The organism is Streptomyces sp. 8N706 (genome assembly GCF_052245415.1).
In the GTDB taxonomy this organism is placed as follows: domain Bacteria; phylum Actinomycetota; class Actinomycetes; order Streptomycetales; family Streptomycetaceae; genus Streptomyces.
In genome coordinates this window covers 1-56,850 of sequence record NZ_JBQQBW010000028.1, presented here as the reverse complement: position 1 = coordinate 56,850, position 56,850 = coordinate 1, and the positions used below count along the sequence as shown (strand labels likewise).

At 71.3% G+C, this 56,850-nt stretch carries 45 protein-coding genes, 1 tRNA gene and 1 pseudogene; 17 read left to right on the top strand and 30 right to left on the bottom strand.

Annotated features, from left to right (window positions below):
* Positions 1-239: 239 nt before the first annotated feature.
* The 5 genes and pseudogenes from ACTWQE_RS13420 to ACTWQE_RS13400 form a co-directional block, all read right to left on the bottom strand.
* The gene (locus tag ACTWQE_RS13420) at positions 240-608 is read right to left on the bottom strand and encodes a hypothetical protein (protein ID WP_443329132.1); all 369 of its coding nucleotides are present in this window, start codon (positions 606-608) and stop codon (positions 240-242) included.
* Between the two features lie 263 nt (positions 609-871).
* Positions 872-2,224, bottom strand: a complete 1,353-nt coding sequence (locus tag ACTWQE_RS13415) for an AAA domain-containing protein (RefSeq protein WP_443329151.1) — start codon at positions 2,222-2,224, stop codon at positions 872-874.
* Between the two features lie 41 nt (positions 2,225-2,265).
* Positions 2,266-3,960 (bottom strand): hypothetical protein, encoded by a 1,695-nt coding sequence (locus tag ACTWQE_RS13410; protein ID WP_443329131.1) that lies wholly within the window; start codon positions 3,958-3,960, stop codon positions 2,266-2,268.
* Between the two features lie 547 nt (positions 3,961-4,507).
* Positions 4,508-5,623 (bottom strand): annotated as a pseudogene (locus ACTWQE_RS13405) (hypothetical protein); the annotation flags it as partial.
* Positions 5,547-6,596, bottom strand: a complete 1,050-nt coding sequence (locus ACTWQE_RS13400) for a phosphatase PAP2 family protein (protein ID WP_443329130.1) — start codon at positions 6,594-6,596, stop codon at positions 5,547-5,549. The gene ACTWQE_RS13400 and the pseudogene ACTWQE_RS13405, both read right to left, overlap by 77 nt.
* Before the next feature lie 332 nt (positions 6,597-6,928).
* Between ACTWQE_RS13400 and ACTWQE_RS13395 the strand changes: the two genes are divergently transcribed.
* The gene (locus tag ACTWQE_RS13395) at positions 6,929-7,540 is read left to right on the top strand and encodes a histidine phosphatase family protein (RefSeq protein ID WP_443329129.1); all 612 of its coding nucleotides are present in this window, start codon (positions 6,929-6,931) and stop codon (positions 7,538-7,540) included.
* Between the two features lie 169 nt (positions 7,541-7,709).
* Here ACTWQE_RS13395 and ACTWQE_RS13390 read toward each other — a convergent pair whose 3' ends face one another.
* Complete coding sequence (locus ACTWQE_RS13390) at positions 7,710-9,029, bottom strand: hypothetical protein (RefSeq protein ID WP_443329128.1); 1,320 nt, start codon at positions 9,027-9,029, stop codon at positions 7,710-7,712.
* Between the two features lie 242 nt (positions 9,030-9,271).
* Between ACTWQE_RS13390 and ACTWQE_RS13385 the strand changes: the two genes are divergently transcribed.
* Both ACTWQE_RS13385 and ACTWQE_RS13380 read left to right on the top strand, forming a co-directional pair.
* On the top strand, positions 9,272-9,655 hold the full coding sequence (locus ACTWQE_RS13385; protein ID WP_443329127.1) for a hypothetical protein: 384 nt from the start codon (positions 9,272-9,274) through the stop codon (positions 9,653-9,655).
* A 10-nt stretch (positions 9,656-9,665) separates the two neighbouring features.
* Positions 9,666-10,517 (top strand): spermidine synthase, encoded by an 852-nt coding sequence (locus ACTWQE_RS13380; RefSeq protein ID WP_443329126.1) that lies wholly within the window; start codon positions 9,666-9,668, stop codon positions 10,515-10,517.
* 437 nt (positions 10,518-10,954) lie between these two features.
* Here ACTWQE_RS13380 and ACTWQE_RS13375 read toward each other — a convergent pair whose 3' ends face one another.
* Complete coding sequence (locus ACTWQE_RS13375) at positions 10,955-11,473, bottom strand: hypothetical protein (RefSeq protein ID WP_443329125.1); 519 nt, start codon at positions 11,471-11,473, stop codon at positions 10,955-10,957.
* 74 nt (positions 11,474-11,547) lie between these two features.
* Here ACTWQE_RS13375 and ACTWQE_RS13370 point away from each other — a divergent pair, with 74 nt between their 5' ends.
* The 3 genes from ACTWQE_RS13370 to ACTWQE_RS13360 all read left to right on the top strand — a co-directional run bounded on the left by ACTWQE_RS13370 (position 11,548) and on the right by ACTWQE_RS13360 (position 15,260).
* Complete coding sequence (locus ACTWQE_RS13370) at positions 11,548-12,231, top strand: response regulator transcription factor (protein WP_443329124.1); 684 nt, start codon at positions 11,548-11,550, stop codon at positions 12,229-12,231.
* Entirely contained in the window at positions 12,228-13,661 is a 1,434-nt protein-coding gene (locus ACTWQE_RS13365; RefSeq protein ID WP_443329123.1) for an ATP-binding protein, read from the top strand. The genes ACTWQE_RS13370 and ACTWQE_RS13365 overlap by 4 nt, the downstream gene beginning before the upstream one ends.
* 108 nt (positions 13,662-13,769) lie before the next feature.
* Positions 13,770-15,260: a cellulose binding domain-containing protein gene (locus ACTWQE_RS13360; RefSeq protein ID WP_443329122.1), complete on the top strand. Its 1,491-nt coding sequence runs from the start codon at positions 13,770-13,772 to the stop codon at positions 15,258-15,260.
* Between the two features lie 143 nt (positions 15,261-15,403).
* Here ACTWQE_RS13360 and ACTWQE_RS13355 read toward each other — a convergent pair whose 3' ends face one another.
* From ACTWQE_RS13355 to ACTWQE_RS13340, 4 genes are all read right to left on the bottom strand, one after another.
* Positions 15,404-16,804 (bottom strand): GH1 family beta-glucosidase, encoded by a 1,401-nt coding sequence (locus ACTWQE_RS13355; protein WP_443329121.1) that lies wholly within the window; start codon positions 16,802-16,804, stop codon positions 15,404-15,406.
* Positions 16,805-16,947: 143 nt separating this feature from the next.
* Complete coding sequence (locus ACTWQE_RS13350) at positions 16,948-17,832, bottom strand: carbohydrate ABC transporter permease (protein WP_443329120.1); 885 nt, start codon at positions 17,830-17,832, stop codon at positions 16,948-16,950.
* Positions 17,833-17,841: 9 nt separating this feature from the next.
* Positions 17,842-18,825, bottom strand: coding sequence for a carbohydrate ABC transporter permease (locus ACTWQE_RS13345; RefSeq protein ID WP_443329119.1), 984 nt, complete (start codon positions 18,823-18,825; stop codon positions 17,842-17,844).
* Positions 18,826-18,830: 5 nt separating this feature from the next.
* Positions 18,831-20,162, bottom strand: coding sequence for an ABC transporter substrate-binding protein (locus ACTWQE_RS13340; RefSeq protein WP_443329118.1), 1,332 nt, complete (start codon positions 20,160-20,162; stop codon positions 18,831-18,833).
* A 271-nt stretch (positions 20,163-20,433) separates the two neighbouring features.
* On the opposite strand from ACTWQE_RS13340, the gene ACTWQE_RS13335 reads away from it, so the two are divergent.
* Positions 20,434-21,462 (top strand): LacI family DNA-binding transcriptional regulator, encoded by a 1,029-nt coding sequence (locus tag ACTWQE_RS13335; RefSeq protein WP_443329117.1) that lies wholly within the window; start codon positions 20,434-20,436, stop codon positions 21,460-21,462.
* 190 nt (positions 21,463-21,652) lie between these two features.
* Here ACTWQE_RS13335 and ACTWQE_RS13330 read toward each other — a convergent pair.
* The 3 genes from ACTWQE_RS13330 to ACTWQE_RS13320 all read right to left on the bottom strand — a co-directional run bounded on the left by ACTWQE_RS13330 (position 21,653) and on the right by ACTWQE_RS13320 (position 23,694).
* Positions 21,653-21,725 (bottom strand) — tRNA-His (locus tag ACTWQE_RS13330).
* Between the two features lie 95 nt (positions 21,726-21,820).
* Complete coding sequence (orn, locus tag ACTWQE_RS13325) at positions 21,821-22,435, bottom strand: oligoribonuclease (protein ID WP_443329116.1); 615 nt, start codon at positions 22,433-22,435, stop codon at positions 21,821-21,823.
* A 5-nt stretch (positions 22,436-22,440) separates the two neighbouring features.
* The gene (locus ACTWQE_RS13320) at positions 22,441-23,694 is read right to left on the bottom strand and encodes a helix-turn-helix domain-containing protein (RefSeq protein ID WP_443329115.1); all 1,254 of its coding nucleotides are present in this window, start codon (positions 23,692-23,694) and stop codon (positions 22,441-22,443) included.
* Between the two features lie 784 nt (positions 23,695-24,478).
* Here ACTWQE_RS13320 and ACTWQE_RS13315 point away from each other — a divergent pair.
* A complete protein-coding gene (locus ACTWQE_RS13315) occupies positions 24,479-25,000 on the top strand; it encodes a universal stress protein (RefSeq protein ID WP_443329114.1) in 522 nt (173 codons plus the stop codon).
* Between the two features lie 268 nt (positions 25,001-25,268).
* On the opposite strand, the gene glmS is transcribed toward ACTWQE_RS13315, so the two are convergent.
* Together glmS and ACTWQE_RS13305 are read right to left on the bottom strand one after the other, a co-directional pair.
* A complete protein-coding gene (gene glmS, locus ACTWQE_RS13310) occupies positions 25,269-27,083 on the bottom strand; it encodes a glutamine--fructose-6-phosphate transaminase (isomerizing) (RefSeq protein WP_443329113.1) in 1,815 nt (604 codons plus the stop codon).
* A 140-nt stretch (positions 27,084-27,223) separates the two neighbouring features.
* A complete protein-coding gene (locus tag ACTWQE_RS13305; protein ID WP_443329112.1) occupies positions 27,224-27,499 on the bottom strand; it encodes a hypothetical protein in 276 nt (91 codons plus the stop codon).
* Positions 27,500-27,810: 311 nt separating this feature from the next.
* Here ACTWQE_RS13305 and ACTWQE_RS13300 point away from each other — a divergent pair, with 311 nt between their 5' ends.
* Positions 27,811-29,421, top strand: coding sequence for a beta-N-acetylhexosaminidase (locus ACTWQE_RS13300; protein WP_443329111.1), 1,611 nt, complete (start codon positions 27,811-27,813; stop codon positions 29,419-29,421).
* A gap of 288 nt (positions 29,422-29,709) precedes the next feature.
* On the opposite strand, the gene ACTWQE_RS13295 is transcribed toward ACTWQE_RS13300, so the two are convergent.
* Genes ACTWQE_RS13295 through ACTWQE_RS13280 form a run of 4 tightly spaced genes read right to left on the bottom strand, consistent with a single transcriptional unit; the run spans position 29,710 to position 35,918 of the window.
* Complete coding sequence (locus ACTWQE_RS13295; protein WP_443329150.1) at positions 29,710-30,870, bottom strand: acyl-CoA dehydrogenase family protein; 1,161 nt, start codon at positions 30,868-30,870, stop codon at positions 29,710-29,712.
* A 10-nt stretch (positions 30,871-30,880) separates the two neighbouring features.
* Positions 30,881-31,831 carry a hydroxymethylglutaryl-CoA lyase gene (locus ACTWQE_RS13290; RefSeq protein ID WP_443329110.1) on the bottom strand — a complete coding sequence of 317 codons (951 nt, stop codon included), beginning with the start codon at positions 31,829-31,831 and terminating at the stop codon, positions 30,881-30,883.
* The gene (locus ACTWQE_RS13285) at positions 31,831-34,272 is read right to left on the bottom strand and encodes an acetyl/propionyl/methylcrotonyl-CoA carboxylase subunit alpha (protein WP_443329149.1); all 2,442 of its coding nucleotides are present in this window, start codon (positions 34,270-34,272) and stop codon (positions 31,831-31,833) included. The genes ACTWQE_RS13290 and ACTWQE_RS13285 overlap by 1 nt, the downstream gene beginning before the upstream one ends.
* Positions 34,273-34,286: 14 nt before the next feature.
* On the bottom strand, positions 34,287-35,918 hold the full coding sequence (locus ACTWQE_RS13280; protein ID WP_443329109.1) for a carboxyl transferase domain-containing protein: 1,632 nt from the start codon (positions 35,916-35,918) through the stop codon (positions 34,287-34,289).
* Between the two features lie 89 nt (positions 35,919-36,007).
* Here ACTWQE_RS13280 and ACTWQE_RS13275 point away from each other — a divergent pair, with 89 nt between their 5' ends.
* The 3 genes from ACTWQE_RS13275 (at position 36,008) to tesB (ending at position 38,862) form a co-directional block, all read left to right on the top strand.
* Entirely contained in the window at positions 36,008-36,622 is a 615-nt protein-coding gene (locus tag ACTWQE_RS13275; protein WP_443329108.1) for an SACE_7040 family transcriptional regulator, read from the top strand.
* A gap of 125 nt (positions 36,623-36,747) precedes the next feature.
* The gene (locus ACTWQE_RS13270) at positions 36,748-37,905 is read left to right on the top strand and encodes an acyl-CoA dehydrogenase family protein (protein ID WP_443329107.1); all 1,158 of its coding nucleotides are present in this window, start codon (positions 36,748-36,750) and stop codon (positions 37,903-37,905) included.
* Between the two features lie 48 nt (positions 37,906-37,953).
* A complete protein-coding gene (tesB, locus tag ACTWQE_RS13265) occupies positions 37,954-38,862 on the top strand; it encodes an acyl-CoA thioesterase II (RefSeq protein ID WP_443329106.1) in 909 nt (302 codons plus the stop codon).
* A gap of 330 nt (positions 38,863-39,192) precedes the next feature.
* Here the strand turns inward: tesB and ACTWQE_RS13260 are convergent, their stop codons facing one another.
* A complete protein-coding gene (locus ACTWQE_RS13260) occupies positions 39,193-39,981 on the bottom strand; it encodes a phosphatase (protein WP_443329105.1) in 789 nt (262 codons plus the stop codon).
* A gap of 152 nt (positions 39,982-40,133) precedes the next feature.
* Here ACTWQE_RS13260 and speB point away from each other — a divergent pair, with 152 nt between their 5' ends.
* Together speB and ACTWQE_RS13250 are read left to right on the top strand one after the other, a co-directional pair.
* Positions 40,134-41,099 (top strand): agmatinase, encoded by a 966-nt coding sequence (gene speB, locus ACTWQE_RS13255; RefSeq protein WP_443329104.1) that lies wholly within the window; start codon positions 40,134-40,136, stop codon positions 41,097-41,099.
* Between the two features lie 192 nt (positions 41,100-41,291).
* Positions 41,292-45,332 carry an ABC transporter ATP-binding protein gene (locus tag ACTWQE_RS13250; RefSeq protein ID WP_443329103.1) on the top strand — a complete coding sequence of 1,347 codons (4,041 nt, stop codon included), beginning with the start codon at positions 41,292-41,294 and terminating at the stop codon, positions 45,330-45,332.
* Positions 45,333-45,504: 172 nt separating this feature from the next.
* On the opposite strand, the gene ACTWQE_RS13245 is transcribed toward ACTWQE_RS13250, so the two are convergent.
* A complete protein-coding gene (locus ACTWQE_RS13245) occupies positions 45,505-45,975 on the bottom strand; it encodes a hypothetical protein (RefSeq protein WP_443329102.1) in 471 nt (156 codons plus the stop codon).
* A gap of 228 nt (positions 45,976-46,203) precedes the next feature.
* Between ACTWQE_RS13245 and ACTWQE_RS13240 the strand changes: the two genes are divergently transcribed.
* Both ACTWQE_RS13240 and ACTWQE_RS13235 read left to right on the top strand, forming a co-directional pair.
* Positions 46,204-46,542: a hypothetical protein gene (locus tag ACTWQE_RS13240; protein ID WP_443329148.1), complete on the top strand. Its 339-nt coding sequence runs from the start codon at positions 46,204-46,206 to the stop codon at positions 46,540-46,542.
* A gap of 171 nt (positions 46,543-46,713) precedes the next feature.
* Entirely contained in the window at positions 46,714-48,138 is a 1,425-nt protein-coding gene (locus tag ACTWQE_RS13235; protein WP_443329101.1) for a S28 family serine protease, read from the top strand.
* A gap of 100 nt (positions 48,139-48,238) precedes the next feature.
* Here ACTWQE_RS13235 and ACTWQE_RS13230 read toward each other — a convergent pair whose 3' ends face one another.
* Positions 48,239-48,694, bottom strand: a complete 456-nt coding sequence (locus ACTWQE_RS13230; protein ID WP_443329100.1) for an ABA4-like family protein — start codon at positions 48,692-48,694, stop codon at positions 48,239-48,241.
* Positions 48,691-49,608, bottom strand: coding sequence for a hypothetical protein (locus tag ACTWQE_RS13225; protein ID WP_443329147.1), 918 nt, complete (start codon positions 49,606-49,608; stop codon positions 48,691-48,693). The genes ACTWQE_RS13230 and ACTWQE_RS13225 overlap by 4 nt, the downstream gene beginning before the upstream one ends.
* Before the next feature lie 177 nt (positions 49,609-49,785).
* On the opposite strand from ACTWQE_RS13225, the gene ACTWQE_RS13220 reads away from it, so the two are divergent.
* Positions 49,786-50,460, top strand: coding sequence for a MerR family transcriptional regulator (locus ACTWQE_RS13220; protein WP_443329146.1), 675 nt, complete (start codon positions 49,786-49,788; stop codon positions 50,458-50,460).
* 9 nt (positions 50,461-50,469) lie between these two features.
* Here ACTWQE_RS13220 and ACTWQE_RS13215 read toward each other — a convergent pair whose 3' ends face one another.
* The 6 genes from ACTWQE_RS13215 to ACTWQE_RS13190 form a co-directional block, all read right to left on the bottom strand.
* The gene (locus ACTWQE_RS13215; RefSeq protein WP_443329099.1) at positions 50,470-51,096 is read right to left on the bottom strand and encodes a hypothetical protein; all 627 of its coding nucleotides are present in this window, start codon (positions 51,094-51,096) and stop codon (positions 50,470-50,472) included.
* Between the two features lie 116 nt (positions 51,097-51,212).
* The gene (locus ACTWQE_RS13210) at positions 51,213-53,087 is read right to left on the bottom strand and encodes a glycoside hydrolase family 3 protein (protein ID WP_443329098.1); all 1,875 of its coding nucleotides are present in this window, start codon (positions 53,085-53,087) and stop codon (positions 51,213-51,215) included.
* Positions 53,088-53,543: 456 nt separating this feature from the next.
* Positions 53,544-54,164, bottom strand: a complete 621-nt coding sequence (locus ACTWQE_RS13205) for a TetR/AcrR family transcriptional regulator (RefSeq protein WP_443329097.1) — start codon at positions 54,162-54,164, stop codon at positions 53,544-53,546.
* 210 nt (positions 54,165-54,374) lie between these two features.
* Positions 54,375-55,172 carry a sugar phosphate isomerase/epimerase family protein gene (locus ACTWQE_RS13200; RefSeq protein ID WP_443329096.1) on the bottom strand — a complete coding sequence of 266 codons (798 nt, stop codon included), beginning with the start codon at positions 55,170-55,172 and terminating at the stop codon, positions 54,375-54,377.
* Between the two features lie 432 nt (positions 55,173-55,604).
* Positions 55,605-55,916: a DUF937 domain-containing protein gene (locus ACTWQE_RS13195; protein ID WP_443329095.1), complete on the bottom strand. Its 312-nt coding sequence runs from the start codon at positions 55,914-55,916 to the stop codon at positions 55,605-55,607.
* 314 nt (positions 55,917-56,230) lie between these two features.
* Positions 56,231-56,850, bottom strand: a 620-nt coding sequence (locus tag ACTWQE_RS13190; RefSeq protein ID WP_443329094.1) for a PfkB family carbohydrate kinase, incomplete at its 5' end; no start/stop codon positions are given.

Sequence of the window (56,850 nt, the reverse complement as noted above, 5' to 3'; positions counted from 1 at the left end):
GGGAAACAACTACCGCGTGAAGCCATGCCGCGACCGGTGAATGGTGGAAACCGGGACAGGGCGGGGCGTGGTGGGGTACCTTCCGCACGCGCCGTACGCCGTGGCCCCGCTCTTTGGTGAGCGGCCGCAGCGTGCTTCCTGCGCATAGGCGCTCGGCTGGGTTGCAGGACAAAACGGACCCACCGGGATGAACCGCGGACCGACTGCCCCGCACCGCCCGAGGCGGCGGTCCGCCTGCGTCAGGGCGCTGCCGAACCGCCGTTCCGCAGCAGATCCCGACCGAACTCGATCATCCTCATCGTGTAGTCCTCGCTCCAGTCCGCCCGCTCCGCGATCAGGGCCACGGGCAGCCGGTCGAAGCGCTGGGGGTCCGCGAGCTGCGCCGCCGCGATCGCCTGGTACTCGGTCGCCCGGTCGGCGGCCTCGCGGAACGCCAGCGTCAGCTCGGTGGAACGGCTCAGCAGCTCCTGTGGATCGTCGATCGACTCCAGGTCGAAGAAGTGCTCGTCGTCCTCGACCACGTCCGCGGGTTCGAAGATCAGTGCCGCGGGACGCAGCCGGCGCTTCGCGTCGTCCGCCTGATGGTGAGCCGACCCCGGCTCCGACATGGAACTACCTCCACCGTTCTCGGATAACACTGTCCGTCGTCCTCCATTGTCCCGCGCCTGGCAAGTCACCCGCGGCCGCGCCGCCGCCTCGTACCAGGGGCCGCCGTGCCGTACGCCGGAGTCGTACCCGGGCCCCTCCCAGCGCGCAGCGCCGGGGTGTCCTGGGCCGAAGGCCGGGGGAATGCCCCGGCTTTGGCCCTCCGCGCCACCGTCCCATGGAGCCCGGAGCGCCGCGTGGTTTGGCGTGGCCCGGCACGAGTGCCCTAGCCACGCCAGGTCACCCGGTGCTCCGCGAGGTGCGAGAGCACCGCGTGATTCGCCTCCCAGCCGTCCGGGAATTTCACCGTCACCCCGAGCTGGACCGGTTCCGTGGACGGGTGATCGTCCAGCAGCCGGGTCACCCCTGCACGGCACACCACGACGCACGCGTGCCGATGGCGCGACGCCAGCACGCACAGCCGCCCCGTCTCCAGATGGAACGCCGTGGCGTCCGGCCGCCCCGACAGCGGATGCAGGACCACCGTCACATCGAACTCCCGGCCCTGCAGCCGGTTCGCCGTATCCACCGCCACACCCGGCACACCGAGCCCGGCCAGCGCAGCGCGTACGGCGGCCGCCTGGTCGCGGTGCGCGGTGCCGACCGCGACCCGGTCCGCCGTGAGCGGTACGGCGTCCGGAGACCGCTCGCCGTATGCCGCCCCGCCCCGGTCCAGGAGCCGCCGCACCACCTGCGCCACGGCTTGTACGGCCTCGGGGTCCGTCCGGGGGGTGTTCCGGGCGGGCAGCTCCAGCAGGCCCCAGCCGGACTCGGCGGCCTCGTCCAGGACCCGGTCCGCCGCCGAGCCGTCCGACGGCACACCGAAGGACAGCCGACGGTCGCCGTGGCCGGTGCCGCTGCGGAAGGGCGTATACGGATAGAAGGCGTCCGATACGAGCGGCGCGGCGGACGCGGGGAGCCGCCAGGACACCGGCAGGCGGTGCTGGGGGAGGTCGGGGTTGTGGGCCAGCAGGGTGCTCACCGCGCTCGCCGACGGGTCGTACGAAAGCCCCGCCCACTGCTCGGCGCCCACCACGCTGAACGGGTCGAGCTGTCCCGGGTCGCCGACGAACAGCGCCCGCTCGAAGAGCCCCGCCACGGCCAGCAGCGCGTCCGAGCGCATCTGGTACGCCTCGTCGACGATCGCGTGCCGCCACGGCTCGACGTTCCTGGTGTGCGCCCACTTCGCCGCGGTCGAGATGACGACGTCGAGACCGGCCAGGTCGGCGGCCTTGGCGGAGGTGCGGACGGACGGGTGCTGGTCGAGGACCGGGTCGTACGGGCTGGGGTCACTGCTGTGCAGACGGCCCACCGGGAGGTCCGGCTCGGCCGTCGCCAGCCGGTCGACCAGATCGTCCACTTGGGCGTTGGTCTGTGCGACCACCATGAGCGGGCGGCCCGCGGCGGCCAGCTCCCGGGCGGCGCGGACCACGAGTGTCGACTTGCCCGCGCCGGGCGGGGAGTCGACGACGACGCCACGGTGCGGGCCGTGCAGTGTGTCGCGCAGGATCGCGTCCGTCGCCCGCGACGCGGCGGCCCCCGGATCGAACGCCTGGTCGCCCGGCCTCCCGCTGTTCAGGGCACCGTCGTGGGGCGAGACCTCTCCCCTCACCTCGTCGCTCACAGCACGTCCTCATCGGTCACCGGGTCGGGGGCTTCGGCTGTGGCCAGGAACGAGGGCGGCCCGCCGTGTGTCCATGGGGTCTCTTCCGGGTCCGGCAGCTCCGGCCCGCCGCGTGGCGCATGCTCGAACAGCGTCCAGCACACGCGGTCGCCCTTCTCCGGCACCGACCCCGGCTCCGGGACCTTGCCCCGCCCCATGCCCCCGGTCAACCGGACGACCAGCGCGCCCGGTTCGTATGACACGAACTCCGCCGTCTGTGTCCTGCCGTCCGCCGACGCGCGGTACACCTTCGCGCCCGCGGCCAGATGCGGCCGGTCGTCCGTACGGACCGTCACCAGCGGCCGCGGCCGCGGCACTTTGGCGTCGCTGTACGCCATCACCACGTCGGAGACCTCGCCCGCGAACGCCTCCCCGGTCAGCCGCCGGCCCGCCATGACCAGGGGGTCGTCCAGCGCCTCCTGCGCATCGAGCTGGGCCTGCGCCGTCTCCCGCGTCGCCAGCTTCTGGGCGGCGCTCACCGCGTCGTCCCGCTTGGGCTGGGGCGGCTCTCCGGCCCGGACACGGTCGCGATGGCCGGTGTACGACCAGCGGTCCCGCTTCCAGCGGTCCTCGACATGGCCGCCCTCGGGCAGGGCGCGCAGCAGATCCACTCCGCGCCACAGGGCGTCCCAGGTGGGACGCAGCTGGGAGGCGACGAGCTCGCGGATCTCGGCCTCGGCGCGGGCGACGGCGTTCCGCGCCTCTGCCGCACCGGCGGTCGTCGTACGCGCCGCGTCGGTACGGGCCGCTGCCGCGTCGGGCGCCTCCGAGCGGGTCCCTTCGGCGTCAGCTCCCTCGGTACGGGCACGTGCGCCACGAGCCTCTCCGGTACGGGCCGCTTCCGTGCGGGCCGCGTCGAACCGGGACATGGCCGGAGCGAGCAGCTTGTTGTCGAACACGGGGTCGGTGGCCGGACCCGCCGGCGGGCACAGCAGCAGCCCGTCCGCTCCGCGCTCCAGCTCCACCCGCAGCGCGGCGTCCGCGCCCGACTCGCCGTCCGGTGGGTCGATCCACGCCAGCAGCGCGCCCAGATGCTGGTCCTCCAGATTGCTCTGCCCGGTCGCCCAGTGACGGCCGAGAAGCTCGGTCAGCGAGAGCAGCAGTGAGGAGCCGGGGACGCGGGACCGCTCGCCGTAGTGCGTCAGCCAGCGGCCGAGCAGCGGCACGCGCGCGGGGGCGGGGTACGGGGTGTCGGGGTCCTGCTCGGCGGTGCGACGGAAGCGCATCGACCGCCCCAGCAGGCGTACGAACTCCACGCCCGCGGCGCTCGGGACCAGCAGCTGCGGAGCGTCCGAGCACAACTCCACCTCGACCGGCACCTTCTTGCCCGTCTCCGGGTCGGTCTCCTTGCGCTCCTCCGTCTCGACACCATCCGCGTAGGCGTCGAGGTACGGCAGCACGGCTTCCGCCAGGTCGGCCAGGAACGCGAACCTCAGGTCACGGTCGCGCGGCTGGGGAACGACGAGCAGCCGCGGCGCGTCGCGGTCCGTGCCGACCAGTGCTCCCAGGGGCGCGCCCGCCTCACCGGCGGTCGTCAGCGGCACGAAGGCGAACGGGCGGTCGGACAGATGCCGGTGGCGCACGGTCGCACGCGGCTGAGCCCGCCCGGCCCGGACGGCTTCCAGCCGTGCGAGCGTGTCGATCAGCGACACAGTGCCTCCTCGCCGGAGGGGCGCCGCTGCGGGCGCGCGGGGACCGGGTGGTCGGGCGGCGGCACGGGGGTGCCTCCCCGTGCCTCGGCGGAGGTGCGGAGCCGGAGACGTCCGGTGGGCCGGGTGGCGGGGCACGGCCGGAGGATCAGCCGCATGGCGTGCCCCCTTGCGCACCGGGCGAGTCCGACCTGCCGGAGGCGCACAGCGCTTCGGCGCGCAGGGCCGCCGCACGGCGGAGCGCATCGACGGCCGGGTCGACGGCTGCGCCCGCGGGACGGTCGACGGCCGGGCCCACGGTCGGGTTCACGCCCGGGTCGATGGCCGGGCCCACGGTCGGGTTCACGCCCGGGTCGATGGCCGGGCCCACGGTCGGGTTCACGCCCGGGTCGATGGCCGGGCCCACGGTCGGGTTCACGCCCGGGTCGATGGCCGGGGCCACGGTTGGGCCCGCCTCCGGGCGGGTCGGGTCACGCGTCAGGTCGGCGGCCGGACCGACGGCAGGGCGGGCGGCCCGGGCGCCGGAGTTCGCGCGCCCGTCGTCGTCCGCCGCCTCGCCGCCGTGCTCGCCGAGGGCCGCCGCGAGGACGGCCTCCACCGTGGTGAGGCCGCCCAGTTCGCCCCGCAGCCCACGGCCGAGCGTCTCCACAGCGCCCTCCGCGCGAGACCGGGCCCGGCAGTGGAAGGCCAGTTCGCAAGCGGCCAGGCACTCCGGGGCGTACGTCGCCCCGACCGCGTCGACGGCCGTGGCCAGCTCCTCCGCCGGCCGGGTCGGTGTCCTGCCGTCGTCGGCGAGACGCAGGGCGAACGTGGTGCCTTCCGGCAGCCCGGCGGCGATCTCCTCGATCCTCGTCAGCCGGGCCAGCTGCCGCCGGGTGACGGACAGTTGCTTACGCACGTCCACCGGCTCTGCGGTGGGAAGGTTGGAGAAGTCCCTGGGGCAGACCAGCAGCACGGAGTGGAGTACACGGGCAGCGCTGGGCACTTCGTCGACCGTATCCGCCAGGCGTTCGAGGGCGAGGACGTATACGGCCGCCTGCCGCGCCGCCGCGCCCACCTTGGCCGCGTCGGCCGCGCCGTCCACCACGGGGAAGGACTTGACCTCCACGACCGTCCAGCGTCCGTCGGGGTGCACCACGACCGCGTCCGGCTCCAGATAGGCGGGGGAACCGGCCACGTCGAGCACCACCATGGGGTGGAACAGCAGCGCCCAGTCCTCGGCGGCCGTCGCCTCCGCCAGGGCGAGCCGGGTACGGGCCGCGCGGCCCTCGGGGCCTGCCGCCGTCAGATCGGGGACGTGCACTTTGCCCGGTACGGGCGCGGGGTCGCCGTCGCCCAGGCGTTCGTACAGCAGTCGCAGCAGCTCCGCGCCCCCGTCCGCCCGCACCCGCGCCTCGAAGGCATTGCCGCGGACAATGGCGAACTGGGACTGGCCGAAAGTCGTCGGGGAGCCCAGCGCCCGTGCGAGCGCGGCCTTGTCCACCCCGGCCCCGTCCAACAACGCGCGCCGGCGGCAGCCGGGGTTGGCGGCGAGCGCGGCGAGGGCCCGGGCGTCGAGCGGGTGCGGCGGCGCGGTGGGCCCGCGGAGCTCAGCGAGCCGCTGCCGGAGCGCCGTCCCCGGCTGTGGCAGGGCCTGCGGTGGCACCGCCGTCGGGGCGGCTGCCACGGCTCGGCTGTCGAGGGATCCGTTCACCCGCCGAAGTCTCGCATCCGCCACCGACAATCGTGGCCGTTCCGCTTCCCGAAGCCTCGCTCCGGGCCGCCGCCCCAGTCGGCGCCGCGGCCGGAGAGCCGACCGGGGACATGGCAACGGCCGGGGATATAGCGGGAGCGGGGCGCCCGCCGGTCCGCTCCGGCAGCCGCTCCCGCAGATGGTCGCGCAGGCGGTCGGTGAGGCGCAGGGCGGGGCGTGCCAGCAGCAGCCCGAGGCCCATGACGGCCACGCCGGCCACCGCGTCGAGGAAGTAGTGGTTCGCGGTCCCCATCACCACGATCGTGGTGATCAAGGGGTAGGCGACAGCGGCGGCCCTCGCCGGCGCGGACCGGCCGTGCCGCCAGAGCATCACACCGCACCACAGCGCCCAGCCGACGTGCAGGCTCGGCATCGCGGCGTACTGGTTGGTGAGCCCGCCGAGCCCGCGCGGCGCGCTGGCCTCACCGCCCCACCAGCCGTACTGGCCGTACTGCGCCATGGTGTCCACGAAGCCGTGTCCGGCGTCGAGCAGGCGGGGCGGACAGGTCGGAAGGAGAGTGAAGCCGAGCAGCCCCAGGAAGGTCGAGACCATCAGCCACGTGCGGGCGACCCGGTAGCTCGCCGGCCGGCGCTTCCACAGCCAGACGAGGATCGCGGGCGTCACCAGGTAGTGGAGCGAGGCGTACGCGAAGTCGGAGGGTATGCCTATGGAGGGGTACGCGGTGAACACCCGGTTGAGCGGGTGTTCGGCGTTCAGGCCCAGATGCTGTTCTAAGCGCAGTATCGCCAGGCCGTGGTCGACGGCGGTGGAGACGTCCCCCCGCGCCAGCAGCCGCCCCGCCGAGTATGCGCCGTACACCAGGGCGATCAGCGGCAGTTCGGTCCACCAGCGGTGCCGGCTGCCCTCTTCTCTTCCGGTGCGGTGCGCGGGCGCATTCTGTGGCATCCGGACGCTCTCCAAGTGTTAAGGCGGCCAACAGGCGCGGTTCAACCGTACGGTGTATGTGACGGCAGACACACACCACCTCCGGTGCTTCGCAGCACTGCCTTCGCCTGTTGTTGAGGCGCCTGTCGGTCGGTGATCGGCAGCTGCGCGCAGGAAGACGCCAAGATCGGTCAACAGGTTGCTCGTCGATCGTTTGCGCGATGATGGGAGCGAGAGGTCGGTTCCTGCCGCGCAAGATCCGTCGGCAGCCGTCGCGTCCGTTGCGTCCGTCGCGAACGATCGTGCGTCCAGGATCGGCCGTTCGGAACCGCACGCTCGGCGAGAGGTCCGCCATGGCTCCCCGCATCCTGCTGGCACGGCACGGACAGACGGCATGGTCGCTGTCCGGCAGACATACGGGGCGGACGGACGTCCCGCTCCTCGAGGAAGGGCGACAGGGCGCGAAGCTGCTGGGAGAGCGGCTGCACCGGCCCCCGTTCGACGGACTGCCGGGCGCGGAGATCCGTACGAGCCCGCTGGTACGGGCCTCGGAGACCTGTGAGCTGGCCGGGTTCGGGGACCGCGCGGAGCCGTGGGACGCGTTGATGGAGTGGGACTACGGCGCGTACGAGGGACTGGCCCAGGACCAGATCCAGGACCGGCGGCCCGGGTGGTTCATCTGGCGCGACGGGGTGCCGGAGGGCGAGAGCCTGGACCAGCTCGCCCGGCGTGCGGACGCCGTGGTGGAGTGGGCGCGCTCGGCCGACCGCGATGTGCTGGTCTTCGCGCACGGCCACATTCTGCGGGCGGTGGGAGCGCGCTGGCTGGGGCAGGAGGTCTCGTTCGCGGCCCGGATCAGACTGAACCCGGCGTCGTTGTCGGTGCTGGGGTGGGCTTACGGGGAGACGGCGATCGAGGCCTGGAACGAGACGGGGCACCTCGCCGGCGGGGCCGCTCCGCGGTAGCCCGCGCCGGACGGGCCGCTCCACGCGCCGCCCGGCGGGACCGCGGGGTGGCCCCGTGTGCTTCCGGCCCGGCCTGCCCGCGGCCCCTGGGGCGTCCGGCCGGGCTTCCGCCACCGGCCCACCGGGCCCGTGGCGAAGCCCGGCCGTACGCCGGATGGTGTGTGACGGTTCAGCGCCCGTGACGGTCCAGGAAGGCCGCGACGGGGGCCGTGTGGGCATGGGGGCGCAGGACCTGCGCCGTGCTGTCGAGTATCGCCCGGATACGGGAGGACTGGACCTGTTCCAACAGTGCCAGGACACGTTGGCCCGCGTGCGCCGCTTCCTCCGGGGCGCCGCCTCGGGCGAGGTTTCCCGCCAGTTCCGCCGTGAAGAGGGCCGTGTTGCGGGCGAAATGCGGGTTCTGGAGAGCCACCGCCCGGCGCGCGTGGTCCGCCGCCCGCTTCCACTGCCCCAGTGCCGACCAGCACTGCGCCTCGAGCCCTTCCAGCTCGGCCTCGCCGTAGAAGGACATCCACTCCGGATCGGCGTCCGAGGTACCGCGTCCGAAGAACGAGTGGGCACGCAGCAGTGACGCCTCGCAGCTCCGGCGGTCGCCGAGGCCTGCCCAGCCCCCCGCCTCGCGCAGAGCCAGGAGGGACTGGAGCCGGTGGGACGAGAGGGGGGCGGCGGCGCGCTGGCCGGCCTGCGCGGCTCTTATGGCCTCGCGCGGACGCCCGGCGTCGCGCGCGAGGAAGGCGCTGTTGCAGAAGGCATGGGCCTCCAGCGCGGGATCCCCCGCGACGCGGGAGGTCGCGAGAGCCTCGGCGTAGTGCGAGCGGGCATCGGCGAGGCGCCCCGAATCGTGGGCCAACCACCCGACGGAGATGGCGAGTTCGCCCGCCCCGGCGTGCAGGCGGTCGGCCGTCGACTGTCTCCGCGTGCCCGCGTCGAGCAGGGCGTAGGCGTTGCGCAGCGGCTGGGCCGCGCGGCGGTAGAGGCCGTCGGCGCCGTGCCGGTCGTCGAGCACCCGGATGCGGCGTACGGCCTCCTCGACGGCCGCCGCCTCGGACTCTCCGGGGCGGTGATGCGGGCGGGCGGGGCCGAGCCCCAGAGAGGCCGCCATGGCGGCCGGGCCGCCGGTCATGAATGCGCGACGCAGCACGTCGCTCTCCTCGTCAGTGTCGGCTGGTTCGTACTCGGGTGGTGGCGCGCCGCGCCCCTTCCGTCCGCGCACCGTCTCTCGTGGCGAGAAACCCATGTCCCCGAGCGAACGCCCGGGGAACATGTGCCGGAAGACCCGCTCGTAGGCGTAGTTGGGGCAGCGGATCTCACCGGACTCCACCCGCCCGATGTAGCGGGCGTCGCAGGAGACCTGCTCTCCGATGTCCCGGGCCGCACGACGCACGGCCGCGGCGAACTCCCCCGGTGACAGCGGGCCGCGCAGGTGCCGGAAGGCCGTGTTCGGCCGCCGGGCGGCGGGGACTCCCGAGGACGCTGGTGGCGACGCCATGGCCGAGCCCTCTTCTTCTGGCGGTGCTGCCGCCCGGTGAGGGGCGGCTTTCGGCGGGGCACGACCGTACCGTTTGTGACAAGGTCGATACGCAGGGTTTGGCTACAAACGGGATATCTCACCCACGATCCGCCATGAACTGCCATCCTTTGCGGCGGCGTGCCGCCGTAGCCGTTGACGCCGTGGGGCGTTGAACACTGCGGAGATGAGCGACCGGACTCACTCCGGAGGAGGGGTTTCTCGTGTTGGAGGCCTGCGTGGACATCAGCGGCTCGGCTCACGACGCCGATCTCGTCACCGTCCCGGCCCGTCAGGGCCTCGAGGCGGTGGACATTCTGCGGCGCGGCGTGGGGATGCCCGGCGTCGGGCCGGTGCTCCACGACGGCTCGTGCGACACCCTCGGCTTTCTGGTGCCTCCCGGTACCGCGGACGGCTGGGATCTGCCGGGCAGCGCCTGCACCAGGACACTGGGGCGCGGGCGGACTCCCGGCGGTGAGCCGCCGGTCGCCGGCACCGGCTGGCTCGTCCCCCCGGTCGGCGACGGCGATGTCACCGACCCGGTCATGCTCCGCGAGGCGCTGGGCGAGGCCGCCCGTATGATCGAGGCCGCCGACCGCTGTCGCTGATACTGGAGGCATGGCGAGACGACGGCGTGGAGTTTCCGAACCGGTCACCGAGGAGGTGGACGGCGGCCTCGCCGAACTCGTCCCCGACCGCGACCGCCCGCGAGGCCGGACGCTGCTCGTCAACGGCGCCCCGCAGTCCCATGTCGACCTCGACGACCCCACCTTCCTCGACTTCGAATACCAGCGCCGGCTCGGCCATATCGCCGATCTCGCCGCGCCGCCCGGCAGACCGCTGCACGCCGTGCACCTGGGTGGCGGTGCCTTCACCCTCGGCCGTTACATCGCGGCGACCCGGCCCCGCTCCACCCAGCAGATCGTGGAGTTGGACGCCCGTCTCGTCCAACTCGTACGGCGTGAGCTGCCCTTGGAGAGCGGCTGGCGGATACGCGTACGGAGCGGCGACGCCCGTGAGGGGCTGGGGAAGATTCCCGACGGCTGGGCCGGGCTGGTGATAGCGGATGTCTTCGGCGGGCGCCGTACGCCCGCGCATCTGACGAGCGTGGAGTTCGCCGGGGAAGTGCGCCGGGCCCTGGGACCGGGCGGTTTCTACGCCGTGAACCTCGCCGACGGGCCGCCGCTCTCCCATCTCCGCGCCCAGATCGCCACGGTACGAGCCGTGTTCCCCGAGGTGTGTCTCGTGGCCGATCCGGCCGTGCTGCGGGGGCGGCGCTTCGGCAACGCCGTCCTGCTCGCCTCCGACCGGCAGCTGCCGGTCGCGGAGCTGACGCGCCGGGCAGCCGGGGATCCGCACCCGGGCCGGGTCGAACACGGGCGGGCGCTGGTGGACTTCACGGGCGGGGCCCGGCCGGTGACCGACGCGGGGGCGCAGCCGTCGCCCGTACCGCCGGAGGATGTCTTCTAGGGCGGGTTTCGAAAGTAGCGCCGTCCGCCCGAAGGGCGGGGGTCGCGGCGGCTGGTGCGTGCGATCGCAAGGCGGTGGGGGTACCCCCGGCCGGAGGCTGGGGGAGGTCGTCCTCGTACTGGGCGTACTCGGACGAGCCCGACAACGCAGCGAGCGTGCGTGCCAGGCGTCGCGGGCCTGGGGGCACCTCCCGGACGGAGTCTGGGGGAGGGACTTTCGAAACACGCCCTAGAGGCCGTCGGGCTGGCGGCGAGGTGAGCCGGCGCGGTCGGCTGCAGGCCGGCGGATCGGCCTCCGGGGTCCCCGAGTCGAAGGCCGGGGGAGGGCCTGGTCGATCGGGCACCGCGGCTGGGGGCACTTCCCCCCGCCTCCGGCCGGGGGAGGTAGCTGGGGGAGGCCGGGCCCGGCAGCGGCGGGCACAGTTCGCCGACGCGGCGTCAGCGGCTCGTCTGCACCGTGGGGGGATGGCCGTTCCAGGTGCAGAACACGGACGTCGTCTCCGCGCCCGCGGTGAAGTCCACCCGGATCCACTCGGGTTGCTTCCAGACCTGCATCCGCCAGCCCGCCTCCGGAGTCGCCGAGACCAGACTCGCCGAGGACCGGCCGAGGTCGAACACCACCCGCCCACCCTCCACCGGGTAGCTCTTCACGTTCCCCGCGGCCGGGGCGGGCGATTTCCGCGTGGGCCGGGGAGTGGGTTTCGCGGGGGTGCTCGACGGCTTGCGCGACGTCGGGGCCGAGGGAGAGGGCGACTTCGGGCGATGCGTGGACGAGGACTGGGCTTCCGCCTCGCCGCTGCGTACGGTCGTGTCGCCCTGAAGGGGGAGCGCGCGCGGCGGATCGTAGGCCGTGCCCGCGAGCACGGTGTGGACGCCCCACCACGACAGCGTGACGGCAGCGCCCGTGGCGAGCGACCAAGCTGCGGCGTGAATGAGTCCTCGTTGCATCTGGCTCATACTGCCCCATGCGCGCGTGCGGTGGGATGAAGTGTGCAGGACGATCATCATTCCCATGGCGTACGGTGCCGCCCATGGCAAGTGTGCTCGTGGTCGAGGACGACCAGTTCGTGCGTTCCGCCCTCATCCGGCACCTGACCGAGGCCTCCCACACCGTACGGAGCGTCGGCACGGCCCTGGAGGCGTTGCGCGAGGTGGCGCACGTCGGATTCGACGTCGTCATCCTCGATCTGGGCCTTCCCGACCTCGATGGTTCGGAGGCCCTGAAGATGCTGCGCGGCATCACCGACGTCCCGGTGATCATCGCCACCGCGCGCGACGACGAGGCGGAGATCGTCCGGCTGTTGCACGCCGGGGCTGACGACTACCTGGTCAAGCCGTTCTCGGTCGAGCATCTGTCCGCCCGTATGGCCGCGGTGCTGCGTCGTTCACGCTCGGGGGCCGAGTCGCCGCCCAGCGTGATCCGCGTCGGCGGGCTGACGATCGATCCGATGCGGCGTCAGGCGGAGTTGGGCGGGGTCTCCCTGGATCTCACCCGCCGTGAGTTCGACCTACTGGCGTTCCTGGCCGGGCGGCCGGGTGTGGTCGTACCGCGGCGGGAGCTGCTGGCCGAGGTGTGGCAGCAGTCCTACGGCGACGACCAGACCATCGACGTCCATCTGTCCTGGCTGCGCCGGAAGTTGGGCGAGACGGCCGCCAGCCCGCGCTATCTGCACACACTGCGCGGAGTCGGGGTCAAGCTGGAGCCGCCGTCATGAGGTGGGCCCTGGTCAAGGTGAGCCTGGCCATCACCACCATGGTCGTTCTGGCGTTCGCCGTACCGCTCGGGCTCGTCGTCAAGGAGATGGCGCGCGACCGGGCGTTCTCCAACGCCGAGCGGCAGGCCGCCACCATCGGCCCGGCCCTCGCCATCACCACCGACCGCCCGCAGTTGCTGCGCGCGGTCGCCAGCACCACGGCCGGCGCCGAGGGCCGGATGGCCGTCCATGTACCACCCGCCGACGGGCGGGCGGGGGCGGGCGGCGCGGTGGAGATCGGTGAACGGCGGGCGACCGAGGAGGAGCTGGCGACGGCGACCCGGCTGGGCCGTGCCTCCATCGCGTCCGTCCCCGGCGGGTTCGCGCTGCTCCAGCCGACGGCCGTCGGGACCGGCAAGGTCGCCGTCGTCGAGGTGTTCGTGCCCTACGGCGAGGTCACCAACGGCGTCAGCACCGCCTGGCTGGTGCTCGCCGTGGTCGGCCTCGCGCTGGTCGTCGGCTCGGTCGCGATCGCGGACCGGCTCGGGACCCGGATGGTCCGCCCCACCGAGGAACTGGCCGAAGCCGCCCAGGACCTCGGCGAGGGAAAGCTCGGCGCGCGCGTGCCCGAGGAGGGCCCCGCCGAACTGCGGGCGGCCGCGATCGCCTTCAACTCCATGGCCGACCAGGTGGTACAGCTGCTCGCCAACGAACGGGAGCTGGCCGCCGACCTCTCCCACCGGCTGCGTACCCCGCTGACCGTGCTGCGGCTCAACGCCGCCTCCCTGGGCGACGGTCCGGCCGCCGACCAGACCCGGGCGGCCGTCGCCCAGCTGGAGAGCGAGGTCGACCGGATCATCCGCACCGCGCGCGACCAGAAGCCGCAGACCCAGAGCCCTCTCGCCGGCTGTGACGCATCCGAAGTGATCCGTGAGCGGATGGCCTTCTGGTCCGCGCTCGCGGAGGACGAGGGCCGTACGGTACGGCTCGCGGGCGTCGAACGCCCCGTACGGATTCCTGTCGCGCGCCCCGAACTCGCCGCCGCTCTCGACGCGATGCTCGGCAATGTCTTCCGGCACACCCCTGAGGGCACCGCCTTCGCCGTGGATGTGCACACCGCGGACGACGCGGTGATCGTGCTCGTCTCGGACGCGGGGCCCGGCATCGAGGACCCGGACGCGGCGCTGCGCCGGGGGCAGGGCGACGGCAGGCCCGGCTCGACCGGGCTCGGGCTGGACATCGTGCGCCGGCTCGCGGAATCCACCGGTGGGGACGTACGGATCGGACGCTCGGTGCTCGGTGGTACGGAGGTGCGGGTCTGGCTCGCCCTCGGCGGAAGGCGGCCCTCCATGGGGCGCCGGGGACACCGGATCGCCCGGCAGAGCCGCCAACCGGGCCGTCCACGGGCTGCTTTGGCCTCCACGATTAATCGTCGCCGATCCCGTCCTTAAGGGCGCCATAAGAAGTCGGCCACCCGGGTCGATCTTGGCTTTTGTCCGTTTCCCGCTCGCTAGCGTGCTCACGCACCCACCCCCCGTACGACAGAGGCAGGCACGCGGATGAGCAGGACGCACCGGCGCACGATGAGCCGCAGGACCAAGATGATCGGCGCGATCGTGACCGCGGCCGCGGTGAGCGGCGGCGCGTTCGTGATTGCCGGGGCGGCACAGGCCGCCTCAGTCGGCGCGGCGTACACCAAGACGAGTGACTGGGGCGGCGGCTACACCGGGCAGTACGTCATCACCAACGACTCGGACAAGGCTCTGAAGGGCTGGACGCTGGAGTTCGACCTGCCGGCCGGGACGAAGCTCAGCTCGCTGTGGAACGCCAAGCACACCGCCGACGGGCAGCACATCACGGTGAAGCCGGCCGCCTGGAGCGATGAGATAGCCCCGGGCAAGTCGGTGACCGTCGGGTTCGTCGCCACCTCGGTCGCGAAAGCGGCCGGCCCCAAGGGCTGTCTGATCAACAACGTGAAGTGTTCGGCCGACGACGGCGCCACCCCGGAGCCGAGCGGCCGCCCGACGAGGACCGCTGAGCCGACGGCCACCCCCTCGCCGACGAAGAAACCGACGGCGGAGCCCACGCAGACGGCCGAGCCCACGGCCACCGTGTCCCCGAGCCAGACCTCCCAGCCGGGCTCGGGCACCGCGGCGGGCAAGGGCTTCGCCCCGTACATCGACACCTCGCTCCACCCCGCCTACGACATGGTGGACACCGCGAAGAAGACCGGGGTGAAGGAGTTCAACCTGGCCTTCATCACGTCCGGCGGCGGCTGCACCCCGAAATGGGGCGGGGTGACCGATGTGGACGGCAACGAGGTGGCCGCCCAGATAGGTGAACTCCGCAAGGCGGGCGGCGATGTGCGTGTGTCGTTCGGTGGTGCGGCCGGCTCCGAGCTGGGGGTGGCCTGCTCCTCGGCCCCCGAGCTGGCAGAGGCGTACGGCAAGGTCGTCGACACCTTCAAGCTGACCAAGGTCGACTTCGACATCGAGGGCGGCGCGCTGCCCGACGACGCGGCCAACACCCGCCGCGCCCAGGCCATCGCCGCGCTGCAGAAGAAGCACAGCGGCCTCGATGTGTCCTTCACCCTGCCGGTGCTGCCCTCCGGACTCACCCAGGACGGGGTGGACCTGGTCGCCGACGCCAAGAAGAACGGGGTCAAGATCTCCGCCGTGAACATCATGGCGATGGACTACGGGCCCGCGTTCAGCGGCGACATGGGCCAGTACGCGATCGAGGCGGCCACCGCCACGCAGGGTCAGATCAAGAGCGTCCTCGGTCTGTCGGACGCGGCCGCATGGAAGGCCGTCGCCGTCACCCCGATGATCGGCGTCAATGACGTCACGACCGAGATCTTCAAGGTCGAGGACGCCAAGCAGCTGGTGACGTTCGCCGAGTCCAAGAACCTGGGCTGGCTGTCGATGTGGTCCTCGACCCGCGACAAGCAGTGCCCCGGCGGCGAGAAGAACTCCGCCGACGCGACGTGCAGCTCGATCCTTCAGGACGAGCTGGCCTTCACCAAGGCCTTGGGTACGTACGGCGGCTGAAACCTCTTCGCATCCGAACCACCCCCACGAACCACCCCCCACAAGCCACCCCCACGAGCCACCCCCACGAGCCACTCCCCACAAGCCACCCCCCACGAGCGCGCCCCCGGCCGGGCCCCCAACCGGCCGGGGCGCGCCCCTGTCTAACCCGCGGGGAGCTCTCCCGTACGGGCGACTTCGCCATACCAGCGGGCGCTGGATTTGAGTGTGCGGGTCTGGGTCGGGTAGTCGACATGGATCGCGCCGAACCGCTTGGCATAGCCGTAGGCCCACTCGAAGTTGTCCATCAGGGACCAGAGGAAGTAGGCACGGACGTCGGCGCCGTCGCCGATCGCACGGTGGACGGCGGCCAGATGGGCGCGGAGGTAGGCGATCCGCTCGGGGTCGTGAATGGCGCCGTCGGTATCGGGCCGGTCCTCGTACGCCGCGCCGTTCTCGGTGATCATCAGGGGCAGGCCCGGAGCCTCCCGGGTGAAGCGCATCAGAAGGTCGTAGAGGCCGCTCGGATCGACGGACCAGCCCATCGCCGTGAGGTCGCCGGGCGGCTGGTGGAAGGCGACATGCTGGGCACCGGGCCAGGGGGAATGCTCGCTGACGCCATGGCCGTCCGTGCGCGGAGGACGATTGTCGGTGGCGGCTGATACCACTGAGGGCGTGTAGTGGTTGATGCCCAGCGCGTCCAGGGGGTGCTTGATGACGGCCAGATCGGTGTCGTGGACATACGACCAGTCGGTGAGCCGCGCGGTGTCCTGGAAAAGGTCGGCCGGATACCGGCCGTGGAGCATGGGATCGCTGAAGATACGGGTGGCGAGGGCGTCGATCCGCCGCTGAGCGTCGAGATCCCCGGGCGCCTGCGTACGGGCCCGTACGGCAGCGGGGTTGAGGCTGACCGCGAGCCGGCCGCGGGAGGGCAGGGCGGAGCGCAGCGCCTGGGCGCCGAGGCCGTGGGCGAGGTTGAGATGGTGTGCGGCGCGCAGGGCCGCCACCGGATCGGTGCGGCCGGGGGCGTGCACTCCCGACCCGTAGCCCAGAAAGGCGCTGCACCAGGGCTCGTTGAGAGTCGTCCACATCTCGACGCGGTCGCCGAGGGCGTCGGCCACGATCGCCGCGTAGTCGGCGAAGCGGTACGCGGTGTCCCGCTCGGGCCAGCCGCCCGCCGACTCCAGTTCCTGCGGCAGATCCCAGTGGTAGAGCGTCAGCAGCGGCTGGATGCCCTGGGTGAGCAGCTCGTCGACGAGGGACCGGTAGAAGTCGAGGCCGCGCTGGAAGCCGGGGCCCCGGCCCGTGGGCTGCACTCGGGGCCAGGAGACGGAGAAACGGTAGGCGCCGAGCCCCAGCTTCGCCATGAGACCCACGTCGTCACGGAAGCGGTGGTAGTGGTCGACGGCGATGTCACCGGTGTCGCCGTCGGCCACCTTGCCGGGCGTATGGCTGAAGGTGTCCCAGATGGAGGGCGTGCGGCCGTCCTCCTGAGCGGCACCCTCGACCTGGTACGCGGCGGTGGCGGCGCCCCACAGGAAGCCGGGCGGAAAGCGGTACGTCATGACAGCGCTCCCATGGAGAGTCGGAAAGCGATGGGCGAGAAGAAGGGGAGACGGGAAGAAGGGGAGACGGGAAGACGGGAAGAAGGGGAGACGGGAAGAAGGGGAGACGGGAAGAAGGGGAGAGCCCGATACCGGGAGGAAGGTCAGCCCTTGACCGCGCCCTGCATGATGCCGCCGACGATCTGTTTGCCGAAGAGGGTGAAGGCGAGCAGCAGCGGAAGGGTGCCGAGCAGGGCACCGGCCATGATGACCGACTGGTCGGGAATGTAGCCGCGGCCCAGACCGGTCAGCGCGACCTGCACGGTCGGGTTGTCCTGGGTCAGCGCGATGATCGGCCAGAAGAAGTCGTTCCACGCCTGGACGAACGTCAGCATGGCCAGTACGGCCATCGCGGGGCGAGCGGCCGGGAAGACCACGTGGAGGACGACCCGCAGGCTGTTGGCGCCGTCCATCCGGGCCGCCTCGATCAGCTCGGTGGGCAGTGCCTCGATGAGGTACTGCCGCATGAAGAACACCCCGAAGGCGCCGACGAGGGTCGGCAGGATCACCGCCTGGAGCTGGTTCGTCCACTCCAGCTCGGCGATCGTCATGAAGAGCGGCACCACGCTCAGCTGGGGCGGCACCATCATGGTGCCGATGGTCAGCACGAGCAGGAGGTTCTTGAGCCGGAAACGGAGCTTGGCGAAGGCGAATCCGGCGAGCGTCGAGAACAGCACCGTGCCGACCGTGATCGTTCCAGCCACCAGGGTCGTATTGAACAGCGCCAGGCCCATGTTGGCGTTGCTCCAGGCCGTCTCCATGTTCTTGAGGAGATTGCCGCCGAACCAGAAGGGCGGCGGGGTCTCCGCGAGGCGTGTGGTGGTGCGGGAGGCGGCGATCGCCGTCCACACCAGGGGAAAGAGGGAGCCCGCGGTGAAGACGATCAGTACGGCATAGGTGATTCTGCCGCCATGCAAATGCCTACCGGCACTACCGGACTTACGGGATCTACCAGATCTACCGGTCTTAACCGCGTGTACGGCCGTCATGGCGCCTCCTCACCGGCTCTTCCGCAGCCGGCGCACGATCAACCAGTTGACCGCGGCGATCAGCAGCAGGATCAGGAACATCGTCCAGGCGATGGCGGCGGCCCGGCCGAGATGGAAGTTGAACCATCCCTGCTCGTACAGATACAGGCCCAGCGTCTGGAACTGGTGCGAGGCGCCGCCCTTCTCGCCGCCCGCCCCGCCGAAGAGCAGCGGTTCACCGAAGAGCTGGGTGGCTCCGATCGTGGAGACGACGACGGTGAACAGGATCGTCGGCCGCAGCGACGGAATCGTCACATGGCGGAACTGCTGCCACCGGGACGCTCCGTCGAGGGCCGCCGACTCGTACAGATCCTTGGGTACGGCCTGCATGGCGGCCAGATAGATCAGTGCGTTGTAGCCCGTCCACCGCCAGATCACGATCGAGGACACCGCCAGCTGTGAACTCCACTCGCCGTTCTGCCAGTCGATGCCATCCATGCCGATCAGCCCCAGCGCCCAGTTGACCATCCCGTAGTCGCGTCCGAAGAGCAGCACGAACACCAGCGTCGCGGCGGCCACCGAGGTGGCGTACGGCGTGAGCACCGCCACCCGGAAGAACGTCGAGCCGCGCAGCCGGTAGTTGAGGAGGTGGGCGATTCCGAGCGCCATCAGCAGCTGGGGAACAGTCGACATCACTCCGATGGTGAAGGTGTTGCGCAGCGCGTTCCAGAAGAACTCGTCCTCCAGCAGCCGGGTGTAGTTGTGCAGCCCCGCCCACTCCATGGCCGTGGGGTCGTGCAGCGAGACCCGGTGCAGGGAGGACCAGCCGGTGTAGAGGAGAGGGAACAGCCCGAAGGCGCTGAAGAAGAGGAAGAAGGGCGCGACGAAGGCGTACGGGCTCCAGCGCACATCGCGGCGGTAGCGGCGGCTGCGCCGCTCCGCTGCGCGGTCCGCGCGGAGGGGCGCGCCCCCCTGCCCTGCGGGAGGCGCGACCGTACGGGACTGGACGGCCATCCCGGTCACTGGTCCAGCGCGTTGTCGATGTTCTTCACCGCTGCCGCCCACCCGTCGGCGGGGGTCCTCCCCTGCTGCTCGACCTGCAGGATGCCGACGTCGGTGATGGCCGTCTGGATGGTCAGGTCCTTCTCACCCAGGACGAGCGTCGGGATGCCCTTGGCCGCCTCGGCGAAGATCGTGCCGATGGGGGCGTCGTCGAAGTACTCGTGCCGGGCACCGGCTACCGCGGGGAGGCCGTACGCGGCCTGGGAGCTGGGGAAGCTGCCCTGCTTCTCGAAGAGCTTTGCCTGCTGCTCCGGTGCGGTCAGCCAGGCGGCCAGCTTGACCGCCTCGGTCCTGTTCCTCGCCGCTTCCGGCACCGTCAGGAAGGAGCCACCCCAGTTGGCGGGCTTGGGCGCCGGTGCGATGTCCCACTGGTCCTCCCCCTTGTCCCCGGCCTTCTCCTTGATGTAGCCGAGCATCCAGGGCGGGCAGGGGACGGTGGCGAAGCGCGCGTTCGCGTACGCCTGGTCCCAGGCCTTGTCGAACTGCTTGAGCTTGGCGGTCATTCCCCCGTCGATGATCTCCATCGCCAGGTTCCAGGCGTCCTTGACCGCCGGGCTGTTCTTGTAGATCAGCTTGCCGCTCCTGGTGTAATAGCGCTCGGTGCTGCCCGAGACGGCGGCGTTGTAGACCCCGCCCGCGGCGTCGACGAAGGCCGTGCCCTTCGGTGCCTTCGCCATGTAGTCCCGGCCGGTCCCGAGGTACTTCCGCCAGTCGCCCGCCCAGAGCTTCCCGACCTTCTCGCGTGCGGTCGGCAGCCCGGCCTTCTTGAACAGGTCCTTGCGATAGCAGATCGCCATCGGCCCGATGTCGGTCCCCAGGCCCACCATTCTGCCGTCCTTCGCCGTCGCCTGCCCCCACTTCCACGGCACGAAGCTGTTTCTGTCGACACCCTTCGCCTGGCCGAGGTCGACGAACTCGGCGGAGTGCCGTGCCGCGACCTCGGCGATATTGCCGACCTCCACGGCCTGAATGTCCTGCAGTCCGCTGCCGGTTCCGAGATGGGTGAGCAGATTCGGGTAGTACTGGTCGACACGCTCGATCGAGGTCTCCTTGATCGTGACGTCCGGGTGCAGCCTCTCGTACTCGTCGTACAGTCCGGCCTGCTTGTAGCCGAAGACCCCGAAGACGCCCACCGTGACCGTCGTCCTGCCCCGGCTGTCCTTGCCGCCCGGGTTCGCCGCCCCCGGTTCCTCGCGGTCCTCGGCACAGCCGGCGAGCAGGCCGGCGGCCAGTGCGGCGACGGTCGAAAGGACCGCCACCCGGCGGGACGTACGGGACTTCGAGCGCATTTGCGTCCTCCTCGGCGCACGGACGTACCCTCCCGGCCAGGGAATGTGGAGAGGGAGAGGGTGGAGCTGCGGCTCGGGCGGGGAACGTACGGGATGGGTATGACTCCGGATGACTCCGGTAGCTTGGGAGCGCTCCCAGACGTGATGTGTTGAAGAGTTGCGGGTTTTCGGTGGAGGTGTCAAGGCTGCGAGCGCAGGCAACGTGCCGAGCTCGAAGTGATGTTGAATGGCACAGCGGCGCCCGATGTAAGGCTTATGGCTGGAGGCGGACATGGCACCGATCGGACGGAGGGGTGGCAGACCCACCCTGGAGGAGGTCGCCGCGCGCGCCGGAGTCGGCCGAGGCACCGTCTCCCGGGTGATCAATGGTTCGCCACGGGTCAGTGCCCGGACCCGAGCCGCGGTCGAACAGGCCGTCGCCGATCTGGGATATGTGCCGAACCGGGCCGCCCGCGCGCTCGCCGGCAACCGCGCCGATGCCGTCGCCCTCGTCATCCCCGAGCCGGAGACGAGACTCTTCGCCGAGCCGTACTTCTCCGACATCATCCGTGGCGTCGGAGCGGAACTCGCCGACACCGACCTGCAGTTGTTGCTCACCCTGATCCGTACGCCCAAGGAGCGCCAGCGACTCGCCCAGTATCTGAGCGGGCACCGAGTCGACGGCGTCCTGCTGGTCTCCGTACACGCCGATGACCCGCTCCCCGACCTTCTGGAGAGGATCGAGATGCCCGCCGTGCTCAGCGGCCGCCGCTCGGCCCGTGAGTCGGTCTCGTACGTCGATTCGGACAATGTCGGAGGCGCCCGCGCGGCGGTCGAGCACCTGATCGAGCGCGGCCGCCGCCGGATCGCCACGATCACGGGCCCCGGCGACATGTACGTGGCCCAGTGCCGGCTCGACGGCTATCACCGGGCGCACCGGGACGCGGACCTTGCGGTCGACGAGGCCATGGTCGCCGCCGCCGACTTCACCGAGGACGGCGGCCGCCGTGCGATGCGCGAGCTGCTGGGCCGGGGGCCCGGTCCCGATGCCGTCTTCGCCGCCTCCGACGTCATGGCGGCGGGCGCCCGGCAGGTGCTGCGCGAGGCAGGCCGGCGGGTTCCCGAGGATGTGGCCCTCGTCGGGTTCGACGACTCGGCTGTCGCCCGTCATATGGATCCGCCGCTGACCAGCGTCCGTCAGCCGACCGAGGAGATGGGGCGGGCGATGGCCCGGGTCCTCCTGGAGGAGATCGCCGAGCGCACCTTCGCACGGCCGCAGCTCGTGCTGCCCACCGAGCTCGTGATCCGGAAGTCGTCGTGAGCCCGTCCTCGGCTTGTTCCGGACCCGTCCTGAACGGGTTCCGCGCTCGTCCTGAGGCGCCGAGCCCCGGTCCGCCGGACGAGAGGGACCTATCCAGCGGATGTTCCCACCGTGTTCCCGCAGCTCCTGGCGCACCTCGTGTACGAGGAAGGCCCGGCCTGTTTCCACAAGCCGGGCCTTGATCGTTCAGGGTGAGTAACGGGACTCGAACCCGCGACATCCTGGACCACAACCAGGTGCTCTACCAGCTGAGCTATACCCACCACGACCGGCGCTTCTTTTCGCACCGGCCGAGAAAAAGTGTACAGGGTCCCCGGGGGTGCTCGCTCCCGGGTTTGGGCCGCCCGGGAGCGAGGCGTTACTCCGCCTGGACCTTCGCGGGAAGCACATGCTTCGCCGCGATGACCTTCGCTGTCTCCGAGTCCGGCCCCGGCTGCGGCACGAAGACCGCCTCCCGGTAGTACCGCAGCTCGGCGATGCTCTCGCGGATATCGGCGAGAGCCCGGTGGTTGCCGTTCTTCTCCGGACTGTTGAAGTACGCCCGCGGGTACCACCGACGGGCCAGCTCCTTGATCGACGACACATCCACGATCCGGTAATGCAGATAATCCTCCAGCTTCGGCATGTCGCGCAGCAGGAAGCCGCGGTCCGTGCCGACCGAGTTTCCGCACAGCGGCGCCTTGCCGCGCTCCGGTACATGCTCGCGGATGTACGCCAGCACCTGCGCCTCGGCGTCCGCCAGCGTCGTGCCGCCGTCCAGCTCCGCGAGCAGCCCGGAGGAGGTGTGCATCTGCCGCACCACCTCGGGCATGCTCACGAGCGCCTCGGCGGGCGGGCGGATCACGATGTCCACACCCTCGCCGAGTACGTTCAGCTCCGAGTCGGTGACCAGCGCGGCCACCTCGATGAGTGCGTCACCCGACAGCGAGAGGCCGGTCATCTCGCAGTCGATCCACACCATGCGATCGTTCATGTGTCTCACCCTACGGGGCGGTCCCGCTGACCGGGCACCGCCGGGCGCCCCGGATTCCGGCCGCCGCCCTGCTCCGGGAGGCGGGGAAAATACACATCGGAGTCCGGCTTACCCCGGTCGGACCCCGCGGACGGGCCGCCAACCGACCCGGAACTGCGCAGCCCGACGGAGGCGCCCACCGGCTCGGCATGCCGCTGTTCGGCGGTCTCCAGCCGGTGGTCCGGCCGCTCCGACGTGCTGTTCTGCGGTCGCCGCGCGCGGTACGCCGCCCGGTAGGCCGCCGGGGAGGACCCCAGCTGCCGCCGGAAGTGGCCGCGCAGCGCGACCGGCGAGCGGAATCCGCAGCGCCCGGCCACCTCGTCGACGGAGTAGTCGGAGGTCTCCAGGAGCCGCTGGGCCTGGAGTACCCGCTGAGTGATCAACCACTGGAGGGGAGCGCTCCCAGTGAGGGAACGGAACCTCCGGTCGAACGTGCGGCGGCTCATATAGGCGCGGGCGGCCAGGGTCTCCACGTCGAACTGCTCGTGCAGATGCTCGAGCGCCCACGCGACGACCTCGGCGAGCGGGTCCGCGCCGATCTCCTCGGGTAAAGACCTGTCCAGGTAGCGCTCCTGCCCGCCGCTGCGGCGCGCCGGTACGACGAGGCGGCGGGCCAGTGCGCCGGCCGCCTCGGTGCCGTGGTCCGTGCGCACCACATGGAGGCACAGATCGATGCCCGCCGCGGTCCCGGCGGAGGTGAGCACATCCCCGTCGTCCACGTAGAGCTCCCGCGGGTCCACATGGACGGATGGATACCGCTTGGCGAGCGTCGGCGCGTACATCCAGTGCGTGGTGGCCGGCCGGCCGTCCAGCAGCCCGGCCGCGGCCAGCACGAACGCCCCGGTGCACAGCCCGACGATCCGCGCGCCCTCCTCATGGGCGCGGCGCAGCGCCTCCAGCGCCTCCGGTGGTGGTGGCGACGTGATCGACCGCCAGGCCGGTACGACCACGGTGCCGGCCCTGGCCAGCGCCTCCAGGCCGTATGGCGCGGTCAGTTCGAGCCCCCCTGTGGTCCGCAGCGGGGCGTCCTCACCGGCGCACACCAACAGCCGGTACCGCGGGACTCCCGCGTCCTGGCGGTCGATGCCGAACACGGAAAGCGGGATGGAGCTTTCGAAGATGGGCCCGCCGCTGAAGAGCAGCACTGCGACGATCTCCCGGCGGCGGCGTCCGGACAGCTTCCGCGCGGCCTCCGGTGCGGTCGTGGAGTCCTGGCTCATGGCTCTAAGCCCCCCTCGGTGGTCGCGTCCTCTCGGTCCTGCACGTTTCCCCTCGGTCCTGCACAAGTCCCCCGCCGTGAATGGCCAAGATCGAATCTACTGTGTCGTACGAGGTCGGCGTGACAAGTTCACCACCCACCGCTATGTCGACATGACAACTTGGCGTGAAGCATTCGATCACGAAGCGTTGCACTCGGCAGCGCCGCTGGGAAGTACGCCTCCCGCCCTTGCCCCATCACTGTAGGGTGCGTGCGCCGCTGGCGCCCCTTTCCCCCGCAGGTCGAACGGGGGTTGGCGGCACGGTTCTGCAAGGCGGGTACGGTGGCGCGAAGTTGGCCGAAAAGACTCGGTGTCGCGCGGGCGATACTGTGGAACTCCCGGCGTACGCTCCCCGGGTCCTCTGGCCCCCCGTGCTTCCCGTGCCCCCTTCGCCAGGGCAGCGCCCTCCGTGTCCCGGCGGGAGATGGAGGCCCGGCCGCAGGGCCCGCGGTTTCCGGTGGCGGTAAGCCTCCCGCGGAGGGCCCGTCGGTGCCGAGCGGCACGGTGGGATCGTCGGGAGGCATTGCGCTACGGGCTCGGCTCCGGCATGCTCCCGGAAGCCGCGCGAGCGGCTGCCGCGGTGGTTCGCCCCGCTCGACGGGGCAGGCCCTGGGCAGGCGGGGAGTGTCGCCGTACCCTTGTGGGTAAGGGCTTGGGAAGATGATTCCCGGACTATCCACCCGCTCCGACCCCGCTCCGTCAACCGTCGTTCCCTTCCACGAGGACTTCCTTCGCCGAGACACCGATGGCCGGTCACGAAATCCCCGAACCCGCGGACCGCAAGCAGGTCGCTGATCCCACGGCGAACCTCGAAGCGGCGGAAGAGACACGCCACTCCTGCGATCCGGCGTTCCAGCATGGAGTGGTCGTCGGCTTCGACGGCTCCACCTCCAGTGAGCGAGCCCTCGCCTACGCCATCGGCATGGCCCGGCGCTCACGGTCCGGCCTGATCATCGTGCATGTGGCCAACCGACTGCCGACGACCGTGTGGGCGGGCTGCGAACCGCCGGTCTTCGTGGACGTGCCGGACCACCGCACCGAAGTGCTCGGCCTCGAACTCGCCTGCGCGGACTATCTCGGCGAGGTCCCCTGGATCCTCGTGGAACGGGGCGGGGACATCTGCCACGAGCTGGAGGAGGTCGGCCGGGAATACTCCGCCGACGCGATCGTGGTCGGCTCCACCCATGGACTGGTCGGCCGGATCTTCGGCTCGGTGGCGGGACGTCTTGCGCGGCGGGCCCAACGCCCCGTCGTGGTGATCCCGTAGCTCGACGCCTTCAACGCCCTCAATCGCTGTCCGGGACACGGCGGATGGCGCCGATGGCTGGCGCGCGTGATTCTCCTCACGTGTTCTGAACCCGTGGTGGAGCCGCGTTTTCGAGCCGAGTTCCGAACGTGTATTTCGAGCCGTGTTTCCGGGTGGTGTGTTCGAGCCGTGCCATGAGTCGCGCGGACCGAGCCCCGTGACTCGATCCGCGCGATCTCCTCTCGGTACCCCTCGCCGTCGACGCCGCCGGTCGGCGAGGGGTGGCGGCCTACTCGACCGTGACCGACTTCGCGAGGTTCCGCGGCTTGTCGATGTCCCGGCCCAGCGCCAGCGCCGAGTGGTAGGCGAGGAGTTGCAGCGGGATGCCCATCAGGATCGGGTCCAGCTCCACCTCGTTGCGAGGGACCACGATCGTGTGGTCGGCCTTCTCCTGCTCCCGGTGCGCCACGGCCAGGATCCGGCCACTGCGGGCCTTGATCTCCTCCAGCGTCGCCCGGTTCTTCTCGAGCAGGTCGTCGTCCGGGACGATCGCGACGGTGGGCACCTCGGGCTCGATCAGCGCCAGCGGCCCGTGCTTCAACTCCGAGGCCGGGTAGGCCTCGGCGTGCACATACGACACCTCCTTGAGCTTCAGGGAGGCCTCACGCGCCACCGGGAAGCCCCGCACCCGACCGACGAACATCATGCTCTTGGCCCCCGCGTACTCGGCCGCCAGCTTCTTGATCTTCTCCTCGTCGCCCAGGATCTCGGCGATCTGGTCGGGCAGCTTGCGCAGGCCGGCGATGATCCGCTTCCCGTCGGCGACGGAGAGGTCCCGGATCCGGCCGAGGTGGAGGGCGAGCAGGGCGAAGGCGACAGCGGTGTTGGTGAAGCACTTGGTGGAGACGACGCAGACCTCCGGGCCCGCGTGCACGTACACGCCGCCGTCGGTCTCGCGGGCGATGGCGCTGCCCACGACGTTCACGACGCCCAGGACCCGGGCGCCCTTCCGCTTCAGCTCCTGAACGGCGGCCAGTGTGTCGTATGTCTCACCGGACTGGCTGACCGCGATGTAGAGCGTCTCCGGGTCGACGACGGCGTTGCGGTAGCGGAACTCGCTCGCCGGCTCGGCGTCGGCCGGGATACGGGCCAGTTCCTCGATCATCTGGGCGCCGATCTGCCCGGCGTGGTAGGCCGAGCCGCAGCCGAGGATCTTCACCCGCCGCACGCCGCGCGCCTCGCGGGCGTCCAGGTTCAGCCCGCCGAGGTGCACGGTGGAGAAGCGGTCGTCGATCCGGCCACGCAGCACGCGGTCCACGGCGTCGACCTGCTCGGAGATCTCCTTGTGCATATACGTGTCGTGGCCGCCCATGTCGTACGACTCGGCTGCCCACTCCACGGTCGTCGGGGAGGCGGTGGTGCGGCTGCCCTCGGTGGTGTACGTGCGGTAGTCGTCGGCCTTCAGGGTGGCCATCTCGCCGTCGTCCAGGGTGACGACCTGGCGCGTGTGGCTGACGAGCGCGGCCACGTCGGAGGAGACGAACATCTCGTGCTCGCCGATGCCCAGCACCACGGGAGAGCCGTTGCGGGCGACGACGATCCGGTCCGGGAACTCGGCGTGCAGTACGGCGATGCCGTAGGTGCCCTCGATCAGCCGCAGCGCCTGGCGCACCTTCTCCTCGAGCGTCTCGGCCTGCGAGCGGCCGATGAGGTGGGCGAGGACCTCGGTGTCGGTCTCGGAGGCGAACTCGACACCGTCGGCGGTGAGCTTGGCGCGCAGCTCGGAGGCGTTGTCGATGATGCCGTTGTGAACGAGAGCGACCTTGCCGTCGGTGTCCAGATGGGGGTGGGCGTTCTCGTCGTTCGGCGCACCATGGGTGGCCCAGCGGGTGTGGGCGATGCCGGTGGTGCCGGTGAAGCGCTTGGGGAGCTTCGCTTCCAGCTCGCGCACTCGCCCCTTGGCCTTGACGGTCTTCAGGGCGCCGCTCTTGCCGCTGACGGCCAGGCCGGCGGAGTCGTAGCCGCGGTACTCCAGTCGCTGCAGGCCTTCCAGCAGCAGCGGAGCGACATCGCGCTTACCGATATATCCGACGATCCCGCACATAGGACCTGTCCCTCCCACGTTCCACGTTGCTTCGTTCGGGGCCCGACTGGCTGGGTCGGCCGGGTCGGGTTCAGCTGTTCCGTTGTCGGCCGGCCGTCGGGCGTCGGCCGGCCGGCCGCTGTCCGGCTGCGTGAGCCGTATCAGCCGTAGACGATGCGGCGTAGCTGCCGCAGCGAGAGCTCGGGCGGCGCCACCGCGCGATACGGCAGCTCCTCCGTGATCCGCTCGAAGATGTCCGCGTTGCTCAGCCCTCTGGCCTGCAGCTCGCGGTGGCGGCGGCGGACGAACGCCTCGATCGTCTCGTCGAAGTACGCCAGCACGTCCAGCACCACCCGGGCTGCCTCGCCGCGCTGGAGCGGCGTGCTGCGGACCAGGTGGTCGACGAGGTCGTCATGGGACGCGGGGCGATCGAGCACCCGTTGATATTGCTGTGGCGGCACCACTTTTGCAAGAAACCTGCCCGATATCGGGCAGGGGCGGGTCGAAGGGTGGGCCATCGGGGTGGCGAGCGGTCCGGATCGCCGGGGATCGCCTCACCCGGTGGTGTCCGAGGAGCGTCGGCGTGCTCGTGTTGTCCTGGTCGCTTGCTCCAGGGTTCGTGACACGTGGACTCCGAAAAGGTCTACACCTTGACCATGTGTGAGGCTCGCGGTACTCATGGTGACCGTGCGGTCGCTCCATCCGCCGGTACGTAGCCCCCCTCGAAGATCGTCGAAGGGACTGCTCAGTGAGACGACTGCCCCTGCTGCTCTGCTCCCTCCTCCTCGTGGTGCCGGCGGGGGCGACGGCCACCGGAGCCGCTGCCCCCGTACCGGCGCCGGCTCATGACGGCGCAGGCGTCACCCCGCTCGGCCGGGTCGTGCCCGCACCCGCCTCCGTCCGGCCGGGCGGCCTGCCGTACGAGATCGGCGCGGGGACCCGTATTCGGGTGCCCGGTCACTCGCGCGAGGCCCGGAAGGCGGGGGAGTACCTGGCGCGGGTGCTGCGCCCGTCCACGGGTTACGCCCTGCCCGTCACCTCGCAGGGCGGGCGCGGCGGCATCGTGCTCCGGCTCGGTGCCCGTGCCCTCGGCGCCAACGACGGAGGGCTGGGCGGTGAGGGTTACCGCCTCCACTCCTCCCGCGACTCCGTGATCATCAGCGCGCGCAGAGCGGCAGGGCTCTTCCACGGCATCCAGACCCTGCGGCAGCTGTTGCCCGCCTCCATCGAGGAGGACGGCCTCCGGCCGGGCCCCTGGAAGGTCGCAGGTGGCACGATCACCGATGCCCCGCGCTACGCCTACCGCGGTGCGATGCTCGATGTCGCACGGCACTTCTTCACCGTCGATCAGGTGAAGCTCTATATCGACCAGTTGGCGCTCTACAAGATCAACAAGCTGCATCTGCATCTGTCGGACGACCAGGGCTGGCGTATCGCCATCGACTCCTGGCCCCGGCTGGCGGCCCACGGGGGCAGCACCCAGGTCGGCGGCGGCCCCGGGGGCCACTACACCCGGCGCGACTACCGCGACATCCTGCGCTACGCCGCCGACCGCCATCTGGAGGTGGTCCCGGAGATCGATATGCCGGGGCACACCAACGCGGCCCTGGCGTCGTATGCCGAGCTGAACTGCGACGGCGTCGCCCCGCCGCTCTACACCGGCACGAATGTCGGCTTCAGCTCGCTGTGCGTGCCCAAGGACGTCACCTATGACTTCGTGGATGACGTGGTGAGGGAGCTCGCCGCGCTGACGCCCGGCCGTTATCTCCACATCGGCGGGGACGAGGCCCACTCGACCAGCCATGAGGACTACGTCGCCTTCATGGACCGGGCGCAGCGGACCGTCGCCCGGTACGACAAGACGGTCGTCGGCTGGCACCAGCTGACCGGGGCCAGGCCCGCCGAGCGCGCGGTGGCACAGTACTGGGGCACCTCCGGCGCCGAGCAGGAGGTCGTGGACGCGGCCGCGTCGGGGACCCGGTTGGTGCTCTCGCCCGCCAACCGTGCCTATCTCGATATGAAGTACACCAAGGACACCCCGCTCGGGCTGGAGTGGGCGGGCCATGTCGAGGTCCGTCAGGCCTACGACTGGGACCCGGGCAGCTACGTCAAGGGCGCACCGTCCTCGGCCGTGCTCGGAGTGGAGGCTCCGCTGTGGTCGGAGACCCTCTCGACCAGCGACCACATCGAGTTCATGGCCTTCCCGCGGCTGCCGGGCATCGCGGAACTGGGCTGGTCGCCGGTGTCCACGCACAACTGGGACTCCTACCGCAGCCGCCTCGCCGCGCAGGGGCCACGCTGGTCGGCACTGGGCATCGACTACTACCGCTCGCCCCAGGTGCCGTGGCCCGCGCGGTGACCGCTCGGCGGGTTCCCGGGTCGGTCACCGGGCCGACGCCACCTGTGCGGCGGCCCCTCGCCCGGCTGGTACGCGCGGCGGGTCGGTGAGCCCGGCTCCCCGGGCCGGCCGGCGCCGCCCGTGACCGCACCCCCACTATCGCGCCGGTACCAGCCGCGCCGCCGGGGCGAGAAGTGCGGCGAGCACCGCTGCCGCGGCCCCGGCGGCGGGCCGCGGGCGCGGCGCCGGGTGTGGCGCGGCGCCGAGGCCGCGTACGGCCGTCGTCGGGGCGGAGGTCAGCCGCGGAGGTCAGCCGACGAGCCCCAACTCGCGGGCCACCAGCATGCGCTGGACCTCGCTCGTGCCTTCGCCGATCTCCAGGATCTTGGAGTCACGCCACATACGGGCCACCTGGTACTCGTTCATGAACCCGTATCCGCCGTGGATCTGGGTGGCCTCCCGCGCGTTGGTCACGGCGATCTCCGAGGAGTAGAGCTTGGCCAGCGCCGCCTCCTTCTTGAACGGTTCGCCGTGCACCAGCCGGGAGGCGGCATCGCGCCAGGCGATACGCGCCGTGTGCGCCCGCATCTCCATGTCCGCCAGCTTGAACTGGATGGCCTGGTTCGCTCCGATCGGCCTTCCGAACGCCTGCCGGGTCTTGGCGTACGCCAGCGACTCGTCGACACAGCCCTGGGCGAGGCCGGTGGCCAGCGCGGAGATCGCGATCCGGCCCTCGTCCAGTATCCGCAGGAACTGGGCGTAGCCCCGGCCCTCCTCGCCCAGCAGGTTCGCCGCCGGGACCCGGCAGTCGGAGAAGGACAGTTCGCGGGTATCGGAGGCGTTCCAGCCGACCTTCGAGTACGGGGCGGCGACGGTGAAGCCGGGCGTACCGGAGGGCACGATGATCGAGGAGATCTCCGGGCTTCCGTCGGGCTTACGGCCGGTGACGGCCGTGACCGTCACCATGCCGGTGATGTCCGTGCCCGAGTTGGTGATGAAGCACTTGGTGCCGTTGATCACCCATTCGTCGGTGGCCGTGTCGAGCCGGGCCGTGGTCCGGGTGCCGCCGGCGTCCGAGCCGCACTCGGGCTCGGTCAGCCCGAACGCCCCGAGGATCTCGCCGGAGCACAGCCGCGGCAGCCACTCGCGCTTCTGCTCCTCCGTGCCGAACCGGAAGACGGGCATGGCGCCCAGGGAGACGCCCGCTTCCAGGGTGATCGCCACGGAGGAGTCCACCCGGGCGAGCTCCTCGAGGGCGAGTCCGAGGGCGAGGTAGTCGCCGCCCATCCCCCCGTACTCGTCGGGGAAGGGCAGCCCGAACAGACCCATCCGGCCCATCTCGCGGACGATCTCGTAAGGGAACTCGTGGTGCTCGTAGAACTCCCCGATCTTGGGCGCGACGACGGCGTGCGCGAACTCCTCCACGGTGCGGCGGAGTTCCTCGTGCTCGGGGGAGAGGCGGTGGTCGATCGACATGGCGTCACATCTCCTGGTGGGAGGCGGTGCCCGACAGGGCACGGACGGTGCGGGACGGGCTGGGTCGGCCCAGATGAGCGGCCATCCACACGCTGGTGGCGGTGAGACGGCCGAGATCGACCCCGGTCTCGATGCCGAGTCCGTGCAGCATCCATACGAGGTCTTCGGTGGCGAGGTTTCCGGTCGCGCTCTTCGCGTACGGGCAGCCGCCGAGACCTCCGGCGGAGGCGTCGATGGTGCGAACGCCGTGCCGCAGCGCGGCGAGGGTGTTGGCGAGCGCCTGGCCGTAGGTGTCGTGGAAGTGCACAGCGACGCGGTCGGTGTGGATTCCGTTCTCGTTGAGGGCGGAGAGGAGTTCCTGGACATGGCCCGGGGTGGCCACGCCGATGGTGTCGCCGAGGCTCAACTCGTCGCACCCGAGGTCGATGAGGCTGCGGCTGACCCGGACGACCTGGGCGATCGGCACCGCCCCCTCCCATGGGTCGCCGAAGCACATGGACAGGTAGCCGCGCACCCGCAGACCTGCATCCCGCGCCCCGGCGACCACCGGGGTGAACATCGCGATGGACTCGTCCACGGAGCGGTTGAGGTTGGCCTTGGCGAACGACTCGGTCGCACTGCCGAAGACCGCGATCTCGCGTACGCCGAGTGCCATGGCCCGTGCGAGACCGCGCTCGTTGGGGACCAGGACCGGCAGCCGGGCGGCGACGCCGTCGAGCATCGGCATCAGCTCCTCGGCGTCGGCGAGCTGGGGCACCCGCCGGGGGTGCACAAAGCTCGTGGCCTCGATGGTGCCGAGCCCCGCATCCGCCAGTCGCTGGATGAAGTCGGCCTTCACCTGGACCGGGACGACCATCGGTTCGTTCTGCAGCCCGTCCCGGGGACCGACCTCGTGGATACGGACCCGGGCCGGGAGACCGGCTGCGGGCACCCGCATGGGCAGTCCCTCGATCATCACTCGGCCCCTTCCTCGTGCGGGGTGGCGCGCGGGGCGTCGTACGGCGCGCCCTGCCGGGGCTCGGACGGGGCCTCGGACGGGTCGACCACGGCCAGCACCTGATCCATGGCGACCGTGCTGCCAGGGCTCACATCGAGTTCCGTGACAACGCCGGAGTGCGGAGCGGAGATGATGTGTTCCATCTTCATCGCCTCCACGACCAGCAGGCTCTGACCGGCGACGACCTCGTCACCGACGGCCGCCTTCACGACCGTGACGGTGCCCGGCATGGGCGCGGTCAGTGCGTCCACACCGTGTGCACCGGCGGCACCTTGGAGGGCTGCGGCGACCGGGTCGTGGTCCTGGACGTGCCAGCTGTCGCCGTCCCGCCCCAGCCAGTGTCCCCCGGGGCCCGGCGGTGTGACGAACATGTGGGTGATGCCGTCCCACTCCAGCAGCACCCGCACGGGGCGGCCCGCCCCGCCTCGCGCCGGGGCGGGACCGCCACCCGCGGGGGCCACCGCCGGCGACGCTCCACCCTGGCCTCCGGAAAGGGCACCGTCCCCAGCCGCGACCAGCCGAGCGGCCACGGGCGCGCCGTCGCCCACGCGCACGTGGGCGCCCGCGGAGCTGCCGCGTACGCGGACGGCCACAGGATCGTGTCCGGGTACGCGCAGATGATGCACCGTCCACGCGGGCTCGCCGCCCAGCCGCCATCCGCTGGGGACGGAGAACGGGTCGGTCCAGGCCGTCTCCCCACCGCTCCCGCTCCCCGCCGCGTCCGCAGACGGGTGCCGAACCGACGCCATGTGCTGAACGGAAGCGTGCACAGACGGCTGCCCGGACGCCGTGTGCTGAACAGAAGCGGTGTGGACCGGGCCGGAACTCCCCCCGCCGGAACCCCCGGCGCCTGCCCCGGCTCCGCCGGGAAGGGCCCCCGCTCCCGGGGAATCGGCCGCGGCACTGCACAGACCGGCCGCCCCCGGGCGGAGACCGCCGGGCTCCAGCGCCGCATGGCGCAGGAGCGCTGCCGCGGCGTACACCTCGTCCGGAACGCCCAGCGGCACCAAGGAGACCGCATCGCGGTCGACGAGTCCCGTGTCCAGGTCGCCGGAGACCACGTCCGGGTGCGCCAGCAGCCGCCGCAGGAAACCCGTGTTCGTGTCCACCCCGAGGACCGCCGTGCCGGCGAGCGCCGTACGCAGACGCCGCAGTGCCGTGCCCCGGTCGGGGCCGTACGCGATGACCTTGGCGAGCATCGGATCGTACGAGGTGCCGACCTCGGTACCCGCGCGGAGACCGGAGTCCACCCGCACGCCCTCGCCCGTCGGCTCGCCCAGCGCCCGTACGGTGCCCGCGGACGGGAGGAAGTCCACCCGGTCTCCCGCGGCCCGGGCGGCCTCCGCACAGATGCGGGCCTCCACCGCGTGCCCGGTGAGGCCGATGTCCCGCTGGGCGAACGGCAGGGGCTCACCGGCGGCGGTACGGACCTGCCATTCGACCAGGTCCAGGCCCGTGATGAGCTCCGTGACCGGGTGCTCGACCTGGAGACGGGTGTTCATCTCCATGAAGTAGAAGGCGGTGGGAGCGCCCCCTGCGGTGGCCGGGGAAGCGCCGCCGCCCGGGACGATGAACTCGACCGTGCCCGCGCCCGTGTATCCGCACGAGCGGGCGGCCTGGACCGCCGCCGCGCCCATGGCCTCGCGGGTGGCGGTGTCCAGCAGCGGGCTCGGCGCCTCCTCGATGATCTTCTGATGGCGGCGTTGCAGTGAGCACTCCCGCTCGCCGAGGTGCACCACCTGCCCGTGCCCGTCGGCCAGTACCTGGATCTCGATATGGCGCGGGCTGTCGATCCACCGCTCGACCAGCAGCGTGTCATCGCCGAAGGAACCGCGCGCCTCACGCCGCGCGGCCGCGATCTCGTCGGCGAGCAGCGCTTCGGCGCGCACCAGCCGCATCCCCTTGCCGCCGCCGCCCGCGGAGGGCTTGAGCAGGACCGGCATCCCGATCTCCCGGGCCGCCAGGGCGAGTTCCGCGTCGGTGAGCCCGCCGCCCGAGGAGCCAGGTACGACCGGCACGCCCGCCGCCCGCACTGTTTCCTTGGCCCGGATCTTGTCGCCCATCAGCTCGATCGCGGAGGCCGGCGGCCCGATGAAGACGAGCCCGGCGTCGGCGCACGCCCGCGCGAAGGCGGCGTTCTCCGCCAGGAAGCCGTAACCCGGGTGGACGGCCTCGGCGCCCGTACGGGCCGCGGCCTCCAGCAGCCGGGCGGGCGAGAGATAGCTCTCCGCCGCGGAGGCCGGGCCGATACGGACCGCCGTGTCCGCCTCGGCGACATGACGGGCGTCGGCGTCGGCGTCGCTGAACACGGCGACCGAGCGGATTCCCATCGCCCGGAGCGTGCGGATGACACGGACCGCGATCTCGCCGCGGTTGGCCACCATCACCGTCTCGAACATCGTCATGGCCCCCCTCACATCCGGAAGACGCCGTAGCCGGGTGCGGCAGGGTCTTTCGCGGGCAGCGGCGCGTTGGCGCACGCGGTCAGCGCCAGCCCCAGCACCGTGCGGGTCTCCAGCGGGTCGACGACCCCGTCGTCCCACAGCCGCGCCGTGGCGTAGTAGGCGTTCCCCTGGGACTCGTACCGCTCGCGGATCGGCGCCCGGAAGGCCTCCTCGTCCTCGATACTCCACTCCTCGCCCGCCGCCTCCATCTGGTCCCGCTTGACGGTCGCCAGCACGGAGGCTGCCTGCTCGCCGCCCATCACCGAGATCTTGGCGTTGGGCCACATCCACAGGAATCGCGGTGAATAGGCGCGCCCGCACATCGAGTAGTTGCCCGCGCCGTACGACCCGCCGATGACGACCGTCAGCTTCGGTACGCGGGTGCAGGCCACCGCCGTCACCATCTTGGCGCCGTGCTTCGCGATGCCGCCCGCCTCGTAGCTCCGCCCCACCATGAAGCCCGAGATGTTCTGCAGGAACAGCAGAGGGATGCCGCGCTGGTCGCACAGCTCGATGAAATGGGCGCCCTTCTGGGCGGATTCGGAGAACAGAATGCCGTTGTTGGCCACGATCCCGACCGGGTGGCCGTGGATACGGGCGAACCCCGTCACCAGCGTCGTGCCGAACTCGGCCTTGAACTCGGCGAACCGCGAGCCGTCCACGAGGCGCGCGATCACCTCCCGCACGTCGTACGGCGTGCGGGAGTCCACCGGCACCGCTCCGTACAGCCCCGCGGGATCCGCCTTCGGCTCCTCGACCGGCTCCACCGACCACGGCAGCGGCCCCCGCGCGGGCAGCGACGCCACGATCGTCCGGACGATCCGCAGCGCGTGCGCGTCGTCCTCCGCGAGGTGGTCGGTCACACCGGAGATCCGCGAGTGCACCTCGCCGCCGCCCAGCTCCTCGGCGGTCACGACCTCGCCCGTCGCCGCCTTCACCAGCGGCGGCCCTCCCAGGAAGATCGTGCCCTGCCCGCGCACGATGACCGCCTCGTCGCTCATCGCCGGGACGTACGCCCCGCCCGCCGTGCACGATCCGAGGACCGCGGCGATCTGCGGAATCCCCGCTCCGGACATCCGCGCCTGGTTGTAGAAGATCCGGCCGAAGTGCTCGCGGTCGGGGAAGACCTCGTCCTGCAGGGGGAGGAAGGCGCCGCCGGAGTCCACCAGATACACGCACGGCAGCCGGTTCTCCAGCGCCACCTCCTGGGCCCGCAGATGCTTCTTCACGGTCATCGGGTAGTACGTGCCGCCCTTGACCGTGGCGTCATTGGCGACGATCACCACCTCGCGGCCCGCGACCCGGCCGATACCGGCGATCACGCCCGCCGCCGGGGCCTGCCCGCCGTACATTCCCTCGGCCGCCAGCGGCGCCAGCTCCAGGAACGGCGAGCCCGGGTCGAGCAGGGTGTCCACCCGGTCCCGGGGCAGCAGCTTGCCGCGGGCGGTGTGCCGTGCGCGGGCCTTCTCGCCGCCGCCCAGCCGGGTGCCGGCCAGCGTCTCGCGCAGCTGTGCCGAGAGCTCCCGGTGTGCCGCTTCGTTGGTCCGCCAGGCGTCGGACGCCGGGTCCGCGGCGGTGGTCAACGCGGGTGCCTGCTGCATCTCCTCGAGCTCCCTTGCTCGGTTAATGAGCGTTAACGCATTGCCTCCAGGTTAACGAGCGCTAACCGCGCTGTCTAGAATGAATTCCCATGAGCCCCAACGCTGCCGCCAGGACCGCGGCCCCGACCCGGCGAGACCAGATCCTCAAGGAGGCCGCCCGGCTCTTCGCCGAGCGCGGCTTCCACGGGGTGGGCGTCGACGAGATAGGTGCCGCCGTCGGTATCAGCGGCCCCGGGCTGTACCGCCACTTCCCCGGCAAGGACGCGATGCTCGCCGAGCTGCTGGTCGGCATCAGCGGCCGCCTGCTCGCGGGTGGCAAGCGGAGGGTCATGGAGACGGCCGGGCCCCCCGAGGCCGTACTCGACGCGCTCATCGAGGGGCATATCGACTTCGCTCTCGACGACCGGCCGCTGATCACGCTGCACGACCGCGAGCTGGACCGGCTGCGCGACAGCGACCGCAAGCTGGTGCGCCAGCTCCAGCGGCAGTACGTGGAGCTGTGGGTCGAGACCGTCCGCGAGATCCATCCCCGGGCCGCGGAGTCCGAGGTCCGAGCGGCGGTCCATGCCGTCTTCGGCCTGCTCAACTCCACGCCGCACATCAGTCGCCCCGCCACCCTCCCCGGCCGCGCGGCCACCGCCGCCCTGCTGCACCGGTTGGCGCTGGGGGCCCTGGACACTCTCTCGGTGCCCGGCGGGCACTGAGACGGACGCCTCTGGGCTGATCCCTGGACAGTTCCACTGACTGCCGGGTAACTTTTGCTGAGCAAGCGCTTAGACAGAAAAGACTCGGCTCATAGACGGCCGGCCGGCAAGAAGGAGGCGCACGGATGCGGCGCACGGTGTTCAACGAGGACCACGAGGCATTCCGGGAGACCGTCCGCGCCTTCATCGAGGCCGAGGTCGTGCCGGTGTACGATGAGTGGTTCGCCGCGGGCCAGGCGCCGCGCGACTTCTACTACAAGCTCGGCGAGCTGGGCATATTCGGGATCAACGTCCCCGAGGAGTTCGGCGGTGCGGGCCTGGACACGCACAAGTTCGAGGCCGTGCTCTACGAGGAGACCTCGCGCGCCGGCGTCAACTTCGGCGGTTCCGGCGCGCACGTGCTGCTCGGCCTGCCGTACATCAAGATGCTCGCCACCGATGAGCAGAAGAAGCGCTTCCTGCCGAAGTTCGCCACCGGCGAGGAGATGTGGGCGCTGGCGATGACCGAGCCGGGCACCGGCTCCGACCTCGCCGGGATGAAGACCACCGCCAAGCTCTCCGAGGACGGCACCCACTACGTCCTCAACGGCGCCAAGACCTTCATCACCGGCGGCGTCCACGCCGACCGCGTGATCGTGTGCGCCCGCACGTCGGCCCCGCGCGAGGACGACCGCCGCTTCGGCATCTCCCTGTTCGCGGTGGACACCAAGTCGGAGGGCTACTCCATCGGCCGCAAGCTGGACAAGCTCGGCCTGCGCACCTCCGACACCGCCGAGCTGGCCTTCGTCGACGTCAAGGTCCCGGTCGAGGACCTGCTCGGCGAGGAGAACAAGGGCTTCTACTACCTCGGACAGAACCTGCCGTCCGAGCGCTGGGGCATCGCGTTCGGTTCGTACGCGCAGGCCAAGGCCGCCGTCCGGTTCGCCCAGGAGTACGTGCAGGAGCGCACGGTCTTCGGCAAGTCGGTCGCGTCCTTCCAGAACACCAAGTTCGAGCTGGCCGCCTGCCAGTCCGAGGTGGATGCTGCCGAAGCCGTCGCCGACCGCGCCCTGGAGGCACTGGACGCGGGCGAGCTGACCGCTGCCGAGGCCGCCTCCGCGAAGCTGTTCTGCACCGAGGTCGCCCACCGCGTCATCGACCGGTGCCTCCAGCTGCACGGCGGCTACGGCTACATGAACGAGTACCCGATTGCCCGGCTGTACGCGGACAACCGCGTCAACCGCATCTACGGCGGCACCAGCGAGGTCATGAGGTCCATCATCGCCAAGTCGATGGGGCTGTAAAACAACCTGGCACGGTCACGTAACACGGACCTGGCAGACTGTTGACCGATGAACGAATCACTCCAATCGCTCCTCGATCTGCTCGACCTCGAGCGGATCGAGGAGAACATCTTCCGCGGCAACAGCCGTCCTGCCGTCGTGCCCCGCGTGTTCGGCGGGCAAGTCGCGGCGCAGGCCCTGGTCGCCGCGGGCCGTACCGTCCCCGGGGACCGCACCGCGCACTCCCTGCACGCGTACTTCCTGCGGATCGGCGACCCCGGTGCGCCGATCGTGTACTCCGTCGACAGAATCCGCGACGGTCGGTCGTTCACCACCCGCCGGGTGGTGGCGGTCCAGCATGGGCAGCCGATCTTCCACCTCTCCGCGTCCTTCCAGACACCGGAGGAGGGGCTGGAGCACCAGGCGCCGATGCCGCTCGCGCCCGACCCGGAGACGCTGCCGACGGCCGCCGAGATGCTGCCCCGCCACGCCCATCTCTTCAGCGATCCCGGCGTGGTGGACCGGCTGCTGGAGGCACGGGCGGCGGTGGATCTCCGGTACGTCGAGGAGCCCCCGTACGCCACGGCGGCGCAGGGGCCGCGCGACCCGAGGTCACAGGTCTGGTTCCGGACGAACGGCAAACTCGCGGACGACCCGCTGCTCCATGTCTGCCTCGCCACGTATGTCTCGGACATGACGTTGCTCGACTCGGTGCTGCTCGCCCACGGCCGCGGTGGCTGGGCCGTCGGTGACGTGGTCGGCGCGAGCCTGGACCACGCCATGTGGTTCCACCGCCCCTTCCGGGCCGACGAGTGGCTGCTCTACGACCAGCACAGCCCCTCGTCCTCGGGCGGGCGCGGACTGGGCCAGGCCCGGATCTACACCGCCGACGGGCAGCTGGCGATCTCCGTCATCCAGGAGGGCCTGATCCGGGTGCCGCGCGGTGAGACCGCCCGCGGAGGAACGGTCGGAGCGTGAGCGGAGGGGTCCGCGGAGGGCGTGGCGACTCCGCGGACACCTTCCGGCGCAGACGCCGGCAGAACAGGAGGCCGCCCCTCATAGGAGGTGGCCTCCTCCGTGCGCGGCTCCCCTCACGCCCCGGCGCTTGCAGGGCGCGGTTCTCTACGGGGGCCCCGCCCGCTCTCGGGGCGCCGCTCCTCGAGGAGGCGGCCCTCTCAGCACTGAGGGGCCCGGGGCCGGGCCCCCTTCCCTCACCCGGGACCTCAGGGCTGGGAGTACGGCCCTCAGGGCCGGGGAGCATGACCTTCAGAGCCGGGAACACGGCCCTCGAGGCCGAGAGCCGGGCCCTCAGGGCTGAGCCGTGAGGCCCGCCGCGTCGATCACATACGCCGTCAGCGGGTCGTAGTAGCGCGGGTCCACCACATGGTCGTCCAGCGGGACCGTGACGGCCAGCGTGCCTTCCGCCTCGGCGATGAACAGTGCCGGGTCGTTGCAGTCCGCGAACCCCATCGCGTCGATGCCCCGCTGCCCCGCGCAGCCCGCCCAGCCGTGGTCGGCCACCACCAGATCCGGCAGCGCCCGGCCGTCCCGCGCGAGGCCGTCCAGGATCGCGGCCATCGGTTCGGGGGAGTGGGTGTGCCACAGGGTCGCACCCCGCTCCAGCATGGCGACATCGCAGAACTGGAACACGTACCCCTCGTCGGCCCGCAGCCCCGGCGGAATCACCATGATCTCGCAGCCCGCGGCGCGCACGGCGGCCGCGATGCGGCGGTGCACATCCAGCAGCCCGCCCGGATGCCCGGTCGCGAACAGCACCCGCTGCCTGTCCTCCACCGCCTTGCGCAGCACCGTCGCCATCCGGTCCAGGGCGTCCACGGTCAGCGCCGGGTCGATCGTGTCCTGGCCGGTGCGGTGCCGCGGATCGTCGACCACGCCACAGCGCTCCGCCATCACGGCCAGCACGTCCTGCTCGTCGGTCCACCGGTCGTCCAGCTCCAGCCCGAACCAGTAGCGGCGGTCACCGTTCGCGAGCTTGCGGAAGTGGGAGAGGTTGTTCTCCCGCGGCGTGGCGACATCGCCCGCGATGCGCGTACGGACGAGGTGGTCGATCAGTTCGGCACGGCTGGGTATCGGCATGGGGCCCATTGTGTCGTGAACCGGTGCGCGATGGACGCGGTGTCCAAATAGCGGGGCCCGGCCGTCGGGAACGTACATGTTCGATATCCCCGGCTCTCCCTACCCTCGGTTCCGTACCTTCTGAACCCGCACCGCCGAGAGGCAACCGTCGTATGAGCACAGCGCCCCGTGGTCCCATCGACTCCTCCCGTGTCCCGCGCTACGCGGGACCGGCCACCTTCGCCCGGCTGCCCCGGCTCGACGAGGTCGGCACCGCCGATGTGGCCGTGGTCGGAGTGCCCTTCGACACCGGCGTCTCCTACCGGCCCGGCGCCCGCTTCGGCGGCAACGCCATCCGCGAGGCCTCGCGCCTGCTGCGCCCCTACAACCCGGCCCAGGACGCCTCCCCCTTCGCGCTCGCGCAGGTCGCCGACGCCGGTGACATCGCCGCGAACCCGTTCAACATCAACGAGGCGGTCGAGACGATCGAGGCCGCGGCCGACGACCTGCTCGGCACCGGCGCCCGGATGATGACCCTCGGCGGCGACCACACCATCGCCCTGCCGCTGCTGCGCTCGCTCGCGAAGAAGCACGGCCCGGTCGCACTGCTCCACTTCGACGCGCACCTGGACACCTGGGACACCTATTTCGGTGCGGAGTACACCCACGGCACCCCGTTCCGGCGCGCCGTTGAGGAGGGCATTCTCGACACCTCCGCCCTCTCCCACGTCGGCACCCGCGGCCCGCTGTACGGCAAGAAGGACCTCGACGAGGACGAGAAGATGGGCTTCGGCATCGTCACCTCCTCCGACGTCATGCGGCGCGGCGTCGACGAGGTCGCCCAGCAGCTGCGGGAGCGGATCGGTGACCGGCCGCTCTACATCTCCATCGACATCGACGTCCTGGACCCTGCCCACGCGCCCGGCACCGGCACCCCGGAGGCGGGCGGTCTCACCTCCCGCGAGCTGCTGGAGATCCTGCGCGGGCTCGCCTCCTGCCACCTGGTCTCGGCCGATCTGGTCGAGGTCGCCCCGGCGTACGACCACGCGGAGATCACCTCCGTCGCCGCCTCCCACACCGCGTACGAGCTGACGACGATCATGTCCCGGCAGATCGCGGACGGCCGGTCGCAGGCCTGAGTCCCGTCCCCGCTCGCAGGCGTGAGTCCGCGGCCGCAGTCCTGAGCCCCCGGGCGTAGGTCCCGGGCCGGAGCCGTGCGCGACATATTGCGTACGTACTGCCGAAACAAAACCGGGGACCGCCGGTGTTGTCGACCGTGGCGCCGCGGAGTCCGTGGCGCCACGGTGGCATGGGACGACGGAGGGCGGCCGGTGGCTTCGAAGGACGACAGCGGGCAGCGGAGCGGCTGGGCACGACGGCTGGCCGGATACGCCTGGCGCTACCGCCGCAATGCCCTGCTCGCCCTCGGCTCCTCGCTCGCGGGGATGGCCGTCATGGCCCTCGTTCCGCTGGTCACCCGGCTGATCATCGACGATGTGGTCGTCCGGCACACCCGGGACATGGCCCCCTGGGCCGTGCTGCTGGTCGTGGCCGCGATCGGCGTCTACGTCCTGACCTACGTCCGCCGTTTCTACGGTGGGCGTCTCGCCCTCGATGTGCAGCACGACCTGCGGACCGGGATGTTCCGGTCGCTGTCCCGGCTGGACGGCAGACGGCAGGACGATCTGAGCACCGGCCAGGTCGTCGGCCGCGCCACCAGCGACCTCCAGCTCATCCAGGGCCTTCTCTTCATGCTGCCGATGATGATCGGCAACGTGCTGCTGTTCCTGATCTCCCTGGGCGTCATGGCCTGGCTGTCACCGCTGCTCACCCTGGTGGCGCTGGCCGTGGCCCCCGCCCTGTGGTTCATCGCCAAGCGCAGCCGCCGGCGGCTCTTCCCCGCGACCTGGTACGCCCAGGGCCAGGCCGGGGTGGTGGCCGGCGTCGTGGACGGCGCCGTCACCGGGGTCCGCGTCGTGAAGGGATTCGGCCAGGAGGAGCAGGAGACGGGGAAGCTGCGCGAGGCGGGCCGCAGGCTGTTCGCCGGCAGGCTGCGGACCGTACGCCTGAACTCCCGCTACACGCCCGCTCTGCAGGCGGTGCCCGCCCTCGGCCAGGTCGCGATGCTCGCCCTCGGCGGCTGGATGGCCACCCGCGGCCAGATCACGCTGGGCACCTTTGTCGCCTTCTCGACCTACCTGGCCCAGCTCGTCGGCCCCGTGCGGATGCTCGCCATGGTCCTCACGGTCGGCCAGCAGGCGCGGGCGGGGGTGGAGCGGGTCCTCGAACTCATCGACACCGAGCCCTCGATCACCGAGCGCGCCGACGCCCACGAGCTGCCCGCCGACGCCGAGGCGACCGTCGAGTTCGACCGGGCCACCTTCGGCTACGACCCGGAGCGGCCGGTGCTCTCCGACTTCTCGCTGCGGGTCGCCCCCGGGGAGACCGTCGCCGTCGTCGGCGCCTCGGGCAGCGGAAAGTCCACCGTCTCGCTGCTGCTGCCGCGCTTCTACGACGTGTCGGACGGCGCGGTACGGGTCGGTGGGCACGACGTACGCGATCTGACACTCGGCTCGCTGCGGGCCGCGATCGGTCTCGTACCGGAGGACAGCTTCCTCTTCTCGGACACCGTGCGGGCCAACATCGCGTACGGGCAGCCGGACGCCACGGACGAACAGATCCGTTCCGCCGCACGCGCCGCGCAGGCCGACGGCTTCATCTCCGCGCTGCCCGACGGCTACGACACCACGGTCGGCGAACAGGGGCTCACCCTCTCCGGCGGCCAGCGCCAGCGCATCGCCCTCGCCCGCGCCCTCCTCACCGACCCGCGGCTGCTCGTCCTGGACGATGCGACCTCGGCGGTCGACGCGCAGGTGGAGCACGAGATCCACGAGGCACTGCGGGGTGTGATGGCGGGGCGTACGACCCTGCTGATCGCCCACCGGCGCTCCACGCTCGCCCTCGCGGACCGGATCGCGGTCCTCGAGGCGGGCCGTCTGGCGGACGTGGGCACCCACCAGGAGCTGGAGGTGCGCTCCCCGCTGTTCCGGAGGCTGCTCACCGACCCCGATGAGCTGGGTGACGTCGAGCGTGATCCGGTCGGCCGCCTCGCCGGTGCGGCCGGTGAGGATGACGGGGGCCTTGACGGGCGCCGTACGCCGTCGCCCCTCGCCGGGGGCTTCGGCGGCGAGGCCGCGGGACTGCTGGAGCCGGAGCTCGAGGAGGCCCTGCACCGCCGTGACCGGAGCCGGAGCGACCGGCTCATCGAGGAGGAGCGCCAGGAGTCCGACGCGGGGCTCCGGCTCGATGTGGACATCGAGGTCGAGGCCGAGCTCGACAGTGAACCCGTCAACGCGAAGCGCCGCTATGCGGACGGAGTGACGCCGGAGCTGTGGGGGCGGACCCGCTCCGGGGAACAGTCCCGTACGGGATCCACCGCCCTGCGCGCCGCGGACGCCGCCCCGCCCGCCCCCGGCACCGCCGGTGTCACTGCCGGGCCGCCGGGGCTGGCGGGGGCGCTCGCCGGGATGCCCGCCACGCCCGAGCTGCTCGAGAAGGTCGCCGCGCTGCCGCCCGCGACCGACACCCCGGATGTGGACGAGGCACAGGCAGCCCGCCCGGAGACGGACTACGGGCTGCGGCAGCTGCTGCGCGGCTTCCGCCGCCCTCTGCTGATCGCCCTGCTTTTCGTGGCCGTCGACGCTGTCGCGGGCCTGCTGCTGCCCATCCTCGTCCGTAACGGCATCGATGACGGTGTGCAACAACTCGCGCTGGGCGCCGTCTGGGCCGCCTCCGGTTTCGCGCTGGTCGTCGTCCTCTCCCAGTGGGCCGCGCAGATCGCCGAGACCCGGGTGACCGGCCGCACGGGCGAGCGCATCCTCTACGCGCTGCGGGTGAAGATCTTCGCCCAGCTCCAGCGGCTCGGGCTCGACTACTACGAGCGCGAGTTGACCGGCCGCATCATGACCCGGATGACGACCGACGTCGACGCCCTGAGCACCTTCCTCCAGACCGGTCTCGTCACTGCCCTCGTCTCCCTCCTGACCTTCTTCGGCATCCTCGTCGCGCTGCTCGCTCTCGACGCCGGCCTGGCCCTCGTCGTCTTCGCAACCCTGCCGGTGCTGGTGATGGGGACGGTCGTCTTCCGCAGGAAGAGCGTCAAGGCGTACGAACTCGCGCGCGAGCGCGTCAGCGTGGTCAATGCCGACCTCCAGGAGAGCGTCGCCGGGCTGCGGATCGTGCAGGCGTTCCGCCGTGAGCGCAGCGGAATCGAACGCTTCACCGAGCTGAGCAACAGCTACCGGCAGGCGCGGGTGCGCGGCCAGTTCCTGATCTCGGTCTACTTCCCCTTCGTCCAGCTGCTCTCCTCCGTGGCCGCTGCCCTGGTGCTGGTCGTGGGCGCCGGCCGGGTGAACGCGGGGACCCTGACGACGGGTGCGCTCGTGGCCTACCTCCTCTACATCGACCTGTTCTTCGCGCCCGTACAGCAGCTGTCCCAGGTCTTCGACGGCTACCAGCAGGCGACGGTGTCACTGGGCCGCATCCAGGAGCTGCTGCGCGAGCCGACCACGACCGTGGTCGCGGACGAGCCCCTCGAGGTGCGGTCGCTGCGCGGCGAGATCGCCTTCCAGGACGTGCACTTCCGGTACGGGGCCGCGGATGCCGAAGCGGGCGAAGAGGCGTTGTCCGGCGTCGACTTGCGCATCCCCGCCGGCCAGACCGTCGCCTTCGTCGGCGAGACGGGCGCGGGCAAGTCGACCCTCGTCAAGCTCGTCGCCCGCTTCTACGACCCCACCTCCGGTGCGGTCCTCGTCGACGGCACCGATCTGCGCGCCCTGGACCTCACCGGCTACCGGCACCGACTGGGTGTCGTACCCCAGGAGTCGTATCTCTTCCCGGGCACGGTGCGCGACGCCATCGCGTACGGCCGCCCGGATGCCACGGACGCCGAAGTGGAGGGGGCGGCCCGGGCCGTCGGCGCACACGAGATGGTTGCCTCGCTCGACGGCGGCTACCTCCACGAGGTCTCGGAGCGGGGCCGCAATCTCTCCGCCGGACAGCGGCAGTTGATCGCGCTGGCCCGCGCGGAACTGGTCGATCCCGACATCCTGCTCCTCGACGAGGCCACGGCCGCCCTCGACCTGGCGACCGAGTCCCTCGTCAACCGGGCCACGGACCGGCTCGTGGGCAAGCGCACCACCCTGGTCGTCGCCCACCGGCTGACCACCGCGGCACGGGCGGACCGGGTGGTGGTCATGGACCACGGACGGGTCGTCGAGGACGGGACGCACGCCGAACTGCTCGCCGCGGACGGGCGCTACGCACAGCTGTGGCGCACCTTCGAGGGCGAGCCCGAGACTGCCGCGGCCTGACCGCCCCTACGGCCGCTCCGGTGGGCGCTCGTCGGCACGGAGCGGCGGAGCGGTCCCTCGCCGCCAACCGGCCGTTCGACCCACCGGAAACCGGACGTCACTGGCCAGACACACCGGATACCGGACGTCAACGGATGCCGGCGTCAACCGGATGCCAATGGTGTTGGATTGTTCAACGGATGTCCGAGATCCGCCGAGTGGACAGATCCGACTGGATCTCCAGACAGCTGTACCGGCGGGCGTGCTCCGGGCCCCAGGCCAGCCGGACCGTGGTCCAGGTGTGGCCCGCCCCGCTGCTGTCGGGCGTCACCTCCCACGTGGTCGGCACACCCCGGGCACGCAGCACGCCGTCCGCATGGGGATGCTCCCTCTCCCAGTTGGCCAGCCTGTTCCGGAGGCCGGAGGTGAGATAGCGGTCGCGCAGGGCATCCGCCAGGGAGTCCCCCTCCGCGTCGTGGACGATGTCGACATAGGCACCGTAGAAGTGGGCGACCCGGTCGACGGCGGACTCCGGACTGCCACCGCGGGACGGCGCGGAAACCACCGCCGCCGGGGTCGTATGAGCCGAGGCCGGGACCGCTGCCACCGAGGCGAGCAGAGCGGCGATGAGAACGACGCGGCCGAACGTACGGGTGTGGGGCATGGGAGCTCCCTTGTGACGGTCCAACCCTTGGATCTCCGTTTCATACCGGGATACTTGGGCCATGAAGCCCGAACGCGTCATGCGCCCCCCGGGAACCAACAACACCACCGGGCGCGTGTAGCTTTTCAATCGCCCGTTTGTCCGAACGGCGGGCGCTTGACCCCATAGGAGGCAGACGTGCGCGGTGCTGTGGCACGCCGTCGGACAGCCCTGGGGGTGGTGGCCGTCATGACCTTCGGCGCGACCGGGCTGATCGGTGCGGGTGCCGCCGAGGCGGCCGTGCCGCGCTGCGACGGGCGGAAGGTGAAGACGCTGTCCTTCTCCACCGGTCAGGTCCGGATCTACAAGAGCCATCGGTTCGCGTGTGCCGTCACCGTCGCCAAGAACCCCGGCAGGAAACGGCAGATCAGCGTCAGCATCCAGGCGCGTGGCAGCCTTCCCCGCTGGGACAACGGCCGCTACACCCACCACGCCGGGCCGGTAGGGGTGGCACCGGGGAACCGTTGTGTCTTCGTCCGCGGCGCTGTGGGCGACAGAACGGTCAGCTCCGGCTGGATCCTGTGCTGAACGGTCCCTGCTGACCCCGTCCTTCCGCATCGGGGCCGCTGCAAACGGAGGCCCCCGCCGAACGAGGCGTACGCCGTCGCGAACGGTCATGACTTCGCCCATCAGGTCTGGCGGCGGCGGGAGTTGCGCCGGTAAGTTCGCGGCGACCTTTGCGAACCCAGGGGAGGGCGAATGCGCAAGGCGCTCAGATGGCTGCTGGCGCTCGCGGTGCTCATAGGCGCCGTCGGCATCAGCGGTGCGTCGGCCGGCGCGGCCACAGCCGACACGCCGAACACCGCCGACATCAAGGACCGGATCCTCGCGATTCCCGGAATGAGCTTCGTCGAGGAGAAGCCGGTCGACGGCTACCGGTACTTCGTCCTCGAGTACACCCAGCCGGCCGACCACCGGCACCCGTCCAAGGGCACCTTCAAGCAGCGGATCACCGTGCTGCACAAGGCGACCGATCGCCCGACGGTCTTCTTCACCTCCGGCTACAACCTCTCGACGAAACCGGCCCGCAGCGAGCCGACCCGGATCGTCGACGGCAACCAGGTCTCGTTGGAGTACCGCTTCTTCACACCGTCCAGGCCCAGCCCGGCCGACTGGTCCAAGCTCGACATCTGGCAGGCCGCCAGCGACCAGCACCGGGTCTTCAAGGCCCTGAAGCGGATCTACGGGCAGAACTGGCTCGCCACCGGCGGCAGCAAGGGTGGAATGACCGCCACCTACTTCCGCCGCTTCTACCCGCAGGACATGGACGGCACGGTCGCCTACGTCGCACCGAACGATGTGAACAACCGCGAGGACTCGGCCTACGACCGCTTCTTCACCCAGGTCTCCACCGAGGAGTGCCGCACGGCTCTCGACGCGGTGCAGCGTGAAGCCCTCGTACGCCGCGACGAGATGACCGACCGTTACCGCAAGTGGGCCGAGGACAACCACAACACCTTCCACACCATCGGCAGCGCCGACAAGGCCTATGAGAGCGTCGTCCTCGACCTGGTGTGGGCTTTCTGGCAGTACAGCTCCGAGAAGGACTGCGCAGATGTCCCCGAGCCGACCGCCTCGACCGATGACCTCTACGCCTATGTCGACACGATCTCCGGCTTCTCCGCCTACACCGACCAGGGGCTCGAGGCGTACACGCCGTACTACTACCAGGCCGGTACCCAGCTCGGCGCACCGACGCTGGAGTACCCGCACCTCAAGGGCCTGCTGCGCTACCCCGGATACTTCACCCCCCGGGCGTATGTGCCGCGTGACATCCCGATGACGTGGGAGAACGGCGCGATGGGCGACATCGATCGCTGGGTGCGTCACCGCAGCGAGCGGATGCTCTTCGTCTACGGCGAGAACGACCCGTGGGGCGCTGAGCGGTTCCGGCCCGGCAAGGGATCGGAGGACGCGTATGTCTTCACCGCCCCCGGCGCCAACCACTCGGCGAACATCGCGGGCCTGACCGCCGATCAGAAGGCCAAGGCGACCGCGGAGGTCCTGCAGTGGGCGGGCGTCGCACCCGCCACCGTCCAGCGGGGCGAGGCGACCCCGAAGCCGCTGGCGAAGCCGGACCGGACGCTCGACCGGCAGTCCGGTCAGCGGGACCTGCGGCCGTAGACGAGCACGTCCTCACCCAGCCGGGGCCGCTGCCCCGGCACGGCGCCCCCGGCCTTCGGTGCCGGGGGCGCCTCTCTTGCGCGGTGGCCGGTTCGGCTGCTCACACCGGTTCGTATACGGCCGGCCGGCCCGCCCGGTCCGCCGGGCGACGGGTTGCCCGCAGCCCGAGGAAGAGCAGGACGCCGATCGGTGAGAGCAGGACCGTCAGCACCAGCAGCGGGCCCATGAGCAGCGGATGGACGGAGAGTCTGCGCCCTTCCCGGAACATCCACTGACCGATGAAGAGGTCCCAGGCGATGACCTGTGCCCAGATCGCGGCAGCCCCGCTGTCGAGTGCCAGCAGCTCCTGGAATCCGTCCAGTTCGGGGCGGCTGACCGCAGCCCACAGCTCGGGGAAGATCGGCACCGCGAGGGCGAGATAGACCACGACGACCGGGACGAGGGTCAGCGGCGAAGCGGCAATCCGCGCGGTCCCGCGCCAGTTCGGGGCGAAGATCATCAGTGCCCAGACGGGGCTCGCCAGCCAGAAGGAGAGAGAGAAGAGAAGGTCGGTCATGCCACGGGCTCCTTCACAGCGGAGTGCTCGGGGTGTGATGCGGGGGTGGGAGGCTTACGGAACGCGGCACCTGCCGCCGCCGCGCCGCCCCCAAGGACCAGGGCAGCGGCAGCCAGGGTCGTGCCGTCGGGATGCGTCAGCGGCTGACCGCGCAACGCCTGCCAGGTGACCAGGGCGACCACCGCGGTGTACACCCCCGAAGCCACCAGAACGAGCCGCAGCCGGACCGGCTCCTCCCGCAGCCGCGGGAAGCGTGCAGCGGCCAGGGTGAGGACGAGCAGGAAGAGCGGCAGTGCCTGCAGTGCGTGCATGCCCACGAAGTGCGGGATCCGCAGATCGCCGCCGGTCGTCGACCAGCCGGTGACGGGCATGGCGGGACCGCCGTCCGGTACGCCCACGCTGTGCGCGCCGATCACCGTGGAGACACCCCGCCCGTCGGCCGCCTGCTGCTCCGCCGTGGGCCGGACCATCAGCCCGCCGAGCGCAAGCCCCGCCAGGGCTATGAGCGAGCCGAGTCGGACGGCCCAGGCAGTGGCCCGGTCGGGCAGCTGTTGGCGGAGCAGCAGCAGGGCGATGACCAGGTCGGCCGTCCACAGAGCGACGATCGTGAGGCCCATCACGACAAAGAGCGTCTGGTCGAAGGGTGTTTCCACGTTGAAATGGCTGCGCCTGCCGCGGATCACCTGGACCGTGATGATCGCCATCTCGACGGTGCCTGCCGTGACGACGCTCGTACCGGCCCACCACCCCGTCCTGCGAGACCGGGTCGTCAACGAGAGCATCCAGGCCAGCGTCAGTCCGTAAGCGGCGAACGACACGGAGAACTTGAGCGGCTTGAACCAGATCGGCGCCCCGACCAGCATCCGCTCGTCCGCCACCAGGCCCACCGCGGACACGACGGCCAGGACGACCATGGCCGCGGAGAACGCGACAAGGGGGCGGTGCCAGTGGGCGATTGGGCGTAGACGTGAGAGCTGTGCGGGCATGCTGAGACCTCCATCGCGAATGGATAGTGACGCTGCCTACTATCCGATAATCGCACTATCTATGATGGGGCGTGGCGTTGGCAAGGCCGGATGGGAGAACACGCGGTGCGCATCGGTGAGTTGAGTCGCAGGACCCGGGTGACAATCCCGACGATCAAGTACTACGTACGCGAAGGCCTGTTGCCCGCCGGGCAGTTGACCAGCCCGAACCAGGCGACCTACGACGCGTCGCACGAGCGCCGGCTCCGTCTGATCCGCGCGCTGCTCGAGGTCGGTGGCCTGTCGGTGGCGGGCGTACGCGAGGTACTCGCGGCAGTCGACGATCCCGCGAAGCCGGTGCACAAGGTGCTCGGTGCGGCGACGAGCGGGGTCACCGTGCGCTACGGCAGCGAGTTCTCCGGAGAAGGGGACGGGGAGCCGGACCGTGCGCGGACGGTGGTCGCGGAGCTCATCGCCCGGCGCGGTTGGACCTCGTCACCGTCCAGCCCTGCCGCGAAAGCGCTCGCAGGCGCGCTGGACGCTCTGCAGCGCCTCGGGCACGGGGACTTCGTGGAGGTGCTGGACGACTACGCCGACGCCGTCGAGAAGATCGCCGAGGTCGATCTCGGGTACGTCGGGAGCCGCGCCGCGGTCGACGACCTGGTGGAGAGCGTGGTCATCGGCACGGTGCTGGGTGAGGCGGTGCTCACGGCGATGCGCAGACTGGCCCACGCCGATGCGTCGGCACGGTGGTACACGGACGGCGGGACTCCCGGCGCACGGGGCGCCGACGCCGGCTGACGGGCGGCCCTACAAGCGGCGGGCGCACCCGACGGGTGTCCCGCCGCCCAGCTGTACGTAGAGCGCGGTCGACCGCGGGCACTCGCGCCGCGTCCGGACCGCGTCCGTCACCTCGAACTGCGGCTGGTGCCGGCCCGATCCGTCGCACGCCGTCTCCTCCACCTGGGTCCGCGGCGAGCTCTCGTGCTCCGCGTAGGCGACACAGTCCCCGACGAGCGTGCGCGGACCGCCGCCCCCGCCCGGGTCACCGGGGTGCGGCGCCTCCAGATTGCGCATACAGGCGTAGCCCTGGGGCACCGAGCCGTCCCCGTCCTCGTCCACGTCCGGCCGGTTCTCCGAGATGTGCAGCACGAAGTCGGTACGGGCCGGGCAGCGAGGGCCGCCGGCCGGCCGGTCCCCGTGCCGGGTGAGCACACGGGCCGCCGCCTTCTCGCTCCGGCAGGACACCTCCTGGACGCCCGTACGGCTCCGGGAGCTGCACTCACCCTGCGCCAGAAAGGTCGCGCCGTAGCTCGGCGGGGACGATGCGCGGCTCTCCTCCCCGAGACTCTCCGCGCCCGTACCGCCCTGCTGGGACCGGCACGCTGCCAGGGCCAGCAACGCGACGCACACCACCGGAAACCGCGCACCGCGCATGCCGGACTCCCCCCGAAAAAACACACCCAGCGTGACCCGCGGGAGCGGGCGCACGCCAGGTGTGCGGGGGCCTTTGCGCCGGGGTGCGGGGTGTGCGCCGGGGGCGCACCGTAGGGTCAGTACGACAGTCCGTGGCCGAGGGGATACAGCTCCTGTGCCGGGTCGTCCGCGCGGGGCACGGGCACGGGCAGTCGGCCCGCGGGCTCCGCTGTTCCCGCAATGACCCGGGCGGCGGCACGCAGTTCGACATCCGTCCAGGAGTAACTCACGAGTGAGGCGCCGACGCCGACGCCGGTGAGCCGCGCGATGTCGTACGGATTGCGGATCGCCAGATGCACCACCGGCACGCCGGTCCGTACGAGCGCCGAGACCAGTGTGTGCTGCGAGGGGGTACCGTTCCCGCTCGGCCGTGGGACGTTGTACGTCGTCACCACCACCGCGTCCCGGCTCTCCGCCGCCGCGACCGCCTCGTCGATCTTCGCCTGTGTGGGGTCCGGCTTGCTGCCGCTGCCGGTGGACAGCGCGGTGACCGTGAAGCCCAGTGCGCTCAGGGCCTCGGCGAGGACGGTGGTGGGCGGTCCGCCGGTGCCCGACGGGGCGGCCGGGTCGAAGCCGGCGACCAGCAGGTTCCGGTGGGTGCGACGGGACAGCGGCAGGAGATCCCGGTCGTTGGCCAGGAGCGTGGTGGTGCGTTCGGCGATCCGGTCGGCGGTGGCCCGGTGCGTGCGGGCGCCGACCACCCGGTCCACCTCCTTGCGGGTGACGTACGGGTCGCGGAACAGGCCACGCCGGTCCTTGAGTTCGAGGATGCGCAGCAGCGACTCCTCGATCCGCTTCTCGTTGATCTCACCGTCCCGTACGGCCTTGAGTACGGCGTTCCAGGCGACGGGGAGGTCCGGCGGGTTGAGCAGCTGGTCGACGCCTGCCTTCAGGGCCAGGACCGGCACCCGGTCGTCGCCGTACTTCTGCCGGACGCCCGCCATACCGAGCGAGTCCGTGACGACCACGCCGTCGTAGCCGAGCTTTTCGCGCAGGATGCCGGTGAGGATGGGCCGGGAGAGCGTCGCCGGGTCGTCGGCCGGATCGAGCGCGGGGAAGAGGAGGTGCGCGGTCATGACGGAGTCGATGCCGGCGGCGATCGCGGCCTTGAACGGCGGGGCGTCCAGCCGTTCCCACTCCTTCGCGCTGTGGGTGATCAGCGGAAGGCCGAAGTGGCTGTCGGTGGTGGTGTCGCCGTGGCCGGGGAAGTGCTTGGCGGTGGCCGCGACCCCGGAGCTCTGGTACCCCTGCACCTGGGCGGCGACGAGCCGGGCGACGGCCTCCGGGTCGGCGCCGAAGGACCGTACGCCGATCACCGGATTGGCGGGATTGACATTGACGTCGGCGACCGGCGCGTAGTTCTGACGGATGCCCAGGGCGGCCAGTTCGGCACCGGCGATACGGGCGGCGGTACGCGCGTCGGTGCGCGAGGCGTGGGCGCCGAGAGCCATCGCTCCGGGCAGCAGGGTGGCGGGCGTCCCGACGCGGGCGATGATGCCGTGCTCCTGGTCGGTGGAGATGAGCAGGGGAACGGGCGTGGGCAGGGCGAGCCCCGCCTTCTGGATGCCGTTGGAGAGATCGGCGATCTGATGGGGGTTGCGGGTGTTGTGCGCCCAGGTGAAGTAGATGATGCCGCCGACGTGGTATTTCGCGATCAGCTCGGCGGCGGTGGAGACGCCGATCTCCTTCTGGTTCGCGGCGATGTCGGCGGGGTCGGGATCGGTGGCGGAGTGGCCGTAGACCCGCATGACGAACAGCTGGCCGACCTTCTGCTCCAGGCTCATCCGGCTGATGAGCTTGCGGAGCCGCTCGCGGTCGGCACGTGCCCGCGTCCCGTCGGCGTAGGCGGTGGAGCCGGTCGCGGCCAGGGACGCCGCCGCGGTGACGGCTGTGGCTCCGGCCAGGACGGCCCGTCTGGAGGGGCTCGTTCCGGGCGATTCTTCGTGGTGCACGTGCACTCCTTCCGCGAGGAGGTGCGTGGCGAATGAAGGAAACTTTTAAGAAGACACGGATATCCGGAAAGTTATCGCCAGTCAACGGGGAGCGCCGACAATGTCACGAGGAAGGCGGCGTGGAGCGCGGGCGCGGCCTGCGAGGTGCCGTACGGGAAGGCCCGGGCGCCGTCCGGGAAGGCGGGGACCCGGGACGGCGAGGATGGTGACGACGCGGGTGCGGCAGGGGCGCCGCAGGGTTGCCGTGCGGTGCCGCCACCGGCGCTACAGGAGGGGCGCACCGGTGGCGGCAATGCTGCCGGTCGCAGGCGGTGGAGAGGGATGTCGGCGAACGCGGCCAGCAGCGAGGCCGACACCGCCCTGCGATGACTCATCGGCAGTACGGAGCTTGGACGGGCGGGTGCGCTCTCCGGTTCCCCGATATCCCTGGATTTCCGGGAAATGGTGCAGATGGGCTCAGTGTGGCTTCGGTATCGCTTTGCGCGGACCGGGCAGACGCCTCGTCAGCAGCTTGGCGCGCGGCGCCAGACGGCGGGCCATCGCGAAGACCGAGTCCGTACGGGACCGGTCCGCGTCCAGCACCGTGAAGAGGTTCACCCCGAGGTAGAAGGTCATCGCGGCATGGGCCAGATCGCGGGGCGGGGTGAGCCGGGCGAGTGCCGTACCGCCGATCACCCTCTCCAGGGTCGCCTCGATGAAGGCCAGCCAGGGCTGGGCCCGCTGCGCCAGGGGCTCGCGCAGCTCGGGTTTGCCCACAGCTGCCGCGACGAGTTCGGAGAAGAGTGCGATATGCCCTCCGTCGACGTCGTCGCGGTAGACCCGGGTGGCGGCCTCGGCCAGCTCTTCCAGGGTCCGGACCTCGGCGACCGTGGAGGTGTGACGGGCCATCCGCGCGGCGGAGGAGCGGTCGAGAGCGGCGAGCAGCAGCTGGTCGACGCCGCCGAAGTGGTAGAAGACGAGCGCCGAGTTGACTCCGGCCTCCTTGGCGATCGCACGGGCACTGGTGCCGCCGTACCCCTGCGCCCTGAGCACGGCCGTCGCCGCCTCGACCAGCCGGTCCTTGGTGTCCGCCGTCATCGGCCATCCTCTCCCCGAGAGGCTTCATCATACGGTTAAACCAAGCGGTTAAACCGCTGCTGACGGGAAGAACCGGCGTATGGGCCGGAACGGCTGACGCGGCATCAGCCGTGCCGTGAGTGTCCGCATGTGTTGATCGTCCGGCTGTACGAGGAGGGCGTGGCACGGGGAGGGAGGGGAACGGCTCGGTCTCTCCGGGCGGCGCCGGGGTCAGGCGGACTGGGCGAGCAGCCACGACAGGTGGTCGCGGGCCGGTTCCAGCAGCGCCGGAAGCTCCGCCGCCTCCGGGGACCAGCGCTTCTCGTACTCCCACGACAGCCAGCCGTCCCAGCCCGCGCGGCTGAGCGTCTCGACGCACTCGGCCAGCGGCAGCACCCCGTCGCCGATCGGCAGGGGGGTGGTGTCCTCGGCGGAGGCGATGTCCTTCACCTGGACGTAGCCGAGGTGCGGGGCGAGGACGGCGTAGGTGGAGGCGGGCTCCTCACCGCCCAGCCAGGGGGGCAGCACATCCCAGACCGCCCCCACGCTGCGGTGCCCGACCAGCCCGAGGACGCGGGCCACGTCCACACCCCGCGGATGTGAGTCATGGGTCTCCAGGAGCAGCCGTACGCCCAGGTCCGAGGCATGAGGGGCCGCGGCCGCGAGGCGGCGGGCGGCGATCGCGTCCGCCTCCTCGGGAGGCCGGTCGCCGCCGCCGGGAAACACCCGTACGTACGGGGCGCCCAGGTCGCGGGCGAGTGCGAGCAGGGCCCGCAGCTCTTCCCCCACGGGCTCGTCGTCCCCGGGCTCGGCGGCCTTCGTGTAGCCCGCCACGGAGAGGATCTCCACGGAGGCGTCCTTGAACTGCTCGACCACATCGACGCGTTCGGTGAGCCCGATGCCCGGGTGCACGGGCTCCTCGGGGTGGGAACGCAGCTCCACCCCGTGGTAGCCGGAACCGGCCGCCAGCCGCACCACATCAGCGATGGGCATTCCTGGCACACCGAGGGTCGAGAAGGCGAGTTTCACGGCTGCTCCAAGGTGGACGCGTGACGGAGGGGCGGGGCAAGGGGCCCGGCGGACACCGGGCAGTGCGACCGTACGGGTCAACCCTGCCGGGCTCTCGCCTCCCGCGCACCTCTGGTGGGACGACACCACGGCCGCGCAGATCTCCCGTGCGGGGTACGGCGGCCGGATCGCGGCGTTCCGACGGGCGGACCGGGTCACGCCGCTGCCGGAAGGCGGGCGGCCGGGCCGCCGCCGCTCGGGGACGGCTGCGTGGATCCGCGGTGGTTCCGGGAGCGGACCGACGCGACAGGGCACGAGGGGCCGGTCGAGGCCGAGATCTTCCCTCCGGGGCTCTGGCGCGCGACGGTGCCGAGGTGCTTGGCCGGGATCGCCGGACGGTACCGGGCCCACGTCCTGGAGAGCCAGGCCTCCTGCGGAGCGCCGGCCCGTACGTCAGCGGGGACAGCTGCGGCGACGCTTGGCTATCACCGACAGGACCACGGGGAGCAGCAGTTCGAGCGCCCGGGTGACGGAGGCGAGCGGAAGACCGGTCTGCCGGGACACGGTCTGCGCGGTGGGGGTGGTGACCCTGCCGAGAACCCCGGCCAGCGTGCCGTCACCCACGGTGCCGGGAAGAGCGGAGACGGTGGTTCCGACGACCGTACGGGCCACGTCGGCGTCGGTGCCGAGCTCCCCGGCGAGCTCCTGGATCCGGTCGTCGCCCAGTTCGGTCAGCACATCCTTTTGCAGTGATTCGTCGCTCATGCCTTAAACGCTACGACTGGCGTCAGTTGTCGGCACGTCGGGTAACGGAACGATAACCAGAAGAAAACGTGCAACCCTTCCGGCCCGCGGCCGGTCGTAGGGGGCATCAAGCCTCCTGCGGGGGGATCCGGGGGGAATCCGGGAGGCCTTGGTGGGGGACCCGCGAGGGGGCCAGGTTCATCGACCGGGCCCCCTCGATGTGTGTCCTTTTTCGATGCGTGCGCCCTTTGCGAGGCAGGGGTCTTCGAGATAGGGGCCTCCGACGCAGTCGCCGGGGCCCTACCTGGGCCATGCTCCCGTTCGGATCCGGCAGATCAGCCCGGCCCGCCTTCGGCGGGCCCATGGTTCCCCTGCCCGGTGTTCCCGCCCGGCGGCCGCGGGCCCGCGGTGTTCCCGCCCGCCCGTGGCCCTGCGTCGGCGTTCGCCGGGAGGTCGTCGTTCCGGGGCAGGTTCCGGCAGAGCTCTGTCACCTCGGACCCGGTGGGGAACGACTGCTGAGCACCCGGCCGGGTGACGGCCGCGGCACCGACCTGTACGGCGTACCGCACCGCCGTCTCCAGGTCGTCGCCCACGCCCAGCCGCCAGGCGAGCGCCCCCGTGAAGGCGTCGCCCGCCCCCGTGGTGTCCACGGCCTCGACGGGAAGGGCGGGCACCCGGACCGTACCGCTCGCCCGGGCGAGAAGCGCGCCTTCCGGGCCGAGGGTCACGACCACCGAGCGGGGGCCGCGGGCCAGCAGTGCCTCGGCCCAGTCCTCGGCGCGCGCCGCCGCGCCTGCCGGGTGGTCCCGAAGCAGGACGCGTGCCTCGTGCGCGTTGACCACCAGCGGGTCGCAGGCGGCCAGCACATCGCCGGGCACCGGCGCGGGCGGCGAGGGGTTGAGGACCACCCGGGTGCCGGCCTCGGGCGTGGTGCGTCCCACGGCCGCCACCATGA

What these genes read in the sequence shown, in the direction of transcription:
- ACTWQE_RS13420 (WP_443329132.1), bottom strand. Translation starts at nt 608, where the DNA reads ATGTCGGAGCCGGGGTCGGCTCACCATCAGGCGGACGACGCGAAGCGC.
- ACTWQE_RS13400 (WP_443329130.1), bottom strand. Translation starts at nt 6,596, where the DNA reads ATGCCACAGAATGCGCCCGCGCACCGCACCGGAAGAGAAGAGGGCAGC.
- ACTWQE_RS13395 (WP_443329129.1), top strand. Translation starts at nt 6,929, where the DNA reads ATGGCTCCCCGCATCCTGCTGGCACGGCACGGACAGACGGCATGGTCG.
- ACTWQE_RS13390 (WP_443329128.1), bottom strand. Translation starts at nt 9,029, where the DNA reads ATGGCGTCGCCACCAGCGTCCTCGGGAGTCCCCGCCGCCCGGCGGCCG.
- ACTWQE_RS13380 (WP_443329126.1), top strand. Translation starts at nt 9,666, where the DNA reads ATGGCGAGACGACGGCGTGGAGTTTCCGAACCGGTCACCGAGGAGGTG.
- ACTWQE_RS13375 (WP_443329125.1), bottom strand. Translation starts at nt 11,473, where the DNA reads ATGAGCCAGATGCAACGAGGACTCATTCACGCCGCAGCTTGGTCGCTC.
- ACTWQE_RS13370 (WP_443329124.1), top strand. Translation starts at nt 11,548, where the DNA reads ATGGCAAGTGTGCTCGTGGTCGAGGACGACCAGTTCGTGCGTTCCGCC.
- ACTWQE_RS13365 (WP_443329123.1), top strand. Translation starts at nt 12,228, where the DNA reads ATGAGGTGGGCCCTGGTCAAGGTGAGCCTGGCCATCACCACCATGGTC.
- ACTWQE_RS13360 (WP_443329122.1), top strand. Translation starts at nt 13,770, where the DNA reads ATGAGCAGGACGCACCGGCGCACGATGAGCCGCAGGACCAAGATGATC.
- ACTWQE_RS13355 (WP_443329121.1), bottom strand. Translation starts at nt 16,804, where the DNA reads ATGACGTACCGCTTTCCGCCCGGCTTCCTGTGGGGCGCCGCCACCGCC.
- ACTWQE_RS13350 (WP_443329120.1), bottom strand. Translation starts at nt 17,832, where the DNA reads ATGACGGCCGTACACGCGGTTAAGACCGGTAGATCTGGTAGATCCCGT.
- ACTWQE_RS13345 (WP_443329119.1), bottom strand. Translation starts at nt 18,825, where the DNA reads ATGGCCGTCCAGTCCCGTACGGTCGCGCCTCCCGCAGGGCAGGGGGGC.
- ACTWQE_RS13340 (WP_443329118.1), bottom strand. Translation starts at nt 20,162, where the DNA reads ATGCGCTCGAAGTCCCGTACGTCCCGCCGGGTGGCGGTCCTTTCGACC.
- ACTWQE_RS13335 (WP_443329117.1), top strand. Translation starts at nt 20,434, where the DNA reads ATGGCACCGATCGGACGGAGGGGTGGCAGACCCACCCTGGAGGAGGTC.
- orn (WP_443329116.1), bottom strand. Translation starts at nt 22,435, where the DNA reads ATGAACGATCGCATGGTGTGGATCGACTGCGAGATGACCGGCCTCTCG.
- ACTWQE_RS13320 (WP_443329115.1), bottom strand. Translation starts at nt 23,694, where the DNA reads ATGAGCCAGGACTCCACGACCGCACCGGAGGCCGCGCGGAAGCTGTCC.
- ACTWQE_RS13315 (WP_443329114.1), top strand. Translation starts at nt 24,479, where the DNA reads ATGGCCGGTCACGAAATCCCCGAACCCGCGGACCGCAAGCAGGTCGCT.
- glmS (WP_443329113.1), bottom strand. Translation starts at nt 27,083, where the DNA reads ATGTGCGGGATCGTCGGATATATCGGTAAGCGCGATGTCGCTCCGCTG.
- ACTWQE_RS13290 (WP_443329110.1), bottom strand. Translation starts at nt 31,831, where the DNA reads ATGATCGAGGGACTGCCCATGCGGGTGCCCGCAGCCGGTCTCCCGGCC.
- ACTWQE_RS13285 (WP_443329149.1), bottom strand. Translation starts at nt 34,272, where the DNA reads ATGTTCGAGACGGTGATGGTGGCCAACCGCGGCGAGATCGCGGTCCGT.
- ACTWQE_RS13280 (WP_443329109.1), bottom strand. Translation starts at nt 35,918, where the DNA reads ATGCAGCAGGCACCCGCGTTGACCACCGCCGCGGACCCGGCGTCCGAC.
- ACTWQE_RS13275 (WP_443329108.1), top strand. Translation starts at nt 36,008, where the DNA reads ATGAGCCCCAACGCTGCCGCCAGGACCGCGGCCCCGACCCGGCGAGAC.
- ACTWQE_RS13270 (WP_443329107.1), top strand. Translation starts at nt 36,748, where the DNA reads ATGCGGCGCACGGTGTTCAACGAGGACCACGAGGCATTCCGGGAGACC.
- tesB (WP_443329106.1), top strand. Translation starts at nt 37,954, where the DNA reads ATGAACGAATCACTCCAATCGCTCCTCGATCTGCTCGACCTCGAGCGG.
- ACTWQE_RS13260 (WP_443329105.1), bottom strand. Translation starts at nt 39,981, where the DNA reads ATGCCGATACCCAGCCGTGCCGAACTGATCGACCACCTCGTCCGTACG.
- speB (WP_443329104.1), top strand. Translation starts at nt 40,134, where the DNA reads ATGAGCACAGCGCCCCGTGGTCCCATCGACTCCTCCCGTGTCCCGCGC.
- ACTWQE_RS13245 (WP_443329102.1), bottom strand. Translation starts at nt 45,975, where the DNA reads ATGCCCCACACCCGTACGTTCGGCCGCGTCGTTCTCATCGCCGCTCTG.
- ACTWQE_RS13240 (WP_443329148.1), top strand. Translation starts at nt 46,204, where the DNA reads ATGACCTTCGGCGCGACCGGGCTGATCGGTGCGGGTGCCGCCGAGGCG.
- ACTWQE_RS13235 (WP_443329101.1), top strand. Translation starts at nt 46,714, where the DNA reads ATGCGCAAGGCGCTCAGATGGCTGCTGGCGCTCGCGGTGCTCATAGGC.
- ACTWQE_RS13230 (WP_443329100.1), bottom strand. Translation starts at nt 48,694, where the DNA reads ATGACCGACCTTCTCTTCTCTCTCTCCTTCTGGCTGGCGAGCCCCGTC.
- ACTWQE_RS13225 (WP_443329147.1), bottom strand. Translation starts at nt 49,608, where the DNA reads ATGGTCGTCCTGGCCGTCGTGTCCGCGGTGGGCCTGGTGGCGGACGAG.
- ACTWQE_RS13215 (WP_443329099.1), bottom strand. Translation starts at nt 51,096, where the DNA reads ATGCGCGGTGCGCGGTTTCCGGTGGTGTGCGTCGCGTTGCTGGCCCTG.
- ACTWQE_RS13205 (WP_443329097.1), bottom strand. Translation starts at nt 54,164, where the DNA reads ATGACGGCGGACACCAAGGACCGGCTGGTCGAGGCGGCGACGGCCGTG.
- ACTWQE_RS13195 (WP_443329095.1), bottom strand. Translation starts at nt 55,916, where the DNA reads ATGAGCGACGAATCACTGCAAAAGGATGTGCTGACCGAACTGGGCGAC.